Origin of the sequence: Micromonospora sp. NPDC049044 (assembly GCF_040649215.1) — a bacterium.
Classification (GTDB): Bacteria; Actinomycetota; Actinomycetes; order Mycobacteriales; family Micromonosporaceae; genus Micromonospora.
Genome location: NZ_JBEZFA010000016.1, coordinates 57,672 through 114,155, shown reverse-complemented (window position 1 = coordinate 114,155; position 56,484 = coordinate 57,672). Strand labels below are relative to the sequence as shown.

Below are 56,484 nucleotides of genomic sequence, written 5' to 3'. Positions count from 1 at the left end.
CCCGGCCGACTCGACGAGCCCGCGCAGCCGAACCCGGACAGCCGGGCGCGTCCGGCCGGGCAGCCGGCGCAGCCCGGCCCCGGCGAGGGCCGCCACGAGTAGCGCCCCGACCAGCACGGCGACGCCGTGCCCGCCACCGGCCAACGGCAGTGCGACGGCGGTCAGCCCGGCCGTCACCACCGCCGCGTCGAGCAGCACGCCTGCCGTTCGCGGTGACCGGCCCACGCGGCGCGAGACGGCCAGCCGGGAGAGCCGTAGCCCGGCGAGCGTGGCGCCGGCACCGGCTGCCGACGCGATCACCACCGCGGTCGGCACCAGGTCGAGGGCACCGGCGAAGAGGAGCAGCGCCACCGCCGTGGACGTGGCGGTCTCCGGGGCCCGGCGGGGGACGAGGACGCGGAACGGGTACGCGAGGAGCACGGCGGTCGCCTTCGTGAGGGGGCACGGGGCGGTACGACGGTGCGGGACATCGAACATTCCTGGTCCGCTGTCCAACAATTGTGAACGATCGGCGGCCAAATCGGTTACGTGTCGGTCACCCAGAGGAGACAACGACCTGTGTCACTCTACGACGTTGCACCCCCTCGGCACCGCCCGCCGCGAGCCGGACCGGTCGGGGGTGGGATCATCGGAGGGTGAGTAAGTCCGACACGGTCCGCTTCCGCTACAACCAAGCCATCCTGATCGCCGCGGTCATCGCCTTCTTCGGTGCGCTGCCACTTGCCAACGCCCGGGTCTACCTGCTGCCGGTGCTGCTCGTTCCGCTCGCCGTCGGGGTCTGGGCCTGGCGGGCCGGCACCGACGCCGACGCGCGGGAGCTACGGTTGCGGGCGTTGGTCGGGCAACGCCGCCTCACCTGGGACCAGGTCGTCGAGCTCGCCACCGACAAGCGCGGGCGGGCGATCGCCCGGCTCGACGACGGCCAGCAGGTCACCCTGCCGGCCGTCCGGGGCGTGGACCTGCCCCGACTGATCTCGGCCACCGGTCAGAGCCTGCCGCACGCCGGCTGAGGTGTCCGGTCAGTAACCGTCGACCACCGCGTTGATCAGCGGCTGGCCGGCGGCGAACCGGCGAACCTGATCACCGACAAGTCGGTAGGCCCGCGGCAGCAGGCCGCGCACCGACCCGGCCACGTGCGGGGTGAGCAGCACGTTCGGCATCACCCAGAGCGGCGAGTCGGCAGGCAGCGGCTCCGGGTCGGTGACGTCCAGCGCGGCCGAGATCCGGCCGGTGCCCAGCTCGGCGACGAGCGCCTCGGTGTGCGCCACCGGCCCGCGGGCGGCGTTGACGAGCAGCGCCCCGTCCGGCATCGCCGCCAGAAAGTCCTTGTCGATCAGGCCCCGCGTCTGGTCGGTGAGCGGCACCAGCACCACCACCACGTCCGCCTCGGGCAGCAGCCGGGGCAACTCCTCGACCGCGTGCACCCCCTGCTCCGGGCGGGCCGTCCGGGCGACCAGGGTGAAGCTCACCTCGAAGGGGGCGAGCCGGTCGCGCACCGCGGTGCCGATCGAACCGGCGCCGATGATGAGCACCCGCTTGCCGGTCAGCTCGTCGGTCGGGGCGTTGCCCTGGTACGCCCAGCGCCGGTCGGCCTGGGCGCGGACGAACGCCGGGAACGCCCGCAGCTGGGTGAGGACCGCGGTGACCACCCACTCGGCGGTGGACGGGTCGTGCACGCCCCGGGCGTCGCAGAGGGTGACGCCCGGCGGCGTCCGGCCGGCCCAGGCGTCGGCACCTGCCGAGAGCAACTGGACCACCGCCAGGTCGGGCAGCTCACCCAACAGCGCCGTCGCGTCGCCGCCGGTCAGGAACGGTGGCACCCAGATGCGGACGTCGGCCACCGACGAGGGCAGCCGGTCGGCGTGCTCCAGGACCTCCACCGTCACATCCGCGGGCAGCTCGCCCATCAGGTTGAGGCCGGCCGGGTTCGGAATCCATACCTTCACGTCAGCCGACGATAGTCCCCACCGCCGCGGCTGGCGCGGGCACGGGCGCGAACCGGCGTGCCGGGGGATGGCGCGCGCCGCCGGGGCGGGCGAGACTCAGCACACAGATGTTCGACGCGGGCCTGAACGAGGTATAACGAAGGGCCGGAGGGCCGGTCGGCCTCCGCCCCAGCAGACAGGTGCTCGATGACCGACGGCTCCCCCGCCACCGCCCGGCGCCCGATCGCCGCACCCGCGGCACTCGCCGACCCGGAGCGGTTGCGCGCGCTCGGCGACACCGGGCTCGGCGCCGCCCCGGACGAGGCGTTCGACAGGTTCGCCCGGCTGGTGAGCGACCTGCTGGACGTGCCTGTCGCGCTGGTCTCCCTGGTCTCCGCCGACCGGCAGTTCTTCCCCGGCGCGTTCGGGTTGCCGGAGCCCTGGTCGGAGCGGCGGCAGACACCGTTGAGCCACTCGTTCTGCCAGCACGTGGTGGACATCGAGGTGCCGATGGTGTTGCCGGACGCCCGGCTCTACCCCCGCGTTCGCAACAATCTGGCCATCGAAGACCTCGGTGTTGTCGCGTACGCCGGGATGCCGTTGACCGACCTCTCCGGTCGGGTGCTCGGTTCGCTCTGCGCCATCGACAGCAAGCCCCGCGCGTGGACCGCCGCGCAGCTGCGGACCCTGGCCGACCTGGCGGCCGCCTGCTCGTCGGAGCTGCGGCTGCGCATCGCGCTGGACGGCGCACAGGAGGCACGGCGGCGGGTCGTGCAGGCACACGAGCGGCTGGAGCTGCTGGCCGGGGTGAGCGAGACGCTTGCCGGCACCCTGGACGTGGGCACCGCGCTGCGCCGACTCGCCGCCGCCATGGTGCCGCTGCTCGCCGACTGGTGCCTGCTCACCCTGATCGACCCGACCGGCGTGCCGCGTGAGGTGGTCTCGGTGCACCGCGATCCGGCCCGCACGGCGGACATCGAGCGCTTCGGTGAGTTGCTGCGCACCGGGCTGAGCCCAGAATCGTCGATCCGGGCGGTGCTCCGGACCGGCCAGCCCCGGCTCGGCAGCGTCGCCTCGCTGGCCGACGTGACGAGGGGCACCACCGACCCGGAGATGACGTCGATCGCCGACCGCCTGGGCATCGCGTCCTACCTGAGTGTGCCGGTCCGGGGCGCCGGCGGCACCGTGTTGGGCGCGATCACGCTCGTCAACGGCGCCGAGCGGCAGCAGTTCGACGACCGCGACCTGCTCACGGCCGTCGATATCGGCCGCCGGGCCGGCCAGGCCGTCGGCAACAGCTCGATGTACGGCGAACAGCGACACGTCGCCGAGGTGCTGCAACACAGCATGCTGCCGCGGCTGCCGGTCGTGGCGGAGCTGGAGCTGGCGGCCCGCTACCAGCCGGCGGCCGACCGGGTGCAGGTGGGCGGCGACTGGTACGACGCGTTCATCCAGCCCGACGGCGATCTGATCGCGGCGATCGGGGACGTGGCCGGGCACGACATCGAGGCGGCGGCGACGATGGGTCAGCTGCGCAACCTGGTGCGGGGCAACGCCTTCGGCCGGCCGGACACGGTCGGGGCGCTGCTGAGCAACCTGGACGGCGCGATCCGCGGCCTGCGGCTGCCGATCGCCGCCACCGCGACGCTGGTCCGGATCTGTCCGCAGGACGCCGGTGTCCACGAGGTGACCTGGTCAAACGCCGGGCACCCGCCGGCCCTGGTGATCCGCGTCGGCGGCTCGGTCGAGATGCTCGAGGCGACACCGGAGCCGCTGCTCGGCCTGGCCCGGCCGTCGCCGCGGACCAGCCAGTCGACGAGCCTCGCCACCGGCGACACCCTGCTGCTCTACACCGACGGGCTGATCGAGCGGCGGGACCGGCCCATCGACGAGGGGTTGGCCGAGCTGATGGCCCGGCTGACCGGCACCGACACGCTGCCCCTCGACACGCTGTGCGACCTGCTGCTCGCCGCCATCGGTCACCGGGAGGACGACACCGCACTGCTGGCCGTACGGGCCCGGTGAACGGTGCACCGGCCGGGGTCGCCGGCACCCATCGGACTCGACCGGGCCGTCCGGCGGGCTACCCTGGGCCGGGTGAGAGCCCGTCCCCCGTACCCTCGCGTCCGTAGCCTCCGGGTGACGCTCGCGGCGTCCTGCGCGGCCCTGCTGCTCAGCACGGGTTGCAGCTTCGGCGAACCGGAGCCCGACCCGGCCGGCGAGCCACCCAACCTGCCCACCCCGTCCGCGTCGGCGAGCGCCGGCGGCGCCGGCCAGCAGGCGGTGGCGACGGTCCTCGCGAAGGGTTTGCGGGTGCCGTGGGCCATCGCCTTCCTGCCGGACGGGGGCGCGCTTGTCACCGAACGGGACAGCGGGCGGATCCTGCAGGTCGGCCCCGAGTCCGGGCCGGACGGGCTGCGGATCCGCGTGGTGCAGACGATCGCCGACGTGGCCGCGGCCGGCGAGGGCGGCCTGCTCGGCATCGCCGTCTCCCCCGACTACGCGCGCGACCGGACGGTCTTCGTCTACCACACCGCCGAGCGGGACAACCGGGTCGTTCGGCTGCAACTCGGCGGGCAGCCCACCCCGATCCTCACCGGCATCCCCAAGGCCAACGTGCACAACGGCGGCGGGTTGGGTTTCGGCCCGGACGGGCAGCTCTACGTCAGCACCGGTGACGCCGGTCAGCGCCCTCTCTCGCAGGACGTGAAGAGCCTCGGCGGCAAGATCCTCCGGATCACCCGGGACGGCAAGCCCGCCCCGGGCAACCCGTACCCCGGCTCCCCGGTCTGGTCCCAGGGCCACCGCAACGTCCAGGGCTTCGCCTGGGACGCCGCCAAGCGGATGTACGCAGTCGAGTTCGGCCAGAACACCTGGGACGAGATCAACCAGATCACCAAGGGCGGCAACTACGGCTGGCCGGAGGTCGAGGGGCGGGCCGGCGACCGGCGGTTCACCGACCCGATCACGCAGTGGGCGACCGAGGACGCGTCCTGTTCGGGTCTGGCCGCCACGGACCGGCTGCTGGTCACCGGCTGCCTACGCGGCAAACGCCTCTGGGTGATGGAGCTGACCGACACCGGCACGCTGCTCGGCCAGCCCAGTGAACTGCTCACCAACCGGTACGGCCGGCTGCGCGCGGTGGCCGCCGCGCCGGATGGTTCGCTCTGGGTGAGCACCTCCAACCACGATGGGCGGGGCAACCCCGGCGGCGACGACGACCGGCTCCTGCGGGTGGTCTTCGCCGGCGGCGACGGCGGCCGCAGCTGACCTTCGTCACCATCCGTTCAGGTTTACCAAGATCTTCCGACGGGCAGGTCAGAATCTCAGCATGGACGGGCAGCGCGACGAGCAGCACGACGACGCCGGTGACCGGGACACCCCGGTGACCGACAGCGGTTCGCCACGCCCGACGCGTTCGCTTGTCGGCCCCAACGGCCCGCTGCGCCGCCTCGGGCTGATCGTCGCCGTCCTCGCCGTGGCTCTGGCCGGGGCGGTGCTCGGGGTGCTGGCCGGCGGTCAGGTCGACACCGACATCGGGCCGTTCCGGGCCAGCCTCAGCATCTCCCCCGCCCGCCACGGCGGCACCACCGTCGACATACCGCCGCTCGGCGCGTTGCTGCTCGACAGCCACGACGGGCCGACCCATCTCACAGTGCGGTTGGGTGCACTCGACCAGGGCCGCACCGAGGCGCTCATCGACGACCCGGCCAGCATCAGCCGGGCCAGCCAGAGCGCCGTGGAGGACGTCCGCTCCGGGGTGATGCGACTCGGCCTGCGGACGCTCGGCGCGTCGGTGCTTGTCACCCTGATCCTGGCCGGGCTGATCTTCCGCAACGTCCGCCGGACCGCCTGGGCGGGTGGGCTGGCGCTGTTGGTCACCGCCGGGAGCCTCGGCGCGGCGGCGGCCACCATCCGTCCCCAGGCGATCGAGGAGCCACGCTACGAGGGGTTGCTTGTCAACGCGCCGGCCATCGTCGGCGACGCGCGCCGGATCGCCAACGACTACACCAAGTACGCCGAGCAGTTGCAACGCCTGGTCGGCAACGTCAGCCAGCTCTACACCACAGTCTCGGCGCTGCCGTTGTTGGAGCCGACCCCGGGCACCACGCGGGTGCTGCACGTCTCCGACATGCACCTCAACCCGACCGGCTGGCAACTGATCCGGACCGTGGTGGAGCAGTTCGGCATCGACGTGGTGATCGACACCGGTGACATCACCGACTGGGGCAGCGAGCCGGAGGCGTCCTTCGTCGGCTCGATCGGCCTGCTCAAGAAGCCGTACGTCTTCATCCGGGGCAACCACGACTCCGGCAAGACCGCCGCCGCGGTCGCCCGCCAGCCGAACGCGATCGTGTTGAACAACTCCACGACCACCGTCGCCGGGCTGACCATCGCCGGCATCGGCGACCCCCGGTTCACCCCGGACAAGAACACCTCACCCGCCGGCAGCGGCCTCACCCAACAGGTCGCCGACCAGGTGATCGACGCCGGGGAGCAGCTCGCGACCACGGTGCGCCGCTCACCCCGGCCGGTGAACATCGCGTTGGTGCACGACCCGGCGTCGGCCGGGCCGCTCGCCGGCACCTGCCCGCTGGTGCTGGCCGGGCACACCCACGCCCGGCAGGTGTCCCGGTTGCCCGAGGCGCCCGGCCAGCAGCCCACCGCCCTGATGGTCGAGGGCTCCACCGGCGGCGCCGGCCTGCGCGGCCTGGAGGGCGAGAAACCCACCCCGCTGACGATGACGGTGCTCTACTTCGACCAGCAGAAGATGCTCCAGGCGTACGACGACATCACAGTGGGCGGCACCGGCCAGTCCCAGGTGAACCTGGAGCGGCACGTGGTGGCCGATCCCGCGCAGGGCGCGCCGGCGTCGGTCACCCCGACGCCGACCCGGGGCGGGCCGGAGTCACCGAACCCGCTGCAGAGCCCCACCCCCAGCCCGACCAGCTGATCCTGGCCCCACGCCGCCGGCGCAGCGCCGCGCCGCGACCCAGCGCGGCGGGGCCGAGGCGAGGCGCGGCAGGACGCGGTGCGGCGGGGTCAGCGTAGGGCGATGGCGGCGAGGGCGGCGTTGACGATGCTGCCGGGGAGCAGGTCGTGCAGGTCGTACAGCTCGGCGACGCTGCCGGACTGGCCGAACTCGTCCACCCCGAGCGGCACCGCCGGAGCGCCGACCGCCGAACCGAGCCAGGCCATCGCGTGCGAGGCGGCGTCGTGCACCGTCACCACCGGCACCCGGTCGGCGAACGCGGACCGCAGCGCACCCGGCACGCTGGGCACGGTGGCCGTCCGTACGCCCTGCCGCAGGGTGCGCTGCCAGGCCCGGTAGAGCCGGTCCAGGCTCGTCACGTCCACCACGTGCGCGGCGACGCCCTCCTCGGCCAGCTCCGCGGCGGCGGCCAGCACCTCGGGCAGCACCGCACCGGAGGCGGCCAACTGCACCACCGGGGCGTCGACCAGATGCGGGTACGCCTGGTGCGCGTCGACAAGCCGGTACGCCCCGGCGACCACCTGCCGACGCAGCACCGCGTCACCGAGTCGGGTCCGGGCCGCCTCGAACGGCGCCTGGTCCAGCGGGCGGGTGCTCAACCGGAAGTAGTACGCGCCGTCCTCGGCGGGCGCGGCGGTCGCCGCCGGGGTCGACCCGCCGGCGATCTGCCCCAGCGCGTCGCAGAGCAGCCAGTCCAGGCTGGCCGCGTACGCCGGCTCCACGAACGTCACCCCGGGCAGTTCCAGGCCCACCGACGCGGTGATCGTGGACTGGTGGGCACCGCCCTCGGGCGCGAGGGTGATGCCGGACGGGGTGCCGGCCACCACGAACCGGGACCCCGAGTAGGTGCCGTAGAGGAACGCGTCCAGGCCGCGCAGCACGAACGGGTCGTAGACGGTGCCCACCGGCAGCAGCGGCTGCCCGGACAGGTCCCAGGACAGGCCGAGCTGACCCAGCAGCAGGAACAGGTTCATCTCCGAGATGCCCAGCTCGATGTGCTGCCCGGCCGGGCTCTCCGTCCAGCGCAGCATCCGGTCCTCGGTCCAGGAACGCTGCTCGGTGGGGGCGAACACCCCGGTCTTGTTGATGAACCCGGCCAGGTTGGTGGAGGTGGCCACGTCCGGGGCGGTGGTCACCAGGTAGCGGCCCACCTCCCGGTGCCGCGCCAGGTCCACGAGCACCCGACCGAAGACCTCCTGGGTGGAGATCGGCTTGGTGGCGCGTACTCCCGTGCTCTCCGGGACGGTGACCCCCAGCGCGCGCTCGCGGGGCGCGCGGGACAGTGCCTCCCGGCGGGCGCCGGCCCGGATGCCGGCCGGTGACGCCGGGTCGAGACGGTCCCACTCGGTCTCGGCGGTCAACCCCTGCGCGGCCCGCAGCGTGGCGACCTGCTCCGAGCTGAGCAGCGCGGAATGGTTGCGCGGGTTGCCGGCGATGGGCAGACCCCAACCCTTCACTGTGTACGCGAAGACGACGCTGGGCCGGTCGGTGACCGCGTCGCACTGGGCGTACGCGTCGAGCATCGCGGACAGGTCGTGCCCGCCCAGGTCGGTGACGAGCGGGCTCAGTTCCTCGTCGCTGACGTGGGCGATCAGCTCGTCGATGCCGGCCGGCGCGCCGTCCAGGAACTGCTTGCGCAGCACCGGGCCGGTCAGCCCGAACAGCGACTGGTACTGCTCGTTGGGCATCGCGTCGATCCAGTCGCGCAGCGCCTCGCCACCCGGCCGGGCGTACGCCTCGGCGAGCCGCCGGCCGTACTTGACCTCCACCACGTGCCAGCCGGCCGCCTCGAACTGGCCGCGCCACTGGTTGATCCGGATGCCCGGCACCACCCGGTCCAGCGACTGCCTGTTGAAGTCGACGAGCCACATGACGTTGCCCAGGCCGGTGGTGGCCGGGTCGGCGACCGCCTCCCAGATGTTGCCCTCGTCCAGCTCGGCGTCGCCGATCAGGGCCACGAACCGGGAGTGCGGGCGGGCACCGAAGTGCGCGTCGACGTAGCGCCGGGTGGCGGCGGCGAAGAGCGGCGCCGCCGCGCCGAGCCCGACCGAGCCGGTGGAGAAGTCCACGGCGTCCGGGTCCTTGGTGCGCGACGGGTACGACTGGAGGCCGCCCCGGGCCCGCAGCCGGGGCAGGTACGAGCGGTCCAGGTTGCCGAGCAGATACTGGATGGCGTGGAACACCGGGGACGCGTGCGGCTTCACGGCCACCCGGTCCTCGGCGTCCAGGTGCGCGAACCAGAGCGCTGTCATCGCGGTGACCAGGGAGGCGCTGGACGCCTGGTGGCCGCCGACCTTCACCCCGTCGCCGGTGGTGCGGTCGTGGTTGGCGGCGTCCACGATCCGGGTGGCGAGCCAGAGCACCCGCCGCTGGATCTCGTCGAGGACATCGAGGTCGTGCTGGTTCACTGTGGCTCCATCCAGGCGTCGCCGTTGACGCCCTCGTGCGGGGGTGCGGGGTGGCCGCGTGGTCGACAGGGGTGACGGAAGGCCGCCGCCGGTCACGGCGGCGGCCTGCTCCGGTCGGTCTCAGCCCTGGACGCCGAGGCGCTCCAGGATCAGCGTGCGGACGGCGGCGGCGTCGGCCTGGCCACGGGTGCTCTTCATGACCGCGCCGACAAGCGCACCGGCCGCCGCGACCTTGCCACTGCGGATCTTGTCGGCGATGCCGGGGTTCGCGGCGATCGCCTCGTCCACGGCGGCGGTGAGCGCGCCGGTGTCCGACACGACCTCCAGGCCCCGACTGGTCATGATCTCGGTGGGCGAGCCCTCACCGTCGACCACGCCCTCCAGCACCGTCCGGGCCATCTTGTCGTTGAGCTTGCCGGCGTCGACAAGCCCCTGCAGCTCGGCGACCTGGGCGGGGGTGGCACCGATGTCGGCCAGCTCCACGCCGTTCTCGTTGGCCCGGCGGGACAACTCACCCAGCCACCACTTGCGGGCCGCCGCCGGGGTGGTGCCGGCGGCCACGGTGGCCTCGATCAGCTCGACCGCGCCCGCGTTCAGCACCGACTGCATGTCCAGGTCCGACAGGCCCCACTGCTCCTGGAGCCGACGCCGGTGCACCCGGGGCAACTCCGGCAGCGCCGCCTTCAACTCGGCGACCCAGGCCGGGTCCGGGGCGATCGGCACCAGGTCCGGCTCCGGGAAGTACCGGTAGTCGGTGGCCGTCTCCTTCGAGCGGCCCGGGGTGGTGTCGCCGGTGTCCTCGTGGAAGTGCCGCGTCTCCTGGGTGATCCGGCCGCCCGCGTCGAGCACCGACGCCTGCCGCAGCATCTCCGAGCGGACCGCCCGCTCCACCGACCGCAGCGAGTTGACGTTCTTCGTCTCGGTACGGGTCCCCCACTCCTGACCCGGCAGGTTGAGCGAGGTGTTCACGTCGCAGCGCAGCGAACCCTCCTCCATCCGCACGTCCGAGACGCCGAGGGTGCGGATCACGTCGCGCAGCTCGGCGACGTACGCCTTGGCCACCTCGGGGGCGAGCGCCCCGGTGCCCGTGATCGGCTTGGTGACGATCTCGACAAGCGGGATGCCGGCCCGGTTGTAGTCGACAAGCGATTCGGTAGCGCCGTGGATGCGGCCGGTGGCCCCACCGACGTGCAGCGTCTTGCCGGTGTCCTCCTCCAGGTGCACCCGCTCGATCTCGATCCGCACCGTCTCGCCGCCGACCTCGACGTCCAGGTAGCCGTCGACGCAGATCGGCTCGTCGTACTGGCTGATCTGGAAGTTCTTCGGCATGTCCGGGTAGAAGTAGTTCTTCCGGGCGAACCGGCACCACTCGGCGATCGAGCAGTTCAGGGCCAGGCCGATCCGGATGATCGCCTCGATCGCCGCCTTGTTGGCCACCGGCAGCGACCCGGGCAGGCCCAGGCAGACCGGGCAGACCCGGGTGTTCGGCTCGCCACCGAAGTCGGTCGGGCAGCCGCACCACATCTTGGTGTTCGTGCCCAGCTCGACGTGGGTCTCCAGGCCGATCACCGGTTCGAAGCGCGCAACGACCTCGTCGTACGCGGGCAGTGTCGTGGTCATGAGACGCTCCAGGCGCGATCCGGACAGAACCTGTCCAGCCTAATGGGGTTGCCGGGGTGGGCGTCGCCCGGGTTTCCCGACCCACCGGCGATGCCCGTGACCGAGTGTGTCCGTACCCACACCGGGGTATCTGTCGACCATGACGAATACGGGGAATGATCGATCCGTCACCCAGGCCGGGTCGGGGCGTCGGTACAACAACAGACAGATCCTGCTTGTGCTATTGGCCGCATGGGCAGTGGGGGCCGTTGTCGCTCTGATCGGCTGGGCCGTCGCCGACGGTGAACGGCAGCCCGACGACCTCGGTCTACTTGTGGTCCTGCTCATCATCCCGGGCCTGATCGGGCTGGCCGTCGCCTGGGGGACGGGCAGATTGGTGGAGTGGCGTCAGCGCGACCGGGCGAAGTCGTGACACCGGCGCGCGTGGCGTCGCTGGCAGCGAGGTAGGGAGCGACAATGACCACCGAGGGCCGTGGCACCGCCGATGACCAGGTGACGCAGAGGCGGCACCGCCCCAGCACCTACGCCGTCGCCGCGATAGCCGTGGTCGGCACTGCCGCAATGGGCACCGCCGCGCTGACCGACGGCGACACCGGGCGGCCCGACCTCCTCGCGGCGTTCGGGCTGATGCTCATTCCGCCGCTGGTCGGCGCGGTCGTCGCCCTCGTCATCGGCCGCCGGCTGATCAGGCGGTTCCCCCCGACGGCCGGTGCCGACCCGACGACCAAGCGGCGGATCGCGCAGGTGTTACGCGACGGATCCACCGACGACCCTCGTCTGGACGCGCTGACTCGCGAGGAGGCTCGATCCCGCATCAGTCGACGCTGGCTGCTGTTGCTGTTCACGGCAGGCTTCCTCAGCCAACTGCCACCCCTGGTGAGTCCGGTCAACCCGTTCACCCGCGTGCTGGCCGTACCGCTGCTCCTGCTCTGGGGAGGTGCCGCCTGGTATCACTGGCGTGGCCTGCGGGAGGCCCGCCGCTACCTCGCCGGGCCGCCGAACCAGCCCTGATCCACACCCACCCCGCCCGGACGCGCGCGGGCCGGCCGCCGGCACGGGCGGGACGGCCCGGGGCCGGGCGTCACTCGGGTGTGGTGAAGCGCCGACGGTTGTAGGCCAGCACGAGCAGAATGCCGCCGATGGAGAACGCCACGACGCCCATCAGCAGCAGCACGAGGGGCGAGCCCGGTCCGGTGACCGGCAGCCACCCGCCACTCGCCATCGACTTCGACGGCGTGGGCACGGGCGTCGGCTGGGACGCCGCAGGGCTGCTCTCCGACGGTGTGGCGGCCGGATCGCTCACTGTCGGCGTGGCCGTCGGGCCGGTCGGGGTCGTCGTGGGGGTGCTGGGGGCCCGGGCGGCGACGATCAGCGACACCTCGCTCGTGGCGCTGGTGCTGCGCCCCTTCGCTCCGACGGTGAAGGTGAACGTGCCGACGCTGCCGGGGACGCCGCTGAGCAGGCCATCCTTGTCCAGGGTGAGGCCGCCCGGCAGCGCCCCGCCGGCCAGGGCGAACGCGATGTCCGAATCACCGTCGGCGGTGAACCGGAAGGAGTAGGGCCGGCCGACCGTGCCGGTCGGCGGATCGTCGGAGGTGAACGCGGCCGCGGCCGTGGCGACGACGATCGTGGCGTCCTGCTCGTCGAAGAGCTTGTTCTTGTCGGTCATCCGTAGCGTGAACGTGTACGTGCCCGGCGTGTTCGGCGCGCCACCGAGCGACGTCCCCACCACCAGCATCCCCGGCGGCAGACTGCCCGACACCACCGACAACGCGTACGGCCCGATGCCACCGGTCGCCTCGACGGTATGGATCGCATACGTCTGCCCGAGATACCTGGGCGACCGGGGCTTGCCCGAGGTGATGACGACCTTCTGGTGGCGTACCTCGATCGTCGCCTTCTGCTGGCCGAAGAGGCCGTTCTTGTCGGTCATCCGCAGCGTGAACGTGTACGTGCCCGGCGTGTTCGGCGCGCCACCGAGCGACGTCCCCACCACCAGCATCCCCGGCGGCAGACTGCCCGACACCACCGACAACGCGTACGGCCCGGTGCCACCGGTCGCCTCGACGGTATGGATCGCGTACGTCTGCCCGAGATACATGAGCGAGCGGGGCTTACCCGAGGTGATCGTTACGGTCTCGGCGGGGGCGGGGGCGGGGGCGGCGGCGGCTGGCGGCGCGGCGCCCAGCAGCATTGCGACAGCCATCGTCAGGGCCATGACCGGGCGAAGTGTCCCCATCGCACATCCAGGTCTTGATCGGGACCGCTCGCGACCGCCAGCGGACCAGGTCCAGTCGATCCAGCAGACTCGGAGCTTATTCGACCAGTGCAACTGGACACGGACAATCCACCGACCGCAGATCGTCGTGTTGTCGCCGCGACGACACGGCGCCCGGCGCGGTCGTGGTGACCGCGCCGGGCGCGTGACGACGTCCGGTACGGACGCGGGCGACCTGCCTCCGTACCAAGTGGGTTCAGAGCGTCGGTGGGGTGAACGTGCCGATCGCGGACTCCAACGCGGCGGCGACCCGGTACATCCGGTCGTCGGCCATCGTCGGGGCCATCACCTGCAGACCGACCGGCAGCCCTTCGGAGAGCCCGCAGGGCACCGAGATGCCCGGCCCGCCGTACAGGTTTGTCGGAATCGTGTACAGATCGGCCAGGTACATCTGGTACGGATCGGCGGTACGCGCGCCGATCGGGAACGCCACCGACGGCGTGGTCGGCGAGATCAACGCGTCGACCTGCTCGAACGCGGCGGTGAAGTCCCGCGTGATGAGCGTCCGGACCTTCTGCGCCTGCCCGTAGTACGCGTCGTAGTAACCAGACGACAACGCGTACGTGCCGATCATGATGCGGCGCTTGACCTCCGGGCCGAAGCCGGCCTCCCGGGTCAGCGACATGACCTCCTCAAGCGACCGGTTGCCGTCGTCGCCGACCCGCAGGCCGAACCGGACGCCGTCGAACCGGGCCAGGTTGGAGGAGCACTCACTCGGAGCGATCAGGTAGTACGCCGGCAGCGCGTACGCGAACGTCGGGCAGGAGATCTCCACGATCTCGGCGCCCATCTTGGTGAGCGCGTCCACCGACTCGCGGAACGCCGCCATCACGCCCGGCTCGGCGCCCTCGCCGACGAACTCGCTCACGATGCCGAGCCGCATGCCGGTCAGGTCGCCTGTCGCGCCGAGCTTCGCCGCCGCCACCACGTCCGGCACCGGCAGCGGGATCGAGGTGGAGTCCCGCGGGTCGTGCCCGCCGATCACCTGGTGCAGCAGGGCCGCGTCGAGCACGTTCCGGGCGCACGGGCCGGGGGTGTCCAGCGACGAGGAGAAGGCGACGAGCCCGTAGCGGGAGGTGCCGCCGTAGGTGGGCTTCGCACCCACCGTGCCGGTGACCGCGCCCGGCTGGCGGATCGAACCGCCGGTGTCCGAGCCGATCGCCAGCGGCGCCTCGTACGCGGCCAGCGCGGCAGCGCTGCCACCGCCCGAGCCGCCCGGGATCCGGCTCAGGTCCCACGGGTTGTGCGTCGGCCCGTACGCCGAGTACTCCGTGGAGGAGCCCATGGCGAACTCGTCCATGTTCGTCTTGCCGAGCATCACCGTGCCGGCGTCGCGCAGCCGCTGCACGATCGTCGCGTCGTACGGAGGACGCCAGCCCTCCAGGATCTTCGACCCCACGGTGGTCGGCACCCCGCGGGTGGCGAGCACGTCCTTCACCGCGACCGGCACACCCGCGAGCGGGCCCAGCACCTCGCCGGCGGCCCGGCGCTCGTCCACCGCGCGGGCGGCGGCGAGCGCGCCGTCGCTGTCCACGTGCAGGAAGGCGTGCACCCGGTCGTCGACAGCGGCGATCCGGTCCAGGTGCGCCTGGGTCACCTCGACGGCGGAGGCCTCGCCCCCGGCGACCAGGGACGCGATCTCCGTCGCGGTCATCTTGATCAAGTCGCTCATGCCGTCACTCCGCTTCGCTCCGCGACGCCATGAGGCAGCACAGCGCTGCACTGCTGATTCGCTCGCTCGCGCTCGCTCATGAGGCCACATCCTCGGTCAGGATCCGCGGCACGCGGAACCGCTGGTCCTCGGCGTCGGGCGCGCCCGACAGCGCCTCCTGCGGGGTCAGGCACGGCGTGACCACGTCCTCACGGAACACGTTCGTCAACGGCACCGAGTGCGAGGTCGGCGGAATGTCCGCGGCGGCGACCTCGCCGACCTGGGCGACCGCCTGGAGGATCACGTCGAGCTGACCGGCGAACGTGTCCAGCTCCTCCTCGGTGACGGCGAGCCGCGACAGGCGCGCCAGGTGCGCGACCTCCTCGCGGGAGATGGCGGCCATCCGTGCCCCCTTCTGATGTCCTGCTGGTCGGGCGGTGTGCCCGCCGCGCCACGACTGGAGCGTGACGCGCGGTGACCGGAGCGAGTCTATTGTTCCGCCTCGGTGCCGCGTCCCCGGACTCCCCTCCGGCGGCCCTCGTGCCCGGGTCAGCGGGTGGGGCGGCGTGCCACGTCCGACTGCGGGTGCCCGCCGGTGGGGCGCACCGGCCGGTACCGGGCCAGCCAGGTGACCAGCTCCGCGGCGGGCATCGGCCGGGCGTAGAACCAACCCTGCGCCGCGTCACAACCAGCGGCGTGCAGCAGCCGCCAGGTCCGCTCGTCCTCGACGCCCTCGGCCACCACCCGCAACCCCAACGCGCCGGCCAACTCGATCATCGACCGGACGATCGCCGCGTCGTCGGCGTCGTCGGCCATGCCGAGTACGAACGACCGGTCCACCTTCACCTCGGACAGCGGCAACCGGCGGAGGTGTTGCAGCGACGAATAGCCGGTGCCGAAGTCGTCAAGCGCGATGCCCACCCCGATCCGGTGCAGCTGGGAGATGGTCGCCAGCACCCGGCGCGGGTCGGCCATCAACGCGCCTTCGGTGATCTCCACCTGTAGCCGCTCGGCCGGCACCCCGTAGCGGGCCAGCCGGTCGGCGATCTGGTCGGCGATCTCGCCGGTGTGCAGGTCACGCACGCTCACGTTCAGCGCCGCGCGTAGGCCGATGCCGGCCGCCGACCACTTGGCGAGCTGCTCCACCACGTCGTCGACCACCCGCCGGGTCAGCAGCCGCATCACGGCGCTCTGCTCGGCGACGCGGATGAGTTCCTCCGGGTCGACCATGCCCCGCCTCGGGTGTCGCCACCGCAGCAGGGCCTCGACACCTACCACCTCGCCGGTCGCGATGGCGATCTGCGGCTGGTAGTACATGGTGATTTCGCCGGCGTCGTCGGCCAGCCCACCGGTGGCGTGCACCCAGCCCGTCGGGTCGAACTGTCGTCCCGGTGTGTCCGGCCCGATGCCCCGGCGCGGTCCGAGGCCGCCGTTGCCCAGCGCGGCGACCGCGCTTGCGTTCGGGGACCGCCGGCCGTTGCCGAGTCCGGCACGGCGCTCCCGGGCCCGACCCGACCGGTTGCCGGTCACCGCGGCCCGGGTGTTGCGACCCCGGATCGGGTCGGCACCGGTGGCGATCTGGTTGATCAGCTCGTCGGCGTGCGGCGGCTCGGCGGCGTCGCGCCGTCGGCGTCCCCACCACCGGCCGCCGGACGCCGGTGCCGCCACGATCGCCGGTGCCAGGTCCGCGTGTGGCACGGTCTCGGCCGGCGCCCCGGTGGGCAGCGCCGCCCCGTCACCGCCGCGCACCTCGGCCGTCGCGTTACGGGGTACGTCGACCACCCGCTCCGTGCCGGCCACCTGACCCGGCCCACCGGCGTGGTCGTGCCGGTCGCCCCGTTCGGCCGACTCGACCTGGTCGGCCGGCTCGCGGTCGCGGTGACCGGCGGCGTCGAACGGTTCGTCGACCGGTGGGCCGGACTCCAGCACCCGGCGCAGGTCGGCGAGCAGACCGAGACGCTCGGCGGAGTTGTGGTCGGACTCGGGGGCGTAGACGGCCACCGTGTCGTTGCGGTGCTTGGCGTCGTACATCGCCACGTCGGCGTGGCGCATCAGGGTGGCGAAGTCCTCGCCATGTTCGGGGAAGAGGGCGATCCCGATCGACCCGCCCACGTCCAACGGAAGCCCGTCCAGCGGCACCGGCTCGGCCAGCGCCTGGACCACCTGGTCGGCCAACTCCCGCGCCTGACCGACGTCGGTCAGCCCGGTCATCACGATGGCGAACTCGTCGCCGCCGAGCCGGGCGATCATCTGCGGTCGGGGCCGCACGTCGGTGAGCCGCGCGCTCACCTCGACAAGCAGCCGGTCGCCCACGGCGTGCCCGAGGGCGTCGTTCACGTTCTTGAAGCGGTCCAGGTCGATCAACAGCAGTGCCAGCTGGCCGTCGGGTTCGCCGCGGGCCGTCCGCTCGGCATGCACGTGCACCTGCTCGGCCACCTCGGCCAACAGGGCCTTGCGGTTGGGGAGGCCGGTGAGCGGGTCGGCGGCGGCGAGGTGCTGCTGTTCGACGGTCAGCCGCGCCATCCGGTAGACGGCGAACAGCGGCACCAGCACCAGCGGGATCAGTGCCGCGCTGACCCGCGCCGCCGCGACCAGCACCGGCGCGAGGAGCAGCAGGGAGCCGGTGGAGAGCAACTCGAAGCCGAGCCCCTGCCGCAGGGTGGGCCACCACCGGTCACCGAAGCGCAGCCGCACCGCCCAGCTGACCAACCCGTAGTTGACGACGAACCAGGCGAGCGTCGCGCCGCCGACGGCAGCCACGTCGGGCCAGTGCAACCCCCCGCCGGGGAAGATGGTGCCGGGCCCGAGCAGGAGTACGCCGTAAGCGGCGGCGAGCGCACATGCGTACTGCCCGACGTTGAACGCCGTCCGCCACGCCGCGTGCCGCATCCGCCAACCCGAGACGACCACCCCCACCGCCTGCACCAGCACCGCCGGGCCGAGGCCCCAGCCGAGCAGGATCGCGAAGGTGAAGCAGGTGGAGGGGAACACCGCCGAGGTCTGCCGGCGCCCCGGCGGGACGAACGGGCGGGCGTCGCAGACCACGGCGAGCGCGGCCATCGTCCAGAACGCCACCGGCAGCCGGGACACCTGATCGGGAACCGTCGCGAGGGGAACGGCGGCGGTCACCGTGGCCACCACCAGGATGCCGACGACGAAGGTGGCGAACGGTGCCACCCGTCCCGGGGGCAGCGAGTTGCGTGGGTCGGCGACCTCCACCACACCTCCCGACCGACCGTCGACGTGCCGGTGCGCACGCCGTGACCCAATGAAACGCCCTCGGGCCCTGGTTTCCCGGTATGACAGTCACGAATCGGTCGTAGTCGTAATTAAGTTGGTATACGTGACCGGTGGTCGCGCGACGCGGACGCGCGATCAGCCGCCCGGTTGCGCGACCTCCCGTGCGGCGTCCGGGCCGGCGTCCAGCAGGAGCTGGAACCCGGCCTCGTCGAGCACCGGCACCTTGAGGCTGGCCGCCTTGTCGGCCTTGGACCCCGGGTTGTCCCCCACCACGACGAAGCTCGTCTTCTTGGAGACCGACCCGCTGACCTTGCCGCCCCGGCTCTGCACGGCCTCGGCTGCCTGGTCCCGGGAGAAACCGGCGAGCGTGCCGGTCACCACCACTGTCAAGCCCTCAAGCGGGCGCGGCCCCTCGTCGCCCGCCTCCTCCGCCATCCGTACGCCGGCCTCGGCCCACTTGCGGACGACCTCGCGATGCCAGTCCACCGTGAACCACTCCCGGAGGCTGGCCGCGATTGTCGGCCCGACGCCGTCGACCGAGGACAGCTCCTCCTCGGTGGCGGCGTCGATGGCGTCCATCGACCGGAAGTGCCGGGCGAGCGCCTGGGCCGCGGTCGGGCCGACGTGCCGGATGGAGAGCGCCACCAGCACCCGCCACAGCTCCCGTTCCCGGGCGACCGCCAGGTTGTCGAGCAACTTGCTGGCGTTGCTGCCCAGGCTGCCGTCCTTGTTGACGAAGAACGGGGACCGGGACAGCTGCTCGGCGTCGAGCTGGAACAGATCGCCCTCGTCCGCGATGACCTCCGCGTCCAGCAGCGCCGCCGCGCCCTTGTAGCCGAGCGCCTCGATGTCGAAGGCACCACGACCGGCGAGGTGGAACACCCGCTCGCGCAGCTGGGCCGGGCAGCTGCGGGTGTTGGGGCAACGGATGTCGATGTCGCCCTCCTTCGACGGCGCGAGCGGGGTGCCGCACGCCGGGCAGGTGGTCGGCATGACGAACGGCCGGGCGTCGGCGGGCCGCCTGTCGATCACCGGGCCGAGCACCTCGGGGATCACGTCGCCGGCCTTACGCAGCACCACCGTGTCGCCGATCAGCACGCCCTTGCGTTCGACCTCGCGGGCGTTGTGCAGGGTGGCGAGCGCGACTGTCGAGCCGGCCACCCGCACCGGCTCGAGCACGGCGAACGGGGTGACCCGCCCGGTGCGGCCCACGTTGACGTCGATGTCGAGCAGCGTGGTGGTGACCTCCTCCGGCGGGTACTTGAAGGCGATCGCCCACCTCGGCGCGCGGCTGGTGGAGCCGAGCCGGCCCTGGATGGACACCGGGTCGACCTTGACCACCACCCCGTCGATCTCGTGCTCGACGTCGTGCCGGTGCTCGGCGTAGTAGCCGATGTATTCGGCCACGCCGGCCAGGTCGGGCACGACCCGCCAACGGTCGCTTGTCGGCAACCCCCACGACTTGAGCGCCGCGTACGACTCGGACTGCGCGGTCGGCTGGAAGCCCTTGCGAGCGCCGATGCCGTGCACCACCAGGCGCAGCGGCCGGGAGGCGGTGACCCGTGGGTCCTTCTGGCGGAGGCTGCCCGCAGCGGCGTTACGGGGGTTGGCGAAGGGCGCCCGGCCCTGCTCGACCAGGCCGGCGTTGAGGTCGGCGAACGCGGCGACCGGGAAGTAGATCTCGCCCCGCACCTCCACCAGCTCGGGGATGTCCGGGAACTCGGCGGACGGGGTGAGCTGGCTGGGCACGTCCCGGATGCTGCGCACGTTGGCGGTGACGTCCTCGCCGGTGCGGCCGTCACCCCGGGTCGCCGCCCGGACCAGCCGGCCCTTCTCGTAGGTCAGGTTGATGGCCAGCCCGTCGACCTTCAGCTCGCACAGGTAGGGCACCGGGCCGCCCGCGTCCCGTTCGACCCGCTCGGCCCAGGCGGCCAACTCCTCGTCGGCGAAGGCGTTGTCGAGCGAGAGCATGCGTTCGGCGTGGGTGACCGGGGTGAAGTCGGTGGAGAAGGTGCCGCCGACGCGTTGGGTGGGCGAGTCGGGTGTCCGAAGCGCCGGGAACTCCGCCTCCAACGCCTCCAACTCGCGCAACTGCCTGTCGAAGTCGGCGTCGGGAATGGTCGGCGTGTCCAGCACGTAGTAGCGGTACTGATGCTCGGTCAACTCCTGGCTGAGCGTGGCATGCCGCTCCCGGGCCTGCGGCGTCGGCTCAGCCCCGGCCGCCGCCTCCTGGGCCGGGCTGACCTGCTGACCGATCTGCTCCTCGGACACACCGCCACCTTCGGACACGCCTGCGACCTCCCTGATCACGCTACTCCGGCACGGTATCGGGCCGGTGGGACAATCCGTCGTCCGGCCGTGCCGGAGGCGACGCCGCCCGCACCCCGTCCCGTGGTCGTTCGGGCTCCGTCCGCACGATGACCGACACCACAGCGGCGACCTGGATTCGGTCACGCTGCGGTGTCGTCGACGGGCGGGACGGGCTGCGACGTGCGAGGATCGCCGGACGGTGCGACCCCCGGGGTCGCCGAAAGGCGGAGGTACGGATGCCCGAGGCGCTGCTCTGGGCGGTGGCGATCCTGCTGGCGGTGACCGCCGGTTGGGCGTGGAACAGCTGGCGGCACCGGGTGGCCAACCGGCGTCCGGGCACCCGGCCGGATCGGGGCACCCGGCCGGATCGGGGCACCCGGCCTGACCGCCGTTCCACGGCGCCGAGGCCACGCGGCACCGACCGACCGGCCACCAAGCCCCGCTCCCGCGGCACCGACCGTGCGACCGGCGCTCCGGCACCGGGAGAGATCTGGTGGGCCGACGTGCCGTACGCCGACGGCAGCGGATCGAAGGTCCGTCCCTGCCTGGTGCTGCGCGTCGACTCCCGGGGCGCCGACGTCCTGAAGATCACCAGCCAGGACAAGAGCGACCGGGACGACCACGTACGGATCCCCACCCGGGACTGGGACCCCGACGCGGAGCACGACAGCTACCTCAGCCTGGCCGAGCCGATCCGCATCGACTCGGCCGCCTTCGCCGACCACGCGGGTCGCTGCGACGCCGACCTGTGGCGCACGGTACGCAGCCTGCGCCACCTACCCACCGCCTGACCACCCGCCGCCCGGTCGTCCGGTCGCCCCGCCAGCCGCCGGCCGCCGGCCGCCGCCGAAGGTGTGTCCCCGCGCCGTGATCCACTCGGCTTCCTGAAAGGCGCGGCATCAACGGCCCCACGACACCCCGGCTTCCAGGAATCCGACTCGATCAAGCCGGCCGGCCCGGCGTACCCAGCGCCGATCAAGCCGACCGGCCCGGCGCACCCAGCGCCACGGCGGGTCAGTCCCAGCTGGCGCCGAGGGTGGCGAGCTGGTCGGCGTACTCGATGCGGTCGGCCCATTCGGTCGGCCAGGCCACCATCCCGACCGCCGCGCCCACGAACGCGCCAGCCAGGGCGGCGATCGAGTCGGAGTCGCCGGCGGTGGTGGCGCCCCGGGCCAGCGCGGCCACCGGATCGTCGGCGTGCCGTACGGCGCAGAGCAGCGCGGTGGCCAGGGCCTCCTCCGCCACCCAACCCTCGCCGGTGGCCCGGCACGGGTCGCCGCCGTCGTCCGGCTGCCCCAGCGCGTTCGTCAGTCGGCCGAGCGCCGCCAGGCACTCGTCCCAACCTCGGGCGATGAACTCCTCAGGTGTGCCGACCCCCGGGCGCTGCCAGAGATCACCCAACCACTGCTCCCGGTAGACCTGGCGCTGAGACCGCGCCCGCTCGATGAGCACGGCGGGGAGTTCGGCGAGCGTGGCGCCCGCCCGCAGCGCGTGGACGGCGTAAGCGGTGAGTTCGCTGGCGGCCAGCCCGGTCGGGTGCCCGTGGGTCAACCCGGCCTGCAACTGGGCCAACCCGGCAAGCGTGTCCAGGTCGACGTCGAGCAGGCCGACCGGAGTAACCCGCATGTTGGCCCCGCACCCCTTCGAGCCGGCCACCGTCGCCTCCTGCCACCGCAGGCCCCGGCCCAACTCCGCGCAGGCGCGCAGACACGTCATCCCCGGCGCACGGTTGTTGTCCGGGCTGACCGCCCAGGCCAGGAAACGCCTGCGCACCAGCGGCTCCACCACCTCCGGAGTGAGCGCGGACGCCTCGTGCAGCGCCCAGGCCACCGCCAACGCCATCTGCGTGTCGTCGGTCACCAACGCCGGCTCCCCGGACAGCTCACGGGGGCCGGCCGGGCCGTACCGGCGCTCGATCTCGGCGACGGTGAGGAACTCGGTCGGCCTGCCCAGCGCGTCGCCGTAGGCAAGACCGAAGAGCGACCCGGAGGCGCGCAGCGCGGAGGTGGAGATCACGGCGGCCATGATGCCCGGCCGCCGTGACCCGCGCCAGCTCAGTCCCAGCAGAGGCAGAACGGGTGGCCGGCCGGATCCGCGTAGACCCGGAAACCCTCGCCCTCGCCCGGCAGTCGCCGGGCACCGAGCGCCAGCGCCGCCTGCTCCGCGCTCTCGATGTCGTCCACCGTCACATCCAGGTGGAACTGCTGCGGGCGCTCCGGATCCGGCCACGCCGGTGGCCGCAGGTTGGGCGCCTGCTGGAAGGCCAGACGCGGCTGGTGACCGGGCGGACCGCCCAGCACCACCCAGTCGTCCTCCGTCTCACCCTCGGCGAGAGGCACGCCGAGCAGCTCGGCGTAGAACTCCGCGAGCGCGCGCGGATCCGGGCAGTCGATCACCACTGAACGCAGCTGTCCAATCATGACAGTCATCCTGCCACCGGGTACGACAGGAAACCTCACACCTCAGCGAGTCGCCGACCGGCGTCCCGGCACGCGGCGAGCACCGCCCGCGCGTACTCCGGGGTGGCACCGGCGAGACCGCAGGCCGGCGTGATCACCACCTGCTCGGCGAGCTGCCGACGGGGGAAGCCGAGGCGGTCCCAGACCTGGCGTACCCGGTCGGCGATCTGCGCGGAGGTCGGCCCGCCGCCGGCCGCCGGTGGTCGGGTCGGCGCGGCCCCGGCCAGCAGTCCGAGGCCGGCGTCGAGCGCTTCGCCGAGCGGGTCCAGCTTGGTGACCAGGTCCAGGTCGAGGGCGACCGCGACGGCGCCGGCGGAGCGGATCAGCTCCAGCGGCACGTCCGGGGCGCAGCAGTGCACAAGCGTCGGTACGCCTACCGCGTCGACGACGGTGCGCAGCAGTGCGGCGGCGTCCACCGCGTCGACCGCCCGGTACGCGCCCAGCCCGCTCTCGGTCGGCACCCGCCCGGCCAGCACCGTCGGCAGCGACGGCTCGTCCAGTTGGAGCAGCACCGACGCCCGGGGCAGCCGCCGGGTGACCGCCGCGAGGTGCGCGCGCAGCCCTTCGGCGAGGGAGCCGGTCAGGTCGCGGACCGCGCCGGGGTCGCGCAGCAGGCGACCACCGATCGGCAACTCCACGGAGGCGGCCAGGGTCAGTGGACCGGCGGCCTGCACCTTGATCGGCCCGGCGTACTCCTCGGCCTGCTCGGCGAGCTGGTCCAGGTCGCGTTCCATCAGGTCAGCGGCCCGGCGCAGGTCGCGGCCCGGGCGCGGGGCGACCCGCCACCGGCCGGCGTAGACCTCGACGGGCAGGTCGACGAGCAACCCGGCGGACCTGCCGATCAGGTCGGCACCGGGACCCCGGGCGGGCAGTTCGGCAAGGTGGGGCAGGTCGGGAAGCTCACCGAGGATCACCCGCTGGGCCTCGCCGATGTCGGTGCCGGGCAGCGAACCGATTCCGGTTGCCGCTCCGGCCGGCCAGGGCCACGCCTGATCTGTCACGGCCGAAGGCTATCCCGCGGACACCTGGGCCGTGCGGTCAGCCGGTGATGGTGGCGGAGCCGAGCACCACGTCACCGGCCGGGTCCGCCCGGTAGGCGACCACGGCCTGGCCGGCGGCGACGCCGCGTACCGGCCGGCGCAGCTCGGCGTGCAGCAGGTCGCCGTCGAGGGCGACGGTCGCCGGCACCACGTCGCCGTGCGCCCGCAGCTGCACCTCGCACTCCACCGGCGTGTCCGGACGCGCGCCGCCGGTCCAGACCGTTCGGACGGCCCGGACCTCGGACACCTCGAGCGCCTCGGCGGGGCCGACGGTCACCGTGTTGGTCTTCGGCGTGATGGAGAGCACGTAACGCGGTCGACCGTCCGGGGCCGGCCGGTCCAGGTGCAGCCCGCGCCGCTGCCCCACCGTGTACGCGTACGCGCCGCTGTGACTGCCGACCACCGCGCCGGTGCTGGCGTCCACCACGTCGCCGGGCGCCTCGCCGAGCCGGCCGGCCAGGAAGCCGCGGGTGTCGCCGTCGGCGATGAAGCAGATGTCGTGCGAGTCCGGCTTGTCGGCCACCGCCAGGCCACGCTCGGCGGCCTCCGCGCGCACCTGCGCCTTCGTCGAGTCGCCCAGCGGGAAGATCGACCGGTCCAGCTGCTCGCGGGTGAGCACGGCCAGCACGTACGACTGGTCCTTGGCGAGGTCGACACTGCGCCGCAGCAGCCCGTCCGGGCCGAGCCGGGCGTGGTGCCCGGTGACCACCGCGTCGAAGCCCAGGGCCACCGCGCGGTCCAGCACGGCCGCGAACTTGATCTTCTCATTGCAGCGCAGGCAGGGGTTCGGCGTGCGGCCGGCGGCGTACTCGGCGACGAAGTCGTCCACCACGTCCTCGTGGAAACGGTCGGCCATGTCCCACACGTAGAACGGGATGCCGATCACGTCGGCGGCCCGTCGTGCGTCCCGGGAGTCTTCGAGCGTGCAGCAGCCGCGCGCACCGGTCCGATAGGTCTGTGGATTGCGGGCCAGCGCCAGGTGTACGCCTGTCACGTCGTGCCCGGCCGCCACGGCCCGCGCCGCCGCCACTGCCGAGTCAACCCCGCCCGACATCGCCGCCAGAACCCTCACCGACCCACTCCCCTTCCCCCGACCCACCCGTTCCGTCCGTTCCGCCACCACAACCCTATCCACCAGCCCGAAATCCCCGCCCCCCACGCCACGCCCGCCCCAACCCCGCCGATCATGGAGTTGTGGTGCCCGAAGGCGGCAAAGAAGCACCTTTTGTGCCCACCACGACTCCATGATCGACCCGACGAGGGAGTGGTGGTTAGGGGCGGGGGGTGCGGAGGGCGGCGGCTCGGCGGGCTCGGTCCACGGCCGCGGGCAGGGCCGCGATGAGGGCGTCGACGTCGGCCTGGGTGCTCGTGTGGCCGAGGGAGAAGCGCAGCGAGGAACGGGCGCGGTCATCGTCGGCGCCCATCGCCAGCAGCACGTGGGAGGGCTGGGCCACCCCCGCGGAGCAGGCCGACCCCGTCGAGCAGGCGATGCCCTGCGCGTCGAGCAACAACAGCAGGGCGTCGCCCTCGCAACCCGGAAAGGAGAAGTGCGCGTTGCCGGGCAGTCGGTCGATCGGGTCACCGTTGTAGATCACCTCGGGCACCGCCCGACGCACCCGCTCGATCAGGTCGTCGCGGAGTGCGGCCACCCGGGCCGCGTACTCCTGCTGGCCCTTCACCGCCGTCTCGACGGCGACCGCGAAGGCCACGATGCCGGCCGTGTCCAGGGTGCCGGACCGGATGTCACGTTCCTGGCCACCGCCGTGCAGCAGTGGGGTGGCCGCCACGTCCCGGGCGAGCAGCAACGCGCCCACCCCGGTCGGGCCGCCCAACTTGTGCCCGGTCACTGTCAGTGCGGCGACGCCGCTGGCGCCGAAGTCCACAGGCACCTGGCCGACCGCCTGGATGGCGTCGGTGTGGAACGGCACACCGTGCTCGGCCGCGACGGCGGCCAGCTCGGCGACCGGCTGGACGGTGCCCACCTCGTTGTTGGCCCACATCGCGGTGACCACTGCCACCTGGTCGGGGTGCGCGGCCAACTCGGCGCGCAGGTCTCCCGGGTCGAGCCGACCGGCGGCGTCCACCGGCAGCCAACCGACCTCGGCCCCCTCGTGCTCGACGAGCCAGTCGACCGCGTCGAGCACCGCGTGGTGCTCGACGGCGCTGGACACCACCCGACGGCGGCCCGGGGTGGCTCCCCGGCGGGCCCAGAAGACGCCCTTGACCGCGAGGTTGTCGCTCTCCGTGCCACCGCCCGTGAAGATCACCTCGGACGGTCGGGCGCCCAGCACCGCGGCCACCCGCTCGCGGGACTCTTCCACCCGGCGGCGGGCACGACGACCCGCCGCGTGCAGGGAGGACGCGTTGCCGACCTCGCGGGTGGTAGCGACGTACGCCTCCAGTGCCTCATCGAGCATCGGAGTCGTCGCCGCGTGATCCAGGTATGCCATCACCGTTCAGCCTACGGCCGACCTGGTGACACCCCGATGCCGGAGGGGACCCGCGCGACGGCCGGGGCGGGATTCCCCACCCCGGCCGTGGCGGCGCGGTCGGTCAGGCGGGCACCGCGGTGACGACGATGTTGTCGCGGTACTTGCGGGCCTTGGCGTCGAACGGCCCGCCGCAGGTGATCAGCGTCAGCCGCGGTTTGCCGTCCCGGGCGAAGTACCGGTCCAACGGGATCTTGGTCTTGGCGTACTCCTCCCGGGCGACGACCCGGTACTGCCGTTCCCTGCCGTCGCTGCCGGTCGCGGTCAGGGTGTCGCCCTGGTCCAGTTCCCGCAGTCGGAAGAACGCGCCCTTGCCCTGCGTGGCGCTGTCCACGTGACCGGCGACGACCACCGAGCCGGCGTCGGTCTCCAGGCCGGGCCCGTAGCGGTACCAGCCGATCTGGTCGACGCTCGGCGGCACCTCGAACTCGTTCGTCCGCTTGTTGATGCCTACCGCGTTGACGGTGGCGGTGACGTCGATCCCCGGGATCACCAGCCGGACCGGCGGGACGATGTCCGCGCTGGCCGGCAGGTCGCCGGTGGTCACCGGAACTGTCGCGTCACCGCCGGCCGGTGGGGTCGCGGGCGTGGCAGCCAGGGTGCTCGCCTCCTCCGCGCCAACGTCCTCGGCCGGCTGGGAGCCGCAGGCCACCAACGTGGCGACGGTGAGCGCGGCAACGCCGGCGGCCAGGGCCGCCAGCGCGCCGCGGTTGCGCACCGTCACTTGCGACCGGTCCGCGCGGTCGCCATCCGCACCCCACCGGCGAGCAGCAGGAGTACGCCGGCACCGGTGAGCGCGTACCACCAGGTGTCCACGCCCGTGCCGGCCTGACCGCCGTCACCGCTCGGCACGCCGCCGGGGGCGGAGTGCAGGCCGGTGATGGTCTGGGCCACCACATCGAGGTTCTTGCCCTCGGCCGAGCCGATCGCGTAGACGATCGTCGCGGTGCCCTCCTTGAGGTTGAGGTCCGCCGGGCCGATGGCCACGGTGTCGGTGCCGGCCAGCACCACGTCCGCCTTCACGCTGCCCGCGTCGACGTCACCCTTGGCCTCGTTCGGGTTGGTGAGGCCCTTGAAGACCGGGGTGCCGCCGGCGCGCACGTCCACCTCGGGGGCGGCGGCGGTGTGCCGGACGATCAGCCGGGCCTTGCCGGCGTCGACCTTCGACACGTCGTTCACGAACGGGGTGATCTTCGGCTGGCCGGCGGCGTCGAGGTGGGCCGCGATGCTGATGTTGGCCCCACCCGGCACCGCCGCGTTGTCGGCCTTGAGGATCGCGCTGCCGATCGGCTCGCCCGGCTTGGTGAGCGCGATGTCGTAGTCGCCCTCCTCCAGGTTCAGCGGGCCGGCCACGTCACCGGGCTTGAAGTTCTCGAGCGTCTTCTTGCCGTTGACGTAGACGTCGACAGGGGTGTCCGGAATGCCGTGCACGACGGAGACCTTCGACGTGGCGGCGTACGCGGGGGTTGCCGTCAACGCGCCGACACCCGTGAAGGCCAGCGCGGCGACGGCGCCGCCGGCGGCGACCCGACGAAAGTACGAGAGCTGCATGTCTGCCTCCTGGTGATTACTGCTGATTCGTCACACCTGGCTTGCAGAACGGGTTACGCCGGCCGCGGGACGGACGGATGCGCTCTGGACGCAGTTTCTTTTTTCGGCCCGGACCGCATCCAGATCGGGGTCCCGAGACGAAGAGCAGGTGAGATGACATCGACCGGGAGACTGGGGCGGAGGCTGTGGCAGCTACAGTCGGGTATGCCCCATCGAAGGCGAGCCGCCCGATGACGGCGCCACCCCAGAATCCAGACCCCCCGGTGGACGACATCGCCCTCCGGTTCCGCGCTGGCGACGAGGTGGCGCTGCGCGAGGCGTACGACCGCTACGGCCGTGCCGTGCTCCACCTGGCCACCTCCATGCTGGCCAACCGCGCCGACGCCGAGGACGTGACCCAGGCGACATTCGTCGCCGCCTGGCTGGGGAGGGACACTTTCGACCCCACCAAGGGATCGCTGATCGGCTGGCTGCTCGGCATCGGCCGGCGCAAGGTGATCGACCGGATGCGCGCCTCGGCCCGCGAGACCCGGGTCGTGGACACGGTCCGGCAGTTGCCCGAGCCGGCGCAGACCGGCCCCGGACCGGATCAGGTGGTGGACCGCCTGGTGATCGCCGACGAGCTGGCCCGCCTCCCCGACGACCAGCGGCGCATGCTGGAGTTGGCCTTCTACGACGATCTGACACACCAGCAGATATCGGCGATGACAGGGGTGCCGCTGGGCACCGTGAAGAGCCACATCCGGCGCGGCATGGCGAGCTTGAAACGCAGATGGGAGGTGGACGGTGCAGCACCTGGACCACGAGCGGCTGGTCTTTCTGGCGCTCGGTGAGAGCGAGGCGGACAACGGGGAGAGCACCCACCTCGGGACCTGCGCGGAATGCCGGGCGGAGCTGGCGACCCTGCAACGGGTGGCGGGGCTCGGCGCCGAGACGCAGGGCCTGACCGATCTGCCCGCCCCACCGGAGCACATCTGGCACGGCATCGTCGCCGAGGTCAGAGCGGCCGAGGCCGTCACCGAGGTCAGAGCGGCCGAGGCCCAGCCGTCACGGGTCGAGACCCGTCGGCAGCAGGTCCCCGGTCAAGCCGTCGGCACGGTGGCCGAGCAGACCGACGACGACACATCGTCGGGGCCGACCACCGGCACGACGGAGGCGACGGTCACCCGGCTGGATCCGACCCGCCGGTCCCACCGGTCCCGCCGGGGCTCCGGCTGGTCGCGCTGGGCGGCCACCGCGGTGACCGCGGCAGCCGCCGCGGCGGTCGGTGTGGTGGGCACTGTCTCCGTGCTGCGCCCGGACGACCCGGCGCCCGCCCCGACGCAGGCGGTGGTGGCGAGCGCGCCGCTGGCGGCGTACGGGTCGACGCCCCCGACGGCCAAGGGCGACGCCCGGGTGCTGCGCGACGGCCAACTACATCTGCATGTGGCGAATCTCCCGCGCGTCCCGGGGTACTACGAGGTCTGGCTCATCAATCCGACGACGATGGCGATGTTCTCGGTGGGCACCCTGGGAGGTGGTTCGGACGCGCTGCTGCCGCTGCCCCCGAATGTCGACCTGACCAGCTATTCGGTGGTCGACGTCTCCGCCGAGCAGTACGACAACAACACCCGCCACTCCGGCGACAGCCTGTTGAGGGGCACCCTGACGGGCTGATCGGCGGGCCGGTTCAGCTCCCCGGCCCGCCGATCAGCTCCCATCGGAAAAGCGGTGGCCGCCCCCTGGAGGGGGCGGCCACCGTCTCGTTGACGGGTTACTTGCGCTTGCGGATCTCCTCGGCGGCCTGCGGGACGATCTTGAACAGGTCGCCCACCACGCCGAAGTCGGCAAGCTCGAAGATCGGCGCCTCGCCGTCCTTGTTGACCGCGACGATGGTCTTCGAGGTCTGCATGCCGGCCCGGTGCTGGATGGCACCGGAGATGCCGAGCGCCACGTAGAGCTGCGGGGACACCGTCTTACCGGTCTGGCCCACCTGGAACTGGTGGGGGTAGAAGCCGGAGTCGACAGCCGCACGGGACGCGCCGACCGCGCCGCCGAGCAGGTCGGCAAGCTCCTCGACCAGCTTGAAGTTGTCGGCGTTACCGACACCACGACCACCGGAGACGACCACGCCGGCCTCGGTCAGCTCGGGGCGCGAGCCCTTCTGCTCGGCGACCCGCTCGACGACCTTCGCCAGCTTGTCCGCCTCACCCACCGACACGGTGAGCTGCTCGACCGTCGGGGTGGCCGCCGCCGGGGCGGGGGTGACCGAGTTGGGTCGGACGGTGACCAGCGGCAGGCCCTTGGTGACCTTGGACTTGACGATCGTGGAGCCGGCGAAGGCGACCTGGGTCGCGGTGCCGTCGGCGTCGAGGCCGACCACGTCGGTCAGGATGCCGTTGTCGAGCTTGACGGCGAGCCGGGCGGCGATCTCCTTGCCCTCCTGGGCCGACGCCAGCAGCACGGCGGCCGGCTGCACCCGCCGGACCAGCTCGGCCAGCACTGTGGCCTTGGGGGCCACCAGGTAGCCGTCGATCTCGTCACCCTCGGCGGCGTAGATCTTCTCCGCGCCGTACTCGCCCAGCTTGCCGCTCAGCGCCTCGGCGGCACCGGCGCCGCCGAGCACCACAGCGCTCGGGGTGCCCAGCTCACGGGCGAGGGTGAGCATTTCCAGGGTGACCTTCTTGACGCCGAATTCCTTTGTGGCTTCGACGACGACGAGAACCTCAGACATGTCAGAACCCGCCTCTCACACGAACTTCTCGGTGGCGAGGAACTCGACAAGCTTGACGCCGCCCTCGCCCTCATCAGTGATCTTGGCGCCGCCGGAGCGCGGGGGGCGCTTGGTGTGCTCGACGACGGCGCTTGTCGCGCCGTCGAAGCCCACCTCGGTGGGCGCGACGCCCAGGTCGGCCAGGGAGAACGTCTGCACCGGCTTCTTCTTGGCGGCCATGATGCCCTTGAAGGAGGGGTAGCGCGGCTCGTTGATGGTGTCCCAGACGGAGACCACGGCCGGGGTGGCGGCGGTGACCACCTCGTAGCCCTCCTCGGTCTGCCGCTCGACGGTGAGCGTGCTGCCGTCGACGGTGAGCTTGCGGGCACCGGTGAGCGCAGCGACGCCCAGCCGCTCGGCGATCATGTGCGGCATGACCTGGACCCGACCGTCGGTGGACTCCGCACCGCAGATGACCAGGTCGGCATTGAGCTGACCGAGCGCGGCGGCGAGCACCTTCGAGGTGGCGACGGCACACGAGCCGTGCAGGGCGTCGTCCAGCACGTGCACGGCCTTGTCCGGGCCCATGGAGAGCGCCTTGCGGATCGACTCGGTCGCCCGGTCTGGACCCATGGTCAGGATGGTGACCTCGCCGCCGTGCGCCTCCTTGATCTTCAGCGCCTCCTCGATGGCGTACTCGTCCATCTCGTTGATCACGTTGTTCGCCGAACCGCGGTCGACGGTGTTGTCGTCATTGCGCAGGTTGCGGTCCGCGCCCGAATCAGGCACCTGCTTGACGAGTACGACGATATTCATCGCGCTTCGACGACCCTCCTGTGTGGTGATGCGATTCGCTCGCCCGTTCTGGGGCGCAGCGTCGCGCGTCGGTCGACGCCAGGTCAACCGCGGGCTGTTGTGCAGTTGCCCACGACGCAATGTTACCTGCCGGTAGGTTGCGCTCCCCGAGGCACTCAGAGTGACACAGCTCACCGACGAGCAGCCGGTCAGGCCGGGTCGGCCAACGCCCCCCGGATCTGGTCGATGGCCGCCGCCTCGGCCGGCGCCACCCCGGCGTGCGCCCGGGCCACCCGGTCCGCCGCGCCCAACACCACCGAGCGGTACGCCGCCACGTCCTGCGGCGACTTGTCCCGCAGGATCCGCACCGCCAGCCGCAACGCCGGCAGCACCACCGACTCGATCTCCAACTGCGAGTCACGGGGAAGGCTCGGCAGCGGACCGGTGGTGAGAGCCTCCTTCACCGTTCCGCTGGCGTCGGCGAGCGCGCTGGACGCGGCGACGCTCTCCCGGATCACCCCCAGCACCCCCGGGTCGGCGTTGGAAACCAGGAAGACGGCACCGAAGGCACCGGTCTTGAGCGTCAACCGCTCCTCGTCCGTCAACCGCTGCACCATGATCACGGAGTGTAGACGTACGGGGTGGTGGTGGTGACCGCGACGAGGCCGAGCCGCTGGAGGATCGGCCGGCTGTCCTCGGAACAGTCGACCTGCATGAGCGTCCGACCGCGCTGCTCGGCCAGCCGCGCCCGGTAGTTGACAAGCGCCCGGTAGATGCCCTTGCGCCGCCACTGCGGCAGGGTCGAGCCGCCCCACAGGGTGGCGAAGCCGGTGTTCGCCGGGAAGCGCACCCAGCCGGCGCTCACCACCGCGTCGTCCGCCTCGGCCACCACCACGGTGATCGAGTTCGGGTCGGCGTCGATCTCCTTGGCCAGCCCCCACACGAGGTGCGAGCGGTCCTCCTGCCAGACCTCCTCCTCCATGGCGGCGATCCGCTCCAGGTCCTCCCGGGCGGTCACCTCACGCAGGCGTACCCCCTCGGGGACGACGGGCAGCGCGGCGGCCAGCGGGGCGACCGGCCCGACCACGACTGTCTCCCGGTCCTCCGGCACGAAGCCGGCGGCGCGCAGCCGGTCCGCCAGGTCGGCCGGTTCGTCGTGCCCGTTGAGCTTCCACTCGACCGACTGGCCGCGCTCGCGGAACAGCGCCACCTGCCGGGCGATCAACTCGTCGAGCGCGTCCCCGGTCAAGCCGCCCAGGTCGCGGTAGGTGAGGAAACCCCCGGCGTCGAGCCCGGTGATCCGGACCAGCGGCCCATCCCGCTCCACGGTCACCCCGGCCGGAACCGGGTCGGGGATCTCCGGGCGGAGTTGGTTGTCGTAGGCGGCACGCAGGGTCATGGCGTCGAGATCAGTCACCGAGTCAGGCTAAGCGGCAGGGGAAGCGGATATTCTCCCAGCGTGTGGGCGGCGATCAGGCGATGGTTCGACCCGGCGGAGCTGCGTTCGGTAGGTGAACCGCCGGACTACCGGTTCTCGCTTGCCAACGAACGCACCTTCCTCGCCTGGCTGCGCACCGGCTTGGCACTCGTCGGCGGCGGGTTGGCCGCCGCGCAGTTCCTGCCGCCGCTGCCGATGAGCCACCTGCGGGAGGTGATCGCGGTGGCGCTGCTGCTGCTCGGCGGAGCGGTCGCGGTCCGCGCCGTGGACCACTGGGCGCGGACGGAGCGGGCCATCCGGCTCGGTCAGGAGCTGCCCGCGTCCCGGTTTCCCGCCATCCTGGCCCTGGCCGTGGGTGCCGGCGCGGTGCTACTGGTGATCGCCGTCCTGGCCCGGGCGATCGGCGGGCGATGAACACCGGGCGCGACGCCGGGCTGCAACCGGAGCGCACCCGGCTGGCCTGGCGACGCACACTGCTCACGGTGACGGTGGTGACAGCGCTCGCCGTCCGGTTGGCGGCGGAGGGCGGCCCGTTCGGGGCGCTGCTCGCCGGGGTCACCGTGCTGGTCTGGGGCACCCTGTTGGTGCTCTGCTGGCCGCGCGGCACCGGCACCGGGCCTGCTCGCACCGGCGGTCGGACCCTGCCGCTGGTCGCGGTGGGCACCGTAGGGCTCGCGCTACTGGGAGTGCTGCTGGTGCTTCGCGGACTGTGGTGACGCGACTCGGTGCGTCATCATGGGTGCATGGCCCGGCTTGGCGTACTCCTCTTCCTGGTGCAGATCGTTCTCGCCGTCTGCGCGCTTATCAGTTGTCTCTCCGCCGAGGAGGGCCAGATCCGTGCCCTTCCCCGGATCGCCTGGGTGCTGATCATCCTGTTCTTCCCGCTGGTCGGCTCGATCGCCTGGTTCGTCGCCGGCCGGGAGCCCACCCCAGGTGCCCGGCCGAGCTGGCCCGGCAGCGCCGGGCTGCCCGAGCGGCAGCGCCCCCGGCCGGTCGCGCCGGACGACGACCCGGAGTTCCTGCGCTCCGTGCAGGACCGCGCCAAGCAGGACGACCAGGAGCTCTTCCGCCGCTGGGAGGAGGACCTGCGCCGGCGCGAGGACGACCTGCGCCGGCACGACGGTGAGCCACCCCGCGAGGGTGACCGGCCGGAGGTGTGAGCGCGCCGCCGTCGCCCCCTGCGGAGCGACGACGGCGACGGGTGCGCGTCAGGCCAGGTTCGACGAGCGGGGGTACGCGTCGGTCGGGTCGGTGAGCACGTTCACCAGGTACGGCACTCCGGCGTCGAATGCCCGCTGCAGGGCCGGGCCCAGGTCGGCCGCCTTGGCGACCGTCTCCCCCGCACCGCCGAGCGCGCTGACCACCGTGTCGTAGCGCAGTTCCGGCTGGAGGTCGGCGGCCACGTCGTAGCCGTACATGGCCTTCATCGGGTGTTTCTCCAGCCCCCAGATGCCGTTGTTGCCGACCACGATCACCACCGGCAACTTCTGCCGGACCAGCGACTCGACGTCCATCAGCGAGAACCCGGCGGCGCCGTCACCCATCAGCACACAGATCTGCCGGTCCGGGTGGCTGACCCGAGCGCCCATCGCGTAGCCCATGCCGGTGCCGAGGCAGCCGTACGGGCCCGGGTCCAGCCAGGTGCCGGGCTGGGACGGCTCCAGGTAGCGCCCGGCGTACGACACGAAGTCGCCACCGTCGCCGATGGTGATCGCGTCCGGGGCCAGCACCCGACGCAGCTCGCCGTAGATCCGGGCGGGGCGGATCGGGTCGGTCTCGGCGGCCATCTCGGCGGCGTCGCGGGCCTTCGCCGCGTCCTCGGCCAGGCGCAGGTCGGCGATCCAGTCGGTGTGGTCGGCCCGGTCACCTGAGTGATCGGCGAGCGCCGAGAGGATCAGGCGCAGGTCGCCGGCGGGGGCCACGGCGGGCTGCACGTGCGTCGCCCGCTGGCTTGGCGCGTCGACGATGTGCACCACCTTCGCGTCGCCGAAGTCACCGAAGCTGAGCCGGAAGTCAAGCGGGGTGCCCACCACCACCACCACGTCGGCGCCGCCGAGCGCGGCCCGGCGGGCCTTGGCGAACGCGAGCGGGTGCGTCGGCGGGAGTGCGCCGCGACCCATGCCGTTTGTGAAGACCGGCACCTGCAACGCCTCGGCCGCCTCGCGCAGTGCGGCGACCGCGTCGCCCGCGTACACGTCGGAGCCGGCGATGATGACCGGTCGCTGCGCCGCGGCGATGAGGAGCGCGGCGCGGCCGATCTCCTCCGGGTCCGGCGCTACCGGGTCGACGCCCGAGACGGCGGGCAGGTCGACCTCGGCGACCGAGAAGACCGTCTCCAGCGGGAAGTCGAGGAAGGCCGGACCGCGGTGCGGGGTGAGCGCGGCGGTGAGCGCCGCACCCACCGCCCGCGGGATGTCGTCGGTGCTGAACACCGTCTCGGCGTGCTTGGTGACCGGGGTGACCAGTGGCAGGTGGTCCATCTCCTGGAGGCTGCCGGAGCCCCAGCGGAACGCGGGCGCCCGCCCGCCGAGCACCAGCACCGGGGAGGCGTTGAAGAACGCGCTTGTCATGCCGGAGATGCCGTTCGTGACACCGGGGCCCGCGGTGAGCACCGCGAGACCGGGCCGGCGCTGCAGCTTGGCCACCGCCTCGGCGGCGAAGACAGCGGACTGCTCGTGCCGGACGTCGTAGATCGGGAAGTCGGTCTTGTGCGCGGCATCGTAGAGCGGGAAGACGTGCCCGCCGGAGAGGGTGAACATCTCCCGTACGCCGTGCGCGCGTAGGGCCGCGAGCGCCAACTCGCCGCCGTGACCCTCGATCCGCTCCGTCATGTCGCTCCCATCGTCCGTGGCCGGGATCACAGGTTACCGGCCAGTCACTTGGCCGTCCGAGCGTGGTCCCGGCCGACGGGCGCCACCGAGGTCACGGGCGGTTGCGGGCGGCCGCCGGGTCAACGACCGGTGAAGTCCGGCTTGCGCTTCTCGACGAAGGCGGTCATGCCCTCGCGCCGGTCGTCGGTGGCGAACAGCGCCGCGAAGAGCTGGGTCTCCCAGGCCAGGCCCGAGTTCAGATCCATGTCCAGGCCGCCGTCGACAGCCAGCTTCGCCGCGCGCAGCGCCTGCGCCGGGCCGGTCAGGTACGGAGTGATCAGCGCGACGGCGGTGTCGTACACCTCGGCGGCCGGCGCGACCCGGTCGGCCAGGCCGATCCGCAGCGCCTCCTGCGCGTCCACCATCCGCCCCGACATGATCAGGTCCTTGGCGCGGGCCGGGCCGATCAGCCGGGCCAGCCGCTGGGTGCCGCCCGCGCCGGGGATGATGCCCAGCCTGATCTCCGGCTGGCCGAGCTTGGCGTCCTCGGCGACCACCCGCCAGTCGCAGGCCAACGCCAGTTCACAGCCGCCACCGAGGGCGTACCCGGTGATCGCGGCGACCACCGGCTTGGGGATCCGGGCGATCGCGCCGAGCGCGCTCGACAGGTTGGGGGCCCGGTCCACCATGTCCACGTAGGACATCTCGGCCATCTGCTTGATGTCCGCACCGGCGGCGAAGACCTTCTCCCCGCCGTACAGGATGACGGCGCGGACCTCGGGGTCGGCGGTGGCCACCGCGGCGGCGGCGCGCAACTCCTCCTGCACCTGGGTGTTCAGCGCGTTCATCGGCGGCCGCTCCAGCCGGATCGTGCCGATGCCGCCGTTGATCTCCAGCCGAACGAACTCGCCCACGCTGCCTCACTTCCTCGTCGAAGTCGCGTGCCAACCTTACGACCCGGCTCGTTTGGGTAAGTAGTGTGGTGTCAGCCCCGTGGGCGGGAGTCCAACCATGGTCACGTATTACGACGACAGGTCGGTGCAGGTCACCTCCACCACCTTCCGAGCCGACGGCCGCAGCTACGCGCTCACCGACATCACAATGATCTGGCACCGGCGCGGCAGCCGTTCCTGGCGCGTCCTGGTGGGGCGCGGCGCGATCGGTGCGGCGCTCGCCGGGCCGCTGGTCGCCGCGGTGCTCGGCATCGGCGTAGCCGTCTGGCTGCACCGCTCACCCACCGTGACGATCGCGATCGTCGGCGCGTCGGTGCTGGTCGGCTTGGCCGTCGGGCCGGTCGCCGATTTCCTCTTCGAGCACCTGGACCGCTCGTACACCCGGGGCAGCCGCCAACTGGAGATCTGGGCCCGCTGGCGCGGCCAGCCGGTGCGGTTGCTGCGCACCGGCGACGCGTTGCGCTTTGGGCAGATCTACCGGGCGGTGCAGCGCGCGGTCGAGCAGAGCCAACCGGCCCGCCCCGGCATCCGCCGCTAGTCACCCCGGCCTCCACACACCTCGCCCCACCCCACCGCACCTCGCCCCAACCCACCCCCACCCACCGCACCCCCACGCACCGGACCGCACCAACCCACCCCGGCCCGGCCCGGTGCCACCCGCGGAGCGACCACGCTCACCAGCGCCGCCGACGGCGGCAACGGACAGCGGCAACGGACAGCGACAGCGAGGGGACGGGCCGCAAAACGGACAGCCCGCAGCGGACAGCGATGTTCCGAGACTGCCTTTGGAGCTGATGCCGCAAACGAATCGGCTGTAGCTCCCCGTCGCCTCGACCGAAGCCCTCGTTGCCGCTGCGCCGAGCGGGCACCGCGCGATGTCACAAACGATTCAGCTCCAAAGGATGCTGCACAGACATCCGCCCTGGGCGGCCTCCGTCGAAACCCGCCGCGGCGGAGGCCGGGTGAACGGAGGCCGACTGAGCGGGGTCCGACGAGGCGCGGGGTTGCCCGTCGGTGGTTAGGCTTAGTGATGGCCCTCTATTACCGGGACGACGCGGTGCAGGTTACCTCCGAGTCGATCCGGGCCGGTGGTCACGTGATCGCGCTGTCCGACGTGACGTTCGTCTGGCACGCGCGCGGGCAGAAGACCCTCGCCGTACGCGGTCGCGTACTCGGTCGCGGTGTCCTGGTCCTGCTGCTGTCGTTGCCGCCGCTGGTCGCCGTGGTCTGCGTGCTGTCCCTGGCCTGGTCGGCACAGGACCGGGGTAACTGGCAGTTGGCGCTGATCATCCTCGCCGCCTGCGCGGTGGGGGCGTTGGTGGCGCTGCCGTTCCTGGAGATCCCGCTCGGCTGGCTGGACCGCTCCTACGAGCGCGGCAGCCACGTGCACGAGTTGTGGGTGCAGCACCACGGCCGGGAGGATCTGCTGGTGCGCACCCCGGACGCGCTGCGGTTCGGGCAGATCTACCGGGCCGTGCAGCGTGCCGTCGAGCAGCAGAGTGAGCATTGACGGTCGGCGCTGAGCTGAGACGGTCGAGCGGTTGCGGCGCGGCCGACGCACACTTGACCCCATGGCGATTCCCCTCCCCACCCCGGCAGCCGTGGTCGGTCTGACCCGCTCCGCTCTCGACCAGGCGCTCGGCTCGGCCACCTCGATGGCCGCCGTGCCCGCCCGCGCATTCGCGGTGCTGGACGGGGTGGAGGCCCTGCTGGCCCGGATCAACGGCGTGGTGGACCGGATCGAGACGACACTGGACCGGACCGATCAGGTGCTCACCGACGCTGAGGCGGCGGTTCGCGAGGTGGCAGTCATCAGCGCCGCCGCGACCACCGCCATCGACACCGCCACCGAGGTGGCCACCGCCGCCGCCGTGGTGGTGGCCGAGGCCGACCGGGTGTCCCGGGCGGCGAGCACGGTGGTGGCCGAGGCCGATCGGGTGGCGGGCCAGGCCGCCGGCACCGTGGGCACCGCGGCGGAGGCCGCCGCCACGGCCGCTGAGTTGCTTGCGGCGTACGAGCCGGCGTTGCGCCGGGCCGCGCCGATGGCCGGGCGGTTCGTCGAGGAGCTGAGTCACGAGGAGATCAGCGCGGCGATCCACCTGGTCGACGAGTTGCCCAAGCTCAAGGAGCACCTGACTGCCGACATCCTGCCGATCCTGGCCACCCTGGACCGGGTCGGGCCCGACCTGCACGACCTGCTGGACGTGACCCGCGACCTCAAGCTCGCCGTGGCTGGCATTCCCGGGCTGGGCATGCTGCGGCGACGCGGCGAGAAGCTCACCGACGAACCCGTGAGCTGAGGCCTCGCCCGCCCGCGCGATCTTCCGACACCACTTCGGCCGGGTCGTGCTGACCTCACCGTCGGCGCACCGCCGGGCCTTCCGGACGGGCGCGGGCCGGCCGGCGTGACGCGGGTGGGTCAGACCGGCGCGTACAGCTCGTCGATCTCGGCGCGTTGCGGCAGCGCCACCGAGGCGCCGAGCTTGCGTACGCAGGCCGCGCCGGCCGCCGAGGCCCACCGCACCGCGTCGACAAGGTCGCGTCCCTCACCCCAGCCGACGGCAAGCGCGGCGGTGAACGCGTCACCGGCGGCGGTGGAGTCGACCACGTCGACACGTACCGCCGGCACGTGCACGTCGGTGCCGTCCCGGTCGACGTACCGGGCGCCCTCCCCGCCGAGAGTGAGCACGGCCCGGGGGGTCAGGGCGAGCAACGCCCGGGGATCCTCCCGGCCACGGCCGGTGAGCGTCTGCGCCTCGCCCTCGTTGACGACGAGGACGTCCACGGCGGCGAGCAGGTCGGCCGGGAGGTCGCGGGCCGGTGCGGCGTTCAGGATGACCCGGGTGCCGGCGGCGCGGGCGGCCACCGCGGCGGCCGTCACGGTCTGCACCGGGATCTCCAGTTGGGCGACCAGGACGTCAGCCGCGCGTACCGTGGCCAACTCCTCCTCGCTGAGGCCGACGAGCGCGTCGTTGGCGCCGGGGGTCACCATGATGGCGTTCTCCCCCTGGGCGTTGACCATCACCAGCGCGACCCCGGAGGTGCCGTAGACAACGCGCAGCTGGCTGGTGTCCACCCCGGCCGCGGTGATGCGGGCCTTGAGGGTGACGCCGAAGGCGTCCGAGCCGATCGCGCCGAGGAAGGCGCAGGTGGCGCCGGCCCGGACCGCGGCGACGGCCTGGTTGGCGCCCTTACCGCCGGGCACCATCACGAAGTCGGTGCCGAGCGTGGTCTCGCCCGGTCGCGGCAACGCGGGTGCCATCGCGACAAGGTCCATGTTGGCGCTGCCCACCACGGCAACGCGGGTCTGCGGCACTGTCGTCTCCGCCCTGTCCTGGCGCTCAGGCGGCCCGGGCGGTGTAGCGGTCGCCCCGGCGTTCGACCACCAGCGGCAGGCCGAACGTCTTGGAGAGGTTGTCGCCGGTGAGCGTCTCGGCGAGCAGACCCTGGGCGACCACCCCGCCCTCGCGCAGCAGCAACGCGTGGGTGAACCCGGGCGGGATCTCCTCCACGTGGTGGGTGACAAGCACCATCGCCGGGGCGTCCGGGTCGTACGCCAGCTCGGCGAGTCGGGCGACCAGGTCTTCCCGACCGCCCAGGTCGAGCCCGGCGGCGGGCTCGTCGAGCAGCAACAGCTCCGGGTCGGTCATCAGGGCGCGGGCGATCTGCACCCGCTTGCGCTCACCCTCGGAGAGGGTGCCGTAGCGGCGCTCGGCGAGCCCACCGACGCCCAGTTGGCTGAGCAGTGCGCGCGCCCGCGCCTCGTCGCCCGGGTCGTAGTTTTCCCGCCAGCGGCCGACCACCGACCAGGCGGCGGTCACCACCACGTCGCTGACCCGCTCGTCGGCGGGGAGCCGTTCGGCGAGCGCGGCGGTGGTGAGCCCGATCCGGGTACGCAGCTCGTTGACGTCGGTGCGGCCGATCCGCTCGCCGAGCACGTGCGCGACACCGGTGCTGGGGTGCAGCCGACCCGCGGCCAGGTTGAGCAGTGTGGTCTTGCCGGCACCGTTGGAGCCGAGCACCACCCAGCGCTCGTCCAACTCGACGCGCCAGGTCAGGTCCTGCAGGAGGGCGGTGCCGGAGCGGCGTACCCCGACGCCGTCCAGGCTGACCACCAGATCCGGGTCCACAGGCACGGCGCCGGCAGCGCCAGGGATCAGGTCACCAGTCACGGCACCATCCAACCACGCAAGGGCGCAGCGCCCCCCACGGGCAGCGCCCCGGCCATAGGGTGAAGCGCCGTGTCGTTGATCACCAACCCTGAGGACGCTGATGTACCGGCAAGATTCGGAGCCGCGCGGATGAGCGCGGTCATCGAGATCGAGGGTCTGCGCAAGACCTTCCGCAGCCTGCGCAACGGCCGGCGGGTGGCGGTGGACGGGTTCGACCTGCTGGTCGAGGCCGGTCAGGTGCACGGCTTCCTGGGCCCGAACGGTTCTGGCAAGACCACCACCCTGCGGGCCCTGCTCGGGCTGGTCCGCGCCGACGGTGGGCGGATGACAGTGCTCGGTGAACCGTCGCCGGAGCTGCTGCCCCGGGTGGCGGGACAGGTCGGCGCGATCGTCGAGAGCCCGCAGTTCTTCGGCAACTTCACCGGGTACCGCACGCTGCGCCTGTTGGCCAGGGCCGGTGGGGTGCCGGTCTCGCGGGTGGACGAGACGCTGGACCTGGTGGGTCTGCGTGACCGGGCCGACGAGCGGGTGAAGGGCTACTCGCTCGGCATGAAGCAGCGCCTCGCGGTGGCGTCCGCGCTGCTGAAGGACCCACGGTTGCTGATCCTGGACGAGCCGGCGAACGGGCTGGACCCGGCGGGCATCCGGGAGATGCGTGACCTGATGCGGTCGCTGGCGGCCAACGGCGTGACCGTGTTGGTGTCCAGTCACATCCTGGGTGAGATCCAGTTGATCTGCGACCACGTCACGATCATTTCGCGCGGGCGCCGGGTGGCGGCCGGTCGGGTGGACGAGGTGCTGGCGGGCCACGACCGGCACGAGTTCCTGGTGCGGGTGGCCGAGCGGGAGCGCGCTGTCGAGCTGCTGCACGCGGCCGGGCTGACGGCGGTCGTCGACGGCGAGGCGCTCGTGGTGAGTGGCGTGAGTGACCCGACGGAGGTCAGTCGGGTGCTCGGCGAGCAGGGGCTGTGGGTGGGCGAGCTGACGCCGCTGCGGCCGGATCTGGAGAGCGTCTTCCTGGAACTGACCGGCGGGTACCAGTCGCCGTCGGTGCCCCGGCAGGTCGACGGCTCGGCGCCGCCGGACGGCGAGCGGGGCGAAGCTGTGATTGACCTCGATCGGGGAGTGGACGCGTGAACCTGGTTCGTGCCGAGGTGGAGCGGCTCTCCGGTCGTCGCTTCGTGCAGCTCATGGTCGTCCTGTTGGCGTTGGCGTTCGCCGTGACGGCGGCGACCACCCTGGCCGGCTCGCACAAGCCGAGTGCCAGCGAGCTGAACTCGGCGCGGGAGCAGGCCGCCGAGCGGCGGCAGAGCATGGAGGCTGCCTACCAGGAGTGCCTGGCCCGGCAGAGCGGGTCGTTCCCGGGTGAGGACAGCGGACGGTACCTGCCCGCCGACTGCTCCGAAATCGACCCGGTGCGTCAGGAGCGCTTGCCGATCGTCGCCGACTTCCTGCCGGGGGTGTTCAGCTTCGCCCAGGAGGCGCGGCCGCTGCTCTACTTCCTCATCGCGTTCCTGGTGCTGTTCGGTTTCCTGGTCGGTGCCTCCTACATCGGCGCTGACCTGAACTCCGGCGGTGTGGTGAACCTGCTGCTCTGGCGGCCACGCCGGTTGACGGTGCTCGGGGCCAAGTTGGGCACCCTGCTCGGTACGGTGCTGGTCCTGGCGCTGCTGGCCTCGGTGGCCTACCTCGCCACGTTCTGGGTGATCGGGCAGACCGCCGGGTTGCCCAGCCAGTTGGACGGCGATTTCTGGGCGTCCCTCGGTGCGGTACACGGCCGTGGCCTGGTGCTTGTGTTGCTGGCCACGGCGCTTGGCTTCTCGATCGCCACGCTGGGTCGGCACACCTCGGCGGCGCTGGGGGCGGCTGCCGCGTACCTGGTGGTGTGGGAGTTGGGGGCGCGACTGGTCCTGGAAATCGTTGATGCCCGCCGGCCGGACCAGTACATGCTCTCCAGCTACATCGCGGCGTGGCTCACCGGCAAGGGCGAGTTCTGGGATCCGCAGCGGTGTTCCTCCGACACCGGCTTCTGCGACGGCACCTACAGCCTGACCTGGGGCCCGGCCCTGGCGGTGTTGCTCGTGCTGACCGGCGGCCTGACCGCTGCGGCGTTCGCCGTGTTCCGTCGCCGCGACCTGCTCTGAGTCGCGGTCCACCGGGCCGCCCGCCCAGCCGCGGGCGGCCCGGTGGCGAGCCGTGCCCCGGCGACCCGAGCGCTCTCCGGGCGCCGTGGCAGCACGACAAGAGCTTGCAACCTTTCAAGCACCGGTGAAATATTCCTTCACATGACCGGCGCAGCGGGCTCAGCCGACGGTGGAGCCGAAGACCTCGTCGCGCACGGCGTCCAGGGCGGTGCGCAGCGCGCCGTGCAGGATCGGCTCCTCGGTCAGCCCGGTCGGCACGACGCGCGGCTGAACCAGGGTGATCGCGGCCACCTCGTGCTGCACCCGTTCGGCGAGTGCGGCGCCGCCGGCCTGGCCCACCTCGCCGGCGAGCACGACAAGCGGCGGGTCGAGCACCACGCAGGTGCTTGCCACACCGAGCGCGAGCCGACGCGCCAACTCGTCGAGCATCGGGCCGCCGTCGGCGCCGGCCGCGACTGCCGCGCGCACCGCCCCGGCGGCGTCGGTGTCCGGGTAGCCGTGTTCACGGGCCAGTTCCCGGACCGAATCCGCACCGACCAACTGCTGGAAGGCGGGCTTGGCGCGGCGGGAGACGTCGCGTGGGATGGGCGTGCCGGGCACCGGCAGATAGCCGATCTCACCGGCCGCACCAGTGCTGCCGTGGTGCAACCGCCCACCCAACATGATCGCCAGGCCCACGCCCGCGCCCACCCAGACCAGCACGAAGTCCGCCAACCCCTGCGCGGCGCCGGACTGCGCCTCGGCCACGGCGGCCAGGTTGACGTCGTTCTCGAAGACCACAGGGGTGCGCAGGTCGTCGCGCAGCGCGGCGAGCAGACCGCTGTGCCAGCGCGGCAGGTTGAAGGCGAACGTGATGTCGCCGGTGCCCGGATCGACCAGGCCCGGGGTGCCGAGCACGATCCGTCGTACGCTGCTGAGCTGCGCCTGGGCGCTGCTGGCGGCCCGCACCACCGCGTTGTGCACGACGCCCACCGGGTCGTCGGTGTCCCGGGTCGACTGCTCCACCCGGCCGATGACCGAGCCGGTGATGTCGGCACAGGCGGCCACCACGCGGTCCGGCCCGACGTCCACGCCCACCACGTGCGCGCTGCCAGGGCTGACCGCGTAGAGCTGGGCGTTCGGCCCCCGCCCGCCGGCCTGCTCGCCGACCCGCGTGACGAGACCGCGCTCCTCCAACCGCTCGACGAGTTGGGAGGCGGTGACCTTCGACAGCCCGGTCAGCTCGCCGAGCCGGGCCCGGGTGAGTGGACCGCGTTCGAGGAGCAGTTCCAGTGCCGCACGGTCGTTGAGCGCCCGCAACAGACGGGGGGTGCCGGGCAGCCGGGTCGCACTCATGACACGTCCTCTAGTTTTAGTAAACTTTGCTAACTGTAAACCGACCTGCGAACGGGTAGCCGTAGCGTATCGGCCACCCGGAGGTGGGACGCTCCGCCGATTCGGCAGGGCGGGCACCACCACCGGTACGACGTTTCGTACCCGCAGGGGCACCGAAGGGGGAGATCGCGTGGGGCTGGATCCAGGACTGCGCCGGCTGGCGCTCGGCACGTTGCTCGCCGCGTACCCGGGACCGGTCCCGCCGGACTGGGCGATCGACCTGCTGGCCGACGGCCTGGCCGGGCACACCCTGTTCGGCACCAACGTGCACGACCCGGCCCAGGTGGCAGCGAGCACCGCCGCGCTGCGCTCCGGTCGACCGGACGCCCTGATCGCCATCGACGAGGAGGGCGGTGACGTGACCCGGCTGGCGCACTCCACCGGCAGCCCGTACCCCGGAAACGCCGCCCTCGGCGCGATCGGCGACGTGGCGCTCACCCGCCGGGTCTACCAGTCGATCGGCGCCGAACTGGCGGCGCTGGGCATCACCGTCAACCTCGCCCCGACGGTGGACGTCAACACCGCCGACGAGAACCCGGTGATCGGCACCCGGTCCTTCGGCGCGGAACCGGTGCGGGTGGCCGCCCACTCGGCCGCCGCCGTGACCGGGTTGCAGGCCGCCGGTGTGGCCGCCTGCGCGAAGCACTTCCCCGGCCACGGCGCCACAGTCGCCGACTCCCACCACGAACTGCCCACAGTGGACGCATCGCTGAGCCTGCTCCGCCAACGGGACCTGCCGCCGTTCGGGGCGGTCGTCGCCGCCGGGGCCCGCGCCGTGATGACCGCGCACATCCGGGTGCCGTCGCTCACCGGCGCCGATCCGGCCACCTTCAGCCGGGCCGTCCTTGTCGACCTGCTCCGCGCCGACCTCGGCTTCACCGGCACCATCATCACCGACGCGCTGGAGATGAAGGGGGCCGCCCTGGCTGCCGGCGGGGTCGGCCCGGCCGCGGTCCGTGCCCTGGCGGCCGGCGCCGACCTGCTCTGCATCGGCGCGCGGGTCGACGCCGACCTTGTCGAGCGGGTGGCCGCCGAGATCGTCGACGCCCTCGCCGACGGCCGGCTGGCGATGGCCCGGGTCGAGCAGGCCGCCGGTCGCGCCGCCGAGCTCGCCGCCTGGACCCGGGCCGCCGCCGGGTCGTCGACGGCCGGGGACACCGAGTTGGGGTACGCGGCAGCGCGGCGCGCGGTCCGGGTGGACGGGGAGCTCACCGGCCTGGACCGCCCGCTCGTGGTGCAGCTGCACACCGAATCGACGATCGCCGAGGGGCGGGTGCCGTGGGGACTCGGCCCCCACCTCGACGGGGTCCCGGAAATCCGCGTGATCGCCACCGAGACCGACCCGGCGACGCTGCGCGGGTTGGCCGGGGACCGTCCCATCGTGCTGGTGGGGCGGCACCTGCACCGCCTGCCCGGCGGCCCGGAACTGGTCGCCGGGCTGGCCGCCGAGCATCCGGTGACAGTGGTGGAGATGGGGTGGCCGGCACAGTGGCGCCCCGCGGGCGTACGCGCCTTCGTCACCACCTACGGCGCGAGCCACGCCAACGGCCGCGCGGCCGCCGAGGCGCTCGGGCTGGCCCGCTGAGCGTCTCACGGCGGCCACCGGTCCCGACAGGTCACGATGGTGCACGCTACGTTACCGAGCCGGCCGACACCCTCAATCAGCTCAACCGCAGGTCAAGTCCACTTTTCGACACTCCGAACCGACAGCTCACACCTTGCCCCACGCCAATTCGATACGTAGCGTGATCGACACGTGCCGGCCCGAGGTGGGTCGGCATTCCGAAACCGGGGCCTGGGGGGGAGGTTGCGGACCGTGGATCCGGCCCGGGATCCACGGTCCGCCCGCGCCCGGCGCCGCTCAGCGCGGATAGACCCCGTACGCCCGCCAGCCCCGATCCGGAAACCCGGCCGCGTCGGCGACCCGGGCCGAGGCGACGTTGTCCCGCTCGTGCAGGTAGGTCGGCACCGCCCCCTCGTCGAGGACCCGCCGGGCCGCCTGTGCCACGAGTTGGCGGGCCAGGCCGCGACCCCGGGCCACCGGTGCGGTGCCGACGGCCAACTCGTGCCCGTACGCGTCGTGCCGTTTGATCCCGACACCGGCCAGGTAGTCGCCGTCCGGGTCGCGGACCACGAGCACCGGCCGGTCGAAGAGCCGCAGCCAGGGCGGCAGCCCGGGAGCCGTCGGCGGGGTCCACTCCCCCACGTCGGGAAGCGGCGCGGGGGACACACTCCACCGGAAGGAGCCGTCGTGCACGCACCAGTCGGGCAGCCCCACGGCCTGCGGCAGCGCGGCGAGCAACCGGTCCGGGGTACGCCGGAGCAGCGAGCGGATCGCCGCCACCCGGTCCGGCGCGACGGAGAGCACGCCACTGCGCCCGGTGTCCACGGCGAGCGCGGGGCGCAGCCTGCCGTCCCAGGCCGGTGCGGCCCGCCGGTGCGAGGCGACCACGTGCAGCCCCGCTCCGGCTGGCCACTGGCCGAGCCAGGTGGCCAGATGCAGATGGACCCGCCGGTCGAGCATGTCCACCTCCCCGTCGGTCCACCCGTCGTGGATCACCGTACGCCGGCTGGGCCGGCCGGGCGGACGATCGGTCGGGACACCTCGACCGGACGCACCGATCGACCGTCATAGGTATTTCCTTACCTGGACACCTTTGTTTGCAACGGTAGGGCCATGCCGAATGAGCCGTACCATCGCTATCAGCAGGACCCCGAGTCGCGCTGGCACGCGGCGCAGACCGCACGCGGCATCCCGCCGCAGCCCCGTTACCGGAATCCCCGCCGAATCGGCGGGAGCGTCCTGTCCTGGGCGGGGCTGAACAACCTGGCCGCCGGCAGTTCCAGCCGGCACCGGCCGAACACGCACTGACCCGCCGGCCCGGGTGCCCGCGGTGCGTCGGGTGGCGACACACCGGGGAGGTCCAGCGCGGGCTTTCGCACACCTGTCGGGTAATTTCTTGTGGTCCGGCATCCCGGCCTACGACAGGAGAAGCTCCGCGCATGGGCAAGAAGACGATCCACGTCTCCGACTTCACCGGCACGGTTCTGCAGCAGGACGACGAGGTGGTGCGCGTCGTCGTGCTGGAGCACCCGGACCTGGTCGCCGGGCCCGTGCAGTTGGACGCCACCCCGGGCGAGGTGGAGAACATCGACGACGCCGCCCTGGACGTGGCGGTGGTGGAGATCCACGACCGGCACGGTGGCGGCGAGCCGCGTCGAGTGGTGTTGACGGCGAGCGAGTTCGACGCGATGGCCACCGACGTACCGATGGCGCGGTTGCTGCGGACGGCCGAGCGGGTCCGCCCGCCGAAGGCCCGCAAGAGCGCCGAGAAGATCGACTACAGCACGCTCGAGCACGCCGGCAAGCCACACCGCGGCCGGGTCACCGAGGAGGAGGCCCGACTGGTGCGCGAGCAACTTGACGAGGTCAACAAGCGCCTCGCCGACGCGGGCGTGCGCCAGATCGATCCGACCGATCCGGAGCACGCCCTGCGTTACGGCTTCCCCGAGGCACCCTGACGTCGGGTCCTCACTGCGGCGCGGTGAAGGCGGCGAGCGCGGCGGCCAGGTCGGCCTCGACCGTCGCCTTGTCCAGGCCGAGATCGGTCAGCACGCCGGTGCCGTCCTCCTGCTCCAGCAGGGCGAGCAGGAGGTGTTCGGTGCCGATGTAGTTGTGCCCGAGGCGCAGCGCCTCCCGGAAGGTCAACTCCAGCGCCTTCCTGCCGCGCGCGTCGTACGGGATGAGGTCCGGGACCTGCGCGGCCGGCGGCGGGAGGACGGCGGCGACCGCCTCCCGCACGGCCTCGGCGGTGGCACCCCGGCCGGCCATCACCCTGGCCGCCAGCCCCTCCGGCTCGGCCAGCAGGCCCAGCACCAGGTGCTCGGGGCGGATCTCGGCGTTTCCGCTGGCGCGGGCCTCCTCCTGGGAGGAAATCACCACATTGCGGGCCCGGGGCGTGAACCGCCCGAAGGATTCGTTCAGGTCGAGCGGCGTGCCATCTGTCGCCTTCGGCACGAAGCGCTTCTGGGCCGCCTGCTTGGTGACCCCCATACTGCGGCCGATGTCGGTCCAGGAGGCGCCCGAGCGGCGGGCCTGGTCGACGAAGTGCCCGATCAGGTGGTCGGCGACCTCGCCGAGGTGATCGGCGGCGATGACCGCGTCGGTGAGCTGGTCGAGCGCGTCGGTGTGTGCCTTCTTGATGGCCTGGATCAGGTCGTCGAGCTTGACGGTGTTGCTCATCGGAAGAGGTTCTGTCATGCGTCAACCATAGGTTGACGACCTGACTTCGTCAACCACGAGTTGACGACGGTCGGCGGTTGGTGGGCGCGGTGGCCCGCTACGGTGGGCTCCGGTCGAAGCGCGGGGTCACCGGCGGGAAGGGCGGGCATGCGTCTGCACGTGGGGTGCGCGATGTGGAGCCACCGGTCGTGGCCGGGACACCCGCTGCCACCGGCGGAGCGCCTGCGGCACTACGCCAGCTGGTGTGACGCCGTGGAGGGCAACACGACGTTCTACGCGACCCCGGCCCGGGACACCGTGTCGTCGTGGGCCGCGCAGACGGATTCCGACTTCCGGTTCGTCCTCAAGCTTCCGAAGGTGATCACCCACGAACGCCGGCTCACCGCCGTCGGCGAACCGCTGCACGCCTTCCTGGACGCGATCGAACCGCTCGGCCCGCGCGTACACGCCCTCTGGATCCAGTTGCCCGGCTCGTTCGCCCCCGCCGACGTCCCGACCCTGCGCCGCTTCCTCGGTCAACTCCCGCAGTCACACCGGTACGCGGTGGAGGTCCGCCATCCCGCGTTCTTCACCGACGCCGACGCGGCCCGGCTGCTGGAGGCGACCCTCGACGTCGCGTCCGCCGAGTGGATCCCGTTCGACACCACCGCCTTCTTCGCGAGCCCACCCAGCAGCGACGCCGAGCGGGACGCCTGGACCAAGAAACCACGCGTGCCGCGCCGAACGGTGGCGCTCACCGACCGGCCGATCGTGCGCTACCTCGGCCGCGACGACCCGGTGCGCACCGTCGAGGGGTGGCAGCGCTGGGTCGACACCACTGTCACCTGGCTCCGCGAGGGGCGCTCGCCGACGGTGTTCATCCACACCCCGGACAACGCCGACGCGCCGGTGCTCGCCCGCCGATTCCACGACGAGGTACGGGCCCGCGTACCCGCACTCGACGCGCTGCCCGAACCGATACCGGTCGAGCCCCTCACCCTCTTCTGACCCGGGGTGCTCAGCGCCGCTCGTCGAGGAGGCCGTCCAGGTGGGCGGCGGTGCTGATCAGCGACAGGTGGCTGAACGCCTGCGGGAAGTTGCCGATCTGCGCACCGGTCGGGGCGATCTCCTCCGAGTACAGCCCGAGCGGGCTGGCGTAGGTGAGCATCTTCTCGAAGGTCAACCGTGCGTCATCGAGTCGACCGGCCTGGGCGAGCGCCTGGACGTACCAGAAGGTGCACATGTTGAAGGTGCCCTCGGTGCCGGCCAGGCCGTCCGGCGAGGCCCTCGGGTCGTAGCGGTAGACCAGGCTGTCGGAGACGAGTTCGGCGTCCATCGCCTTCAGCGTCGACTCCCACATCGGGTCGGTAGGTGAGATGAAGTTCAGCCCGGGCATCGCCAGGAGCGAAGCATCCAGGATCTCCGACCGGTAGTGCTGCACGAACGCGCGCCGCTGCTGGCTGAACCCACGGGTCATGACCTGCTCGTAGATCGCGTCGCGTTCGGCAGCCCAGCGGGCGGTGTCACCGGGGCGCCCCCTGCGCTGCGCGATGCGGATTGCACTGTCGAGTGCGACCCAGGACAACACCCGCCCGTAGGTGAAGTCCTGACGGCCGGACCGGGTCTCCCAGATGCCGTCCTCGGGTTGGTCCCAGTGCGCACAGAGCCAGTCCATCAGCCCTGTCGTCTTGCGCCAACCCTCGTACGGCGGGATCAGCCCGTTGCGGTCGGCGAGTTCCAACGAGAGGAGCGCCTCCCCGTAGATGTCGAGTTGCAGTTGGCCCGCCGCACCGTTTCCGATCCGCACCGGGGCCGAACCGCAGTACCCCTCCAGGTGATCCAGCACCTCCTCCGACAGGTCCGGTGAGCCGTCGATCCGGTACATCACCTGGAGGGGGATGTCGCCGTCGCGGGCCGCACGAATACGGGCGTCCAACCAGAGCAGATACTTCTGGGCCTCCTCGGTGAAGCCCAGGCTCAGCAACGCGTGCACCGAGAAGGACGCGTCCCGGATCCAGGTGAAGCGGTAGTCCCAGTTGCGCTGCCCGCCGATCTGCTCCGGTAGGCCCGCGGTGGGCGCGGCGACCAGGGCGCCGGTCGGCGCGTACGTCATCAGTTTGATGGTCATCGCCGACCGCTCGACCATCTCCCGCCAGCGACCCGTGTAGCGGGAACCGCCCGCCCACCGCCGCCAGTAGTCGCGGGTCTCGGCGAGCAGTTCGCACGCCTCGTCGGTGCTGAGCGCTCGGGGCGCGTGTGGGGAGGCCGTCTCCAGGGTGACCCCGCCGATGTCGCCGTGGCGAAGCGTGAACGACGCGGACACGCCCTCGGTGTCACGTCGGATGTCCGTCGCGTTGAAGATCCGTTCCACGTTCTTGAAGGCGGCGAGGGTGAGGGTGAGCGTCCGACTCCGGAAGACGTCGCCCTCGGGGTGCACCTCCAGCTCGTACGGGTCGCGCCCGTAGTTGAACCGTGGGCGGCAGTCGAAGCGGAAGCGCATGCTGCCCCGGACCATTCGGACCAGTCGGATCAGGCGGTGCTGGTCGGTGGCGCGTTCGCCGGTGACGGGCATGAAGTCCAACAGCTCGCCCACGCCGTCGGCGCTGTGGAAACGGGTGATCAGGATCGGCGTACCGGGCAGGTAGAGCTGCTTGCTCGTGTAGTCGACGCCGTCGGGCGACAGCTGGAAGTGGCCGCCCCTGCGACGGTCCAGCAGCGCGGCGAAGACGCTCGGCGAGTCGAAACGCGGCGCACAGAACCAGTCGACTGTCCCATCCGTGCTGATCAGCGCCGCGGTCTGCAGGTCACCGATCAGCCCGTGGTTCTCGACCGCCGGGTAGCTCTCCACGCTCTCCCCCGCCATCAGTCGTCGCGACGGCGGCGACTACCCGGGAACCGGGGTGCGTACACGCCCCGACACCGTCGAAACCACTCGGTGGCGCGCACCACCTTTCCGTGCTGGCCTCGCTCAAGCCGACCTGACGTGGCCGGCTCCCACGCGGGCGCCGCTTGTCGGCTCAGTCCCACTCTTCCCGGTCCGCCGTCTGCCGCACCAGCGCTGCCGCCCTGTCGGTCTCCAACCCGCTGGCGATGAGGAGGTCCTGGGCGGCGGTGCGGAAATCACCCGTGGCGATCATTCCCGAGTAGCCCAGCCGGTGGGTGTGCGGGCGGGTGGGATCTGGCGCGGCGCCCCCCTGGGCCTTTCCGATCAGCTCGACGGCCGTCAGGATCTGCTGGCGCGCAACCTTCGGCTCGGCCTTTGCGCGGATGGCGCATCTCAGGGTCTGGATGCTGGTGGCCAGCAGGTCGACGGCCGTGGCGAACTCCTCCGGCAGCGGCTCCTCATCCCGGAGCGCTTTGACGAGTCTGCGCGCGATGGCCCGAAAGGCGTAGAAGCTGCGCTCCATATGTCGGACGGCCTCGGAGTAGAAGTCCACTGACCGACGTTCGTGCCACCGTGTCGGTGCCAGTCGCGCCACTTCCTGGGCAGCCCCGAGACCCTCGTCCAGCGCGGTCATCCGCGGTCCAAGAGTCCGTAGCTTGCCCAAACTCTGCTCGGCAACCCCAAGGTCCCGACGACGCAGCGCCGTGGCCAGGTCGTGCAGGATGGCGAGTGTCGGGTCGATGATCGGTTCGGCCAGCCGCCGCACCGTCCGCCGCGGGTGGATGGGCACCAACAGCAGGCCGACCACCAACCCGACCAACCCGCCGACCGCGGCGTCGACGAAGCGGGGGATGGACAGATCACGCACGGGTGGTTCCAGGGTGGCGATGAGCACCGCCGTGCCTCCGGCCTGGGTGAGCAGTGATCCACCACCCTTGAGCAGCACGGCGACGATGATCGCCAGCACGACGACCACACCGGTCTGCCAGGCGCCGATGCCGAACAGCGGCATGAGCAGGTCACCGACGGCAAGCCCGAGGACCACCCCGACCAGCAGCTCGATGGTGCGCCGCACCCGTGACCCCATCGAGGCGGCCACGATGCCGACCGCCGTGGTGGGCGCGAGGACCGGGGTCGGATTGTCCAGGAACTGGTACCCCACGAACCAGGCGACTGACGCCGCGACGCCGGCCTGCACGGCGAGCAGCCCGAACAGGCGCAACCGCCAGGCGCGGATGCGTACCGTGCGCCAAGCCCGCTCGCGCAGGCCGGCCAACCGTCGGGACACCCCGTTCGGTTCCGGGCCGGGGTGGGCCGTCGGCTCCTGCTTCGCGGGCATTCGCGCCGCTTACCCGCCGACGGCGTACCTATCCGCGAACCGGGTGGGTGGCCCGGTCAGTGGGCGGGATTGGGGGTGTGCGGGAGTTTGCCGAGCTGCCGCCAGTCGGTCTCCGCGACCTCGACGCCGTAGTGCTTGGCGGCGGCGAGGATGTTCTGGAAGGCCAGTTCCCGGTCCGCGTCGGTGACGCCCTGCACCTGGTCGAACCGGGCGATGGCGTTACGGACGTGACCCGCGTCGGTCATGGGTTCCTTGCGCTCCTTGGGGAACGCGAAGACGGTCTCCGGCAGCTCGCGCTTGTCCTTGCTCGACAGGCCGCCGTGCTTCTCGTGGGGTTTCCAGGTCGACTTCATCACCCCGCTTTACCCGCACGTCGAGCGCCAGCACCTCCCCCGCCGACAATTTCCGGGCCCGTCGACCTGGCGGCGCGGGCGGGGCACCCGCCGTCGATGTCGACGCCGGGTGCCCCGCGACCTGGGTGGAGATCAGCTCAGCGAGCCGCTACCCCCGGGCTGCACCACACCGTTCACGGTGAGCTGGTACGGCGCGTACTGCCGCACCTGCTCGGTCGGCTCGTCGTACGCCACCACGGCGACGACCTTCGGGAAGGCGTCCAGCACGGCCAGCTCAAGCTTGCCAATGGTGACCTCGGAGCGCCCGTTGGACTCGAACTGCCAGGCGATCGAGTGCTTCTCGTCGATGCCGATGAGCCGCAGGTTCCAGTTGCTGACCCGGATCGGCCGGATCTCGGTAGGCGAGTCGAACGGCGCCAGGCTGCTGCCGTCGCTGACCAGCTTGCCGCCGACGGTGATGTCGTCGATCAGCAGGCCGCCCTCGTTGGTGCCGCCATCGCTCACATATTCGAAGCCGAGCAGCACGGTCTTCCCGGCGTACGCCGACAGGTCGTACGAGTGCGCCTCGAAGCCGGTGGTCGTGCCGTTGAGCGCCGGGCCGCGCGGCCCGTCCACGGTCCGGTCACCGGGGATCGCGGTGTACGTGGCGCCGCCGTCCGTCGACACCGTGACGTAGCCGTAGTCGTAACCGGCCTCCGCGCCGTACTTGGCCTGGAACCGCAGCGTCGGGTCGGCGGTCGGCACGGCGACGGAGGTGACAGCCACCGAGTCGAGGCTGTTGGCATTGCCGGAGAAGAGCACGGCGTTGCCCGGCCGGTCCGGGTCCTGGCTGGTGGTCGTCCAGGACAGCGGGAGCGCGGGCAGCGTCTGCGCGCCCCAGAACTTCACCGACCGCAGGTCGCGACCGCTGAGCACCTTGCCCTTGGCCGTGCCCAGCTGCACGTAGTCGGCGCCGTTCGGGGCGGCCCCCGGCGTACCGTTCGCCGCGGTGCTGGCGAGGTTGACAGTGGAGCGCAGGCTCGGCGTGGTGACCCGGCTCCGGGCTACGCCGAGGGTGATGCCGAACTTCGACTCGCCGACGAGCTTGTCCAGCAGCGTCATCGACTGGAAGTCGTGGATGACCTGGTAGACGTCGTGCACCCCGACCGTCTCCAGCGCGGCGTCCAGGCTCGCGAGGCCCTGCCGCTCCCCGTCGCGGTGCAGCCGCGACATGAAGGCGGCCCCGTAGCGGTCGTACAGGAACAACATCATCGAGTACGCGCTGCCGTAGTCGGCGAGGACCGCGTTCGGGTTGGGGCTCTCGTCCCACAGGGTGAGGGAGTTCTCCGGTCCGCCGCAGTCACGCGGGTTGGTGTTGTACGGCGTCTGGACCGTGCCGAACCCCTGGTAGCAGTAGAGGTGACTGTCGGCGCCCCGGTCGAAGACGGTCGCCTTCGAGTCGCTGTACCCGGTCAGCGACATGGCGAAGTCGGAGAGCCCCTCGTTGATCCAGTTACCCTCGAACGGGTCCGCGTAGTAGTGCGTGAGGTGCTGCCACTCGTGCGCGAACGTGCCCTCGTAGCTGTTCGGCCGGGCGCCCCGACTGGTGCACAGGTCGTTCGTCGGCTCGTCCGGCGGGTTCGCCGTCATCCGGTGCAGCCAGTCGAACGCGTCGACGGTCATCACGTTGCGGTCGAACAACTCGTTGAACTGCGCGGAGAAGAACCCGGCGATGTACGTCGGCGCGGCCGGGAACGTGTAGTAGTTGTCGTCCCGCACGTTGTCCACGAGCGTGACGGTCTTGTTGCCGGCACCGGTGTAGACCCCACCACCGCCGTTGGCGTCCGGCCCGATCAGGGCGTTGGTGCCGTCCCGGTCCGGCGGGGTGCTGAAGGCGGTTGTCTCCTTCGGGTACATGTTCGTGTCGAACGCGTCGACCAGGTGCTGCACCTGCGCGTCGGTGATCTGCATCGACGACGGCACCTGCGCCCGGCAGTCACCGGCCGGGAACGCCAGGTCGTTGGCGACCCAGACCTCGATGTGTTCACCGACGGCCCGCAGGGTGTAGTCCTTGCGGTAGATCGAGCCCTGGACGTCGTCGAGGCCGAGCCACTGACGGACAGTGCCGACCGCCGGCGTCTCGACCGACTGCGCCTGCTTCCGCGCGCCGGTGCGCGGCTGGTACCGCGACGGTGTCTCGACCGGCTGCCCGTCGAGCGTGAAGTCCTTGCGGGTGAGCTCACGCATGTCACTCGGCGGGGCGACCTTCGGTGCGACGGCTTGCGCCGACGCCGGCGAGGTAGCGGCCACCACGGTGAGCGCCGGTAGGACGAGGACGGCGGCGAGCGCCCCAGCTATGCGGGTGCGTGCCATGGAACCTCCTTCGGGTGATTACCCGGTTCCCGCGGTGCGACCGGTGCCGGCCGCCCACGATGATCTTCGAACCGTCGTCACGCTAGTCCCGGCAGGCCGCAGCCCGCGACGGGACGTCAGCGCGATAGATATCACCAATGAAGAACGACAATCCGTAACATTCGGTTGCTCCGCGGCCGTGGCCAGCAGTGACACACCGACCAGTGTGGACACCCGAGCCGCACACCCCGGGGAGGGCCAGAAAAAGCCCGGGGCCAGGCCCGTGTCGGCCTGGCCCCGGGGTCTGATCGGTCAGCTACGCAGCGTCCACTGCTGGTTCGCGCCGCCGTTGCACGACCAGAGGATCATCTTGGTGCCGTTGGCGGTGGCGGCGCCGTTGGCATCGAGGCAGAGCCCGGACTGACCGTTCGTGATGGTGCCGTTGCTGTTGACGTTCCACTGCTGGTTCGTGCCACCGTGGCAGTCCCAGATGATGACCTGGGTGCCGTTGGCGGTACCGGCCCCGGAGGCGTCCAGGCACTTGTTGCCGTACACGGTCAGCTGCTTGCTGGCGGTCTGGGTCCAACGCTGGTTCGTGCCGTTGGAGCAGTCCCAGAGTTGCGTCTGGGTGCCGTTGGTGGTCGAGGAGTTGGGCACCTCGACACAGCGGCCGGACTGGCTACCCACGAGCTGCCCGCTGCCCGTACCGCTGCCACCACCCTGTTGCTGCCGGACGATCGAGGTCGACTCCGCCGACCGGTTGCCCTGTGCGTCGACGACGTAGAGGCGGTACTCGCCCTGGGTCGCCGGTACGGCGATGGAGGTGGCGGTGCCGGCCGCCCTGGTCATCGTCGCCCCGGCGGTGAAGGTGGTAGTGCCGTACGGCGCCAGCCAGACCGACTTGGTGGCGTCGCCGGTGCTCCGGATCGGGATCGACGCCGTGGCACTGGCGACGAACGTACTGGCCGGCAACACGTAGTTCGGCGCGGAGAAGTTGCCCGCCGGGATGATGT

The 56,484-nt window shown here is 72.1% G+C and carries 53 protein-coding genes (2 of these 53 running past the window's edge); 21 read left to right on the top strand and 32 right to left on the bottom strand.

Translation table 11 applies throughout. The features are described 5' to 3' along the window. Positions 1–420 carry the 5' end (the start) of a GGDEF domain-containing phosphodiesterase gene (locus AB0B85_RS16100; protein WP_357407838.1) on the bottom strand. Its footprint begins 1,974 nt before the window's first position, so the window shows 420 of its 2,394 coding nt (coding positions 1–420); the start codon lies at positions 418–420; its stop codon lies beyond the left edge, outside the window. Between the two features lie 215 nt (positions 421–635). Here AB0B85_RS16100 and AB0B85_RS16095 point away from each other — a divergent pair, with 215 nt between their 5' ends. Next, entirely contained in the window at positions 636–1,010 is a 375-nt protein-coding gene (locus AB0B85_RS16095) for a PH domain-containing protein (RefSeq protein WP_357407836.1), read from the top strand. Between the two features lie 9 nt (positions 1,011–1,019). Here the strand turns inward: AB0B85_RS16095 and AB0B85_RS16090 are convergent, their stop codons facing one another. Beyond that, positions 1,020–1,946: a 2-hydroxyacid dehydrogenase gene (locus tag AB0B85_RS16090; protein WP_357407834.1), complete on the bottom strand. Its 927-nt coding sequence runs from the start codon at positions 1,944–1,946 to the stop codon at positions 1,020–1,022. A 186-nt stretch (positions 1,947–2,132) separates the two neighbouring features. Between AB0B85_RS16090 and AB0B85_RS16085 the strand changes: the two genes are divergently transcribed. The 3 genes from AB0B85_RS16085 to AB0B85_RS16075 all read left to right on the top strand — a co-directional run bounded on the left by AB0B85_RS16085 (position 2,133) and on the right by AB0B85_RS16075 (position 6,879). Further along, positions 2,133–3,950: a SpoIIE family protein phosphatase gene (locus AB0B85_RS16085; RefSeq protein WP_357407832.1), complete on the top strand. Its 1,818-nt coding sequence runs from the start codon at positions 2,133–2,135 to the stop codon at positions 3,948–3,950. A 72-nt stretch (positions 3,951–4,022) separates the two neighbouring features. Then, positions 4,023–5,195 (top strand): PQQ-dependent sugar dehydrogenase, encoded by a 1,173-nt coding sequence (locus tag AB0B85_RS16080; protein ID WP_357407830.1) that lies wholly within the window; start codon positions 4,023–4,025, stop codon positions 5,193–5,195. Between the two features lie 61 nt (positions 5,196–5,256). Further along, a complete protein-coding gene (locus AB0B85_RS16075) occupies positions 5,257–6,879 on the top strand; it encodes a metallophosphoesterase (RefSeq protein ID WP_357407828.1) in 1,623 nt (540 codons plus the stop codon). Positions 6,880–6,968: 89 nt separating this feature from the next. Here AB0B85_RS16075 and AB0B85_RS16070 read toward each other — a convergent pair whose 3' ends face one another. Continuing rightward, positions 6,969–9,326 (bottom strand): pyruvate dehydrogenase, encoded by a 2,358-nt coding sequence (locus tag AB0B85_RS16070; protein ID WP_357407826.1) that lies wholly within the window; start codon positions 9,324–9,326, stop codon positions 6,969–6,971. Between the two features lie 120 nt (positions 9,327–9,446). Continuing rightward, positions 9,447–10,946, bottom strand: a complete 1,500-nt coding sequence (gene gatB, locus AB0B85_RS16065) for an Asp-tRNA(Asn)/Glu-tRNA(Gln) amidotransferase subunit GatB (RefSeq protein ID WP_357407824.1) — start codon at positions 10,944–10,946, stop codon at positions 9,447–9,449. A gap of 238 nt (positions 10,947–11,184) precedes the next feature. Here gatB and AB0B85_RS16060 point away from each other — a divergent pair, with 238 nt between their 5' ends. Beyond that, positions 11,185–11,358, top strand: a complete 174-nt coding sequence (locus AB0B85_RS16060; protein ID WP_357407822.1) for a hypothetical protein — start codon at positions 11,185–11,187, stop codon at positions 11,356–11,358. A gap of 44 nt (positions 11,359–11,402) precedes the next feature. Next, positions 11,403–11,957, top strand: a complete 555-nt coding sequence (locus AB0B85_RS16055) for a hypothetical protein (protein WP_357407820.1) — start codon at positions 11,403–11,405, stop codon at positions 11,955–11,957. 70 nt (positions 11,958–12,027) lie between these two features. Here the strand turns inward: AB0B85_RS16055 and AB0B85_RS16050 are convergent, their stop codons facing one another. The 5 genes from AB0B85_RS16050 to ligA form a co-directional block, all read right to left on the bottom strand. Beyond that, positions 12,028–13,152, bottom strand: a complete 1,125-nt coding sequence (locus AB0B85_RS16050; protein WP_357407818.1) for an Ig domain-containing protein — start codon at positions 13,150–13,152, stop codon at positions 12,028–12,030. A 268-nt stretch (positions 13,153–13,420) separates the two neighbouring features. Then, a complete protein-coding gene (gene gatA, locus AB0B85_RS16045; protein WP_357407816.1) occupies positions 13,421–14,896 on the bottom strand; it encodes an Asp-tRNA(Asn)/Glu-tRNA(Gln) amidotransferase subunit GatA in 1,476 nt (491 codons plus the stop codon). A 76-nt stretch (positions 14,897–14,972) separates the two neighbouring features. Further along, entirely contained in the window at positions 14,973–15,278 is a 306-nt protein-coding gene (gatC, locus tag AB0B85_RS16040; RefSeq protein ID WP_357407814.1) for an Asp-tRNA(Asn)/Glu-tRNA(Gln) amidotransferase subunit GatC, read from the bottom strand. Between the two features lie 146 nt (positions 15,279–15,424). Continuing rightward, positions 15,425–18,094: an EAL domain-containing protein gene (locus AB0B85_RS16035; protein WP_357407812.1), complete on the bottom strand. Its 2,670-nt coding sequence runs from the start codon at positions 18,092–18,094 to the stop codon at positions 15,425–15,427. A 156-nt stretch (positions 18,095–18,250) separates the two neighbouring features. Then, positions 18,251–20,386, bottom strand: a complete 2,136-nt coding sequence (ligA, locus tag AB0B85_RS16030; RefSeq protein WP_357407810.1) for an NAD-dependent DNA ligase LigA — start codon at positions 20,384–20,386, stop codon at positions 18,251–18,253. 146 nt (positions 20,387–20,532) lie between these two features. Between ligA and AB0B85_RS16025 the strand changes: the two genes are divergently transcribed. Beyond that, the gene (locus tag AB0B85_RS16025) at positions 20,533–21,216 is read left to right on the top strand and encodes a type II toxin-antitoxin system PemK/MazF family toxin (protein ID WP_357407808.1); all 684 of its coding nucleotides are present in this window, start codon (positions 20,533–20,535) and stop codon (positions 21,214–21,216) included. Positions 21,217–21,439: 223 nt separating this feature from the next. On the opposite strand, the gene AB0B85_RS16020 is transcribed toward AB0B85_RS16025, so the two are convergent. The 7 genes from AB0B85_RS16020 to AB0B85_RS15990 form a co-directional block, all read right to left on the bottom strand. Further along, positions 21,440–22,450 carry an ADP-ribosylglycohydrolase family protein gene (locus tag AB0B85_RS16020; protein WP_357407806.1) on the bottom strand — a complete coding sequence of 337 codons (1,011 nt, stop codon included), beginning with the start codon at positions 22,448–22,450 and terminating at the stop codon, positions 21,440–21,442. 29 nt (positions 22,451–22,479) lie between these two features. Then, positions 22,480–22,845: a VOC family protein gene (locus AB0B85_RS16015; RefSeq protein ID WP_357407804.1), complete on the bottom strand. Its 366-nt coding sequence runs from the start codon at positions 22,843–22,845 to the stop codon at positions 22,480–22,482. A gap of 35 nt (positions 22,846–22,880) precedes the next feature. Beyond that, positions 22,881–23,885, bottom strand: a complete 1,005-nt coding sequence (locus tag AB0B85_RS16010; protein WP_357407802.1) for a methionine synthase — start codon at positions 23,883–23,885, stop codon at positions 22,881–22,883. 37 nt (positions 23,886–23,922) lie between these two features. Then, positions 23,923–24,996, bottom strand: a complete 1,074-nt coding sequence (mnmA, locus tag AB0B85_RS16005) for a tRNA 2-thiouridine(34) synthase MnmA (RefSeq protein ID WP_357407800.1) — start codon at positions 24,994–24,996, stop codon at positions 23,923–23,925. A 199-nt stretch (positions 24,997–25,195) separates the two neighbouring features. Continuing rightward, positions 25,196–26,374, bottom strand: coding sequence for a cysteine desulfurase family protein (locus tag AB0B85_RS16000; protein ID WP_357407798.1), 1,179 nt, complete (start codon positions 26,372–26,374; stop codon positions 25,196–25,198). 103 nt (positions 26,375–26,477) lie between these two features. Further along, entirely contained in the window at positions 26,478–27,137 is a 660-nt protein-coding gene (locus AB0B85_RS15995) for a class F sortase (protein WP_357407796.1), read from the bottom strand. After that, the gene (locus tag AB0B85_RS15990) at positions 27,134–27,964 is read right to left on the bottom strand and encodes a DUF4397 domain-containing protein (protein WP_357407795.1); all 831 of its coding nucleotides are present in this window, start codon (positions 27,962–27,964) and stop codon (positions 27,134–27,136) included. Before AB0B85_RS15990 ends, AB0B85_RS15995 begins: the two co-directional genes overlap by 4 nt. Before the next feature lie 230 nt (positions 27,965–28,194). Between AB0B85_RS15990 and AB0B85_RS15985 the strand changes: the two genes are divergently transcribed. Together AB0B85_RS15985 and AB0B85_RS15980 are read left to right on the top strand one after the other, a co-directional pair. Further along, the gene (locus tag AB0B85_RS15985) at positions 28,195–28,797 is read left to right on the top strand and encodes an RNA polymerase sigma factor (protein ID WP_357407793.1); all 603 of its coding nucleotides are present in this window, start codon (positions 28,195–28,197) and stop codon (positions 28,795–28,797) included. After that, positions 28,751–29,620 (top strand): anti-sigma factor, encoded by an 870-nt coding sequence (locus AB0B85_RS15980; RefSeq protein ID WP_357407791.1) that lies wholly within the window; start codon positions 28,751–28,753, stop codon positions 29,618–29,620. Before AB0B85_RS15985 ends, AB0B85_RS15980 begins: the two co-directional genes overlap by 47 nt. Positions 29,621–29,717: 97 nt before the next feature. Here the strand turns inward: AB0B85_RS15980 and AB0B85_RS15975 are convergent, their stop codons facing one another. The 4 genes from AB0B85_RS15975 to AB0B85_RS15960 form a co-directional block, all read right to left on the bottom strand. Then, positions 29,718–30,677: an electron transfer flavoprotein subunit alpha/FixB family protein gene (locus tag AB0B85_RS15975; protein WP_357407789.1), complete on the bottom strand. Its 960-nt coding sequence runs from the start codon at positions 30,675–30,677 to the stop codon at positions 29,718–29,720. Positions 30,678–30,692: 15 nt separating this feature from the next. Further along, positions 30,693–31,472, bottom strand: a complete 780-nt coding sequence (locus tag AB0B85_RS15970; RefSeq protein ID WP_357407787.1) for an electron transfer flavoprotein subunit beta/FixA family protein — start codon at positions 31,470–31,472, stop codon at positions 30,693–30,695. A 188-nt stretch (positions 31,473–31,660) separates the two neighbouring features. Beyond that, positions 31,661–32,074, bottom strand: coding sequence for a hypothetical protein (locus AB0B85_RS15965; protein ID WP_357407785.1), 414 nt, complete (start codon positions 32,072–32,074; stop codon positions 31,661–31,663). Beyond that, entirely contained in the window at positions 32,071–32,868 is a 798-nt protein-coding gene (locus AB0B85_RS15960; RefSeq protein WP_357407783.1) for a GNAT family N-acetyltransferase, read from the bottom strand. The genes AB0B85_RS15965 and AB0B85_RS15960 overlap by 4 nt, the downstream gene beginning before the upstream one ends. 42 nt (positions 32,869–32,910) lie before the next feature. Between AB0B85_RS15960 and AB0B85_RS15955 the strand changes: the two genes are divergently transcribed. Genes AB0B85_RS15955 through AB0B85_RS15945 form a run of 3 tightly spaced genes read left to right on the top strand, consistent with a single transcriptional unit; the run spans position 32,911 to position 34,049 of the window. Continuing rightward, a complete protein-coding gene (locus AB0B85_RS15955) occupies positions 32,911–33,303 on the top strand; it encodes a DUF202 domain-containing protein (RefSeq protein WP_357407781.1) in 393 nt (130 codons plus the stop codon). Beyond that, positions 33,300–33,605, top strand: coding sequence for a DUF202 domain-containing protein (locus tag AB0B85_RS15950; RefSeq protein WP_357407779.1), 306 nt, complete (start codon positions 33,300–33,302; stop codon positions 33,603–33,605). The genes AB0B85_RS15955 and AB0B85_RS15950 overlap by 4 nt, the downstream gene beginning before the upstream one ends. A gap of 27 nt (positions 33,606–33,632) precedes the next feature. Further along, positions 33,633–34,049: a PLD nuclease N-terminal domain-containing protein gene (locus AB0B85_RS15945; RefSeq protein ID WP_357407777.1), complete on the top strand. Its 417-nt coding sequence runs from the start codon at positions 33,633–33,635 to the stop codon at positions 34,047–34,049. A gap of 48 nt (positions 34,050–34,097) precedes the next feature. Here AB0B85_RS15945 and AB0B85_RS15940 read toward each other — a convergent pair whose 3' ends face one another. Together AB0B85_RS15940 and AB0B85_RS15935 are read right to left on the bottom strand one after the other, a co-directional pair. Beyond that, positions 34,098–35,720: an acetolactate synthase gene (locus AB0B85_RS15940; protein WP_357407775.1), complete on the bottom strand. Its 1,623-nt coding sequence runs from the start codon at positions 35,718–35,720 to the stop codon at positions 34,098–34,100. Positions 35,721–35,839: 119 nt separating this feature from the next. Then, on the bottom strand, positions 35,840–36,613 hold the full coding sequence (locus tag AB0B85_RS15935; RefSeq protein WP_357407774.1) for an enoyl-CoA hydratase-related protein: 774 nt from the start codon (positions 36,611–36,613) through the stop codon (positions 35,840–35,842). Positions 36,614–36,710: 97 nt separating this feature from the next. Between AB0B85_RS15935 and AB0B85_RS15930 the strand changes: the two genes are divergently transcribed. The 3 genes from AB0B85_RS15930 (at position 36,711) to AB0B85_RS15920 (ending at position 38,952) form a co-directional block, all read left to right on the top strand. Next, entirely contained in the window at positions 36,711–37,190 is a 480-nt protein-coding gene (locus tag AB0B85_RS15930) for a DUF6232 family protein (RefSeq protein ID WP_357407772.1), read from the top strand. 492 nt (positions 37,191–37,682) lie between these two features. Beyond that, entirely contained in the window at positions 37,683–38,162 is a 480-nt protein-coding gene (locus tag AB0B85_RS15925) for a DUF6232 family protein (RefSeq protein ID WP_357407770.1), read from the top strand. 61 nt (positions 38,163–38,223) lie between these two features. Further along, on the top strand, positions 38,224–38,952 hold the full coding sequence (locus tag AB0B85_RS15920; protein ID WP_357407768.1) for a hypothetical protein: 729 nt from the start codon (positions 38,224–38,226) through the stop codon (positions 38,950–38,952). Between the two features lie 119 nt (positions 38,953–39,071). Here the strand turns inward: AB0B85_RS15920 and AB0B85_RS15915 are convergent, their stop codons facing one another. Together AB0B85_RS15915 and AB0B85_RS15910 are read right to left on the bottom strand one after the other, a co-directional pair. Continuing rightward, entirely contained in the window at positions 39,072–39,968 is an 897-nt protein-coding gene (locus AB0B85_RS15915; protein WP_357407766.1) for a ribokinase, read from the bottom strand. A 25-nt stretch (positions 39,969–39,993) separates the two neighbouring features. Next, positions 39,994–40,824, bottom strand: coding sequence for an ABC transporter ATP-binding protein (locus tag AB0B85_RS15910; protein ID WP_357407764.1), 831 nt, complete (start codon positions 40,822–40,824; stop codon positions 39,994–39,996). A gap of 129 nt (positions 40,825–40,953) precedes the next feature. Between AB0B85_RS15910 and AB0B85_RS15905 the strand changes: the two genes are divergently transcribed. Further along, entirely contained in the window at positions 40,954–41,961 is a 1,008-nt protein-coding gene (locus tag AB0B85_RS15905) for an ATP-binding cassette domain-containing protein (protein WP_357407762.1), read from the top strand. Continuing rightward, positions 41,958–42,968: an ABC transporter permease subunit gene (locus tag AB0B85_RS15900; protein ID WP_357407760.1), complete on the top strand. Its 1,011-nt coding sequence runs from the start codon at positions 41,958–41,960 to the stop codon at positions 42,966–42,968. Before AB0B85_RS15905 ends, AB0B85_RS15900 begins: the two co-directional genes overlap by 4 nt. Positions 42,969–43,127: 159 nt before the next feature. On the opposite strand, the gene AB0B85_RS15895 is transcribed toward AB0B85_RS15900, so the two are convergent. Further along, complete coding sequence (locus AB0B85_RS15895) at positions 43,128–44,303, bottom strand: ROK family transcriptional regulator (RefSeq protein WP_357407758.1); 1,176 nt, start codon at positions 44,301–44,303, stop codon at positions 43,128–43,130. 169 nt (positions 44,304–44,472) lie between these two features. Between AB0B85_RS15895 and AB0B85_RS15890 the strand changes: the two genes are divergently transcribed. Next, positions 44,473–45,927, top strand: a complete 1,455-nt coding sequence (locus AB0B85_RS15890; protein WP_357407756.1) for a glycoside hydrolase family 3 N-terminal domain-containing protein — start codon at positions 44,473–44,475, stop codon at positions 45,925–45,927. Positions 45,928–46,203: 276 nt separating this feature from the next. On the opposite strand, the gene AB0B85_RS15885 is transcribed toward AB0B85_RS15890, so the two are convergent. Next, positions 46,204–46,866 (bottom strand): GNAT family N-acetyltransferase, encoded by a 663-nt coding sequence (locus AB0B85_RS15885; protein WP_357407914.1) that lies wholly within the window; start codon positions 46,864–46,866, stop codon positions 46,204–46,206. A gap of 153 nt (positions 46,867–47,019) precedes the next feature. On the opposite strand from AB0B85_RS15885, the gene AB0B85_RS15880 reads away from it, so the two are divergent. Next, the gene (locus AB0B85_RS15880) at positions 47,020–47,214 is read left to right on the top strand and encodes a DNA repair protein (protein WP_357407754.1); all 195 of its coding nucleotides are present in this window, start codon (positions 47,020–47,022) and stop codon (positions 47,212–47,214) included. A gap of 131 nt (positions 47,215–47,345) precedes the next feature. Continuing rightward, positions 47,346–47,864 (top strand): hypothetical protein, encoded by a 519-nt coding sequence (locus AB0B85_RS15875; protein WP_357407752.1) that lies wholly within the window; start codon positions 47,346–47,348, stop codon positions 47,862–47,864. Positions 47,865–47,874: 10 nt separating this feature from the next. On the opposite strand, the gene AB0B85_RS15870 is transcribed toward AB0B85_RS15875, so the two are convergent. Beyond that, on the bottom strand, positions 47,875–48,603 hold the full coding sequence (locus AB0B85_RS15870) for a Clp protease N-terminal domain-containing protein (protein WP_357407750.1): 729 nt from the start codon (positions 48,601–48,603) through the stop codon (positions 47,875–47,877). A 153-nt stretch (positions 48,604–48,756) separates the two neighbouring features. On the opposite strand from AB0B85_RS15870, the gene AB0B85_RS15865 reads away from it, so the two are divergent. After that, on the top strand, positions 48,757–49,572 hold the full coding sequence (locus AB0B85_RS15865) for a DUF72 domain-containing protein (RefSeq protein ID WP_357407911.1): 816 nt from the start codon (positions 48,757–48,759) through the stop codon (positions 49,570–49,572). Between the two features lie 10 nt (positions 49,573–49,582). Here the strand turns inward: AB0B85_RS15865 and AB0B85_RS15860 are convergent, their stop codons facing one another. The 5 genes from AB0B85_RS15860 to AB0B85_RS15840 form a co-directional block, all read right to left on the bottom strand. Continuing rightward, on the bottom strand, positions 49,583–51,412 hold the full coding sequence (locus tag AB0B85_RS15860) for a glycoside hydrolase family 15 protein (RefSeq protein ID WP_357407910.1): 1,830 nt from the start codon (positions 51,410–51,412) through the stop codon (positions 49,583–49,585). 169 nt (positions 51,413–51,581) lie between these two features. Next, on the bottom strand, positions 51,582–52,787 hold the full coding sequence (locus AB0B85_RS15855) for an FUSC family protein (RefSeq protein ID WP_357407748.1): 1,206 nt from the start codon (positions 52,785–52,787) through the stop codon (positions 51,582–51,584). Positions 52,788–52,843: 56 nt separating this feature from the next. Continuing rightward, on the bottom strand, positions 52,844–53,140 hold the full coding sequence (locus tag AB0B85_RS15850) for a DUF6582 domain-containing protein (protein ID WP_357407746.1): 297 nt from the start codon (positions 53,138–53,140) through the stop codon (positions 52,844–52,846). Between the two features lie 132 nt (positions 53,141–53,272). After that, positions 53,273–55,492 (bottom strand): choice-of-anchor J domain-containing protein, encoded by a 2,220-nt coding sequence (locus AB0B85_RS15845; protein ID WP_357407744.1) that lies wholly within the window; start codon positions 55,490–55,492, stop codon positions 53,273–53,275. 291 nt (positions 55,493–55,783) lie between these two features. After that, positions 55,784–56,484, bottom strand: partial view of a ricin-type beta-trefoil lectin domain protein gene (locus tag AB0B85_RS15840; RefSeq protein WP_357407742.1) — the 3' end only. 1,996 nt of this gene lie beyond the right edge of the window; only the last 701 of its 2,697 coding nucleotides appear in the window; its start codon lies off the right edge, out of view; it ends in the stop codon at positions 55,784–55,786.

Excerpts from the sequence above, each read along its gene's own strand:
- AB0B85_RS16085 (WP_357407832.1), top strand. The coding sequence starts at position 2,133 with ATGACCGACGGCTCCCCCGCCACCGCCCGGCGCCCGATCGCCGCACCC.
- AB0B85_RS16075 (WP_357407828.1), top strand. The coding sequence starts at position 5,257 with ATGGACGGGCAGCGCGACGAGCAGCACGACGACGCCGGTGACCGGGAC.
- gatB (WP_357407824.1), bottom strand. The coding sequence starts at position 10,946 with ATGACCACGACACTGCCCGCGTACGACGAGGTCGTTGCGCGCTTCGAA.
- AB0B85_RS16055 (WP_357407820.1), top strand. The coding sequence starts at position 11,403 with ATGACCACCGAGGGCCGTGGCACCGCCGATGACCAGGTGACGCAGAGG.
- AB0B85_RS16050 (WP_357407818.1), bottom strand. The coding sequence starts at position 13,152 with ATGGCTGTCGCAATGCTGCTGGGCGCCGCGCCGCCAGCCGCCGCCGCC.
- gatA (WP_357407816.1), bottom strand. The coding sequence starts at position 14,896 with ATGAGCGACTTGATCAAGATGACCGCGACGGAGATCGCGTCCCTGGTC.
- gatC (WP_357407814.1), bottom strand. The coding sequence starts at position 15,278 with ATGGCCGCCATCTCCCGCGAGGAGGTCGCGCACCTGGCGCGCCTGTCG.
- AB0B85_RS16025 (WP_357407808.1), top strand. The coding sequence starts at position 20,533 with ATGACCGACACCACAGCGGCGACCTGGATTCGGTCACGCTGCGGTGTC.
- AB0B85_RS16020 (WP_357407806.1), bottom strand. The coding sequence starts at position 22,450 with ATGGCCGCCGTGATCTCCACCTCCGCGCTGCGCGCCTCCGGGTCGCTC.
- AB0B85_RS16015 (WP_357407804.1), bottom strand. The coding sequence starts at position 22,845 with ATGATTGGACAGCTGCGTTCAGTGGTGATCGACTGCCCGGATCCGCGC.
- AB0B85_RS16000 (WP_357407798.1), bottom strand. The coding sequence starts at position 26,374 with ATGGCATACCTGGATCACGCGGCGACGACTCCGATGCTCGATGAGGCA.
- AB0B85_RS15990 (WP_357407795.1), bottom strand. The coding sequence starts at position 27,964 with ATGCAGCTCTCGTACTTTCGTCGGGTCGCCGCCGGCGGCGCCGTCGCC.
- AB0B85_RS15985 (WP_357407793.1), top strand. The coding sequence starts at position 28,195 with ATGACGGCGCCACCCCAGAATCCAGACCCCCCGGTGGACGACATCGCC.
- AB0B85_RS15975 (WP_357407789.1), bottom strand. The coding sequence starts at position 30,677 with ATGTCTGAGGTTCTCGTCGTCGTCGAAGCCACAAAGGAATTCGGCGTC.
- AB0B85_RS15970 (WP_357407787.1), bottom strand. The coding sequence starts at position 31,472 with ATGAATATCGTCGTACTCGTCAAGCAGGTGCCTGATTCGGGCGCGGAC.
- AB0B85_RS15950 (WP_357407779.1), top strand. The coding sequence starts at position 33,300 with ATGAACACCGGGCGCGACGCCGGGCTGCAACCGGAGCGCACCCGGCTG.
- AB0B85_RS15945 (WP_357407777.1), top strand. The coding sequence starts at position 33,633 with ATGGCCCGGCTTGGCGTACTCCTCTTCCTGGTGCAGATCGTTCTCGCC.
- AB0B85_RS15940 (WP_357407775.1), bottom strand. The coding sequence starts at position 35,720 with ATGACGGAGCGGATCGAGGGTCACGGCGGCGAGTTGGCGCTCGCGGCC.
- AB0B85_RS15930 (WP_357407772.1), top strand. The coding sequence starts at position 36,711 with ATGGTCACGTATTACGACGACAGGTCGGTGCAGGTCACCTCCACCACC.
- AB0B85_RS15925 (WP_357407770.1), top strand. The coding sequence starts at position 37,683 with ATGGCCCTCTATTACCGGGACGACGCGGTGCAGGTTACCTCCGAGTCG.
- AB0B85_RS15920 (WP_357407768.1), top strand. The coding sequence starts at position 38,224 with ATGGCGATTCCCCTCCCCACCCCGGCAGCCGTGGTCGGTCTGACCCGC.
- AB0B85_RS15905 (WP_357407762.1), top strand. The coding sequence starts at position 40,954 with ATGAGCGCGGTCATCGAGATCGAGGGTCTGCGCAAGACCTTCCGCAGC.
- AB0B85_RS15895 (WP_357407758.1), bottom strand. The coding sequence starts at position 44,303 with ATGAGTGCGACCCGGCTGCCCGGCACCCCCCGTCTGTTGCGGGCGCTC.
- AB0B85_RS15885 (WP_357407914.1), bottom strand. The coding sequence starts at position 46,866 with ATGCTCGACCGGCGGGTCCATCTGCATCTGGCCACCTGGCTCGGCCAG.
- AB0B85_RS15880 (WP_357407754.1), top strand. The coding sequence starts at position 47,020 with ATGCCGAATGAGCCGTACCATCGCTATCAGCAGGACCCCGAGTCGCGC.
- AB0B85_RS15875 (WP_357407752.1), top strand. The coding sequence starts at position 47,346 with ATGGGCAAGAAGACGATCCACGTCTCCGACTTCACCGGCACGGTTCTG.
- AB0B85_RS15870 (WP_357407750.1), bottom strand. The coding sequence starts at position 48,603 with ATGACAGAACCTCTTCCGATGAGCAACACCGTCAAGCTCGACGACCTG.
- AB0B85_RS15865 (WP_357407911.1), top strand. The coding sequence starts at position 48,757 with ATGTGGAGCCACCGGTCGTGGCCGGGACACCCGCTGCCACCGGCGGAG.
- AB0B85_RS15855 (WP_357407748.1), bottom strand. The coding sequence starts at position 52,787 with ATGCCCGCGAAGCAGGAGCCGACGGCCCACCCCGGCCCGGAACCGAAC.
- AB0B85_RS15850 (WP_357407746.1), bottom strand. The coding sequence starts at position 53,140 with ATGAAGTCGACCTGGAAACCCCACGAGAAGCACGGCGGCCTGTCGAGC.
- AB0B85_RS15845 (WP_357407744.1), bottom strand. The coding sequence starts at position 55,492 with ATGGCACGCACCCGCATAGCTGGGGCGCTCGCCGCCGTCCTCGTCCTA.